This window comes from Sneathia sp. DSM 16631, from assembly GCF_014892235.1.
In the GTDB taxonomy this organism is placed as follows: Bacteria; Fusobacteriota; Fusobacteriia; order Fusobacteriales; family Leptotrichiaceae; genus Sneathia; species Sneathia vaginalis.
The window spans coordinates 1-51927 of record NZ_JADBHL010000009.1 but is presented as its reverse complement, the minus strand read 5'-3'; the positions used below and the strand labels follow the sequence as shown (position 1 = coordinate 51927).

The 51927-nt window shown below is 27.8% G+C and carries 67 protein-coding genes and 1 tRNA gene; 7 read left to right on the top strand and 61 right to left on the bottom strand.

Annotated features, from left to right (window positions below; all coding sequences use genetic code 11):
• Positions 1-166: 166 nt before the first annotated feature.
• The 10 genes from IMK15_RS06730 to IMK15_RS04655 all read right to left on the bottom strand — a co-directional run bounded on the left by IMK15_RS06730 (position 167) and on the right by IMK15_RS04655 (position 10447).
• Complete coding sequence (locus IMK15_RS06730) at positions 167-289, bottom strand: class III lanthipeptide (protein WP_192942069.1); 123 nt, start codon at positions 287-289, stop codon at positions 167-169.
• A gap of 327 nt (positions 290-616) precedes the next feature.
• A complete protein-coding gene (locus IMK15_RS04695) occupies positions 617-1018 on the bottom strand; it encodes a hypothetical protein (RefSeq protein WP_192942068.1) in 402 nt (133 codons plus the stop codon).
• Positions 999-2582: an ABC transporter ATP-binding protein gene (locus tag IMK15_RS04690; protein WP_192942067.1), complete on the bottom strand. Its 1584-nt coding sequence runs from the start codon at positions 2580-2582 to the stop codon at positions 999-1001. Before IMK15_RS04690 ends, IMK15_RS04695 begins: the two co-directional genes overlap by 20 nt.
• A gap of 1 nt (position 2583) precedes the next feature.
• The gene (lanKC, locus tag IMK15_RS04685) at positions 2584-5130 is read right to left on the bottom strand and encodes a class III lanthionine synthetase LanKC (protein ID WP_192942066.1); all 2547 of its coding nucleotides are present in this window, start codon (positions 5128-5130) and stop codon (positions 2584-2586) included.
• Positions 5131-5272: 142 nt separating this feature from the next.
• On the bottom strand, positions 5273-6730 hold the full coding sequence (locus tag IMK15_RS04680) for an NFACT family protein (protein ID WP_192942065.1): 1458 nt from the start codon (positions 6728-6730) through the stop codon (positions 5273-5275).
• 1 nt (position 6731) lies between these two features.
• Entirely contained in the window at positions 6732-7391 is a 660-nt protein-coding gene (locus IMK15_RS04675) for a MarR family winged helix-turn-helix transcriptional regulator (RefSeq protein ID WP_046328240.1), read from the bottom strand.
• Positions 7392-7399: 8 nt separating this feature from the next.
• Positions 7400-8029, bottom strand: coding sequence for a ribulose-phosphate 3-epimerase (gene rpe, locus IMK15_RS04670; RefSeq protein ID WP_192942064.1), 630 nt, complete (start codon positions 8027-8029; stop codon positions 7400-7402).
• Positions 8026-8889, bottom strand: a complete 864-nt coding sequence (gene rsgA, locus IMK15_RS04665; RefSeq protein ID WP_285161998.1) for a ribosome small subunit-dependent GTPase A — start codon at positions 8887-8889, stop codon at positions 8026-8028. Before rsgA ends, rpe begins: the two co-directional genes overlap by 4 nt.
• Entirely contained in the window at positions 8876-9703 is an 828-nt protein-coding gene (locus tag IMK15_RS04660; RefSeq protein WP_192942063.1) for a PASTA domain-containing protein, read from the bottom strand. Before IMK15_RS04660 ends, rsgA begins: the two co-directional genes overlap by 14 nt.
• A 36-nt stretch (positions 9704-9739) precedes the next feature.
• Positions 9740-10447 (bottom strand): transaldolase, encoded by a 708-nt coding sequence (locus IMK15_RS04655; RefSeq protein ID WP_192942062.1) that lies wholly within the window; start codon positions 10445-10447, stop codon positions 9740-9742.
• A 118-nt stretch (positions 10448-10565) separates the two neighbouring features.
• Between IMK15_RS04655 and IMK15_RS04650 the strand changes: the two genes are divergently transcribed.
• Both IMK15_RS04650 and IMK15_RS04645 read left to right on the top strand, forming a co-directional pair.
• Positions 10566-12200 carry a formate--tetrahydrofolate ligase gene (locus IMK15_RS04650; protein ID WP_192942061.1) on the top strand — a complete coding sequence of 545 codons (1635 nt, stop codon included), beginning with the start codon at positions 10566-10568 and terminating at the stop codon, positions 12198-12200.
• Complete coding sequence (locus IMK15_RS04645) at positions 12197-12655, top strand: peroxiredoxin (protein WP_192942060.1); 459 nt, start codon at positions 12197-12199, stop codon at positions 12653-12655. The genes IMK15_RS04650 and IMK15_RS04645 overlap by 4 nt, the downstream gene beginning before the upstream one ends.
• A 78-nt stretch (positions 12656-12733) precedes the next feature.
• Here IMK15_RS04645 and rpsP read toward each other — a convergent pair whose 3' ends face one another.
• From rpsP to IMK15_RS04615, 6 genes are all read right to left on the bottom strand, one after another.
• Complete coding sequence (gene rpsP / locus IMK15_RS04640; protein ID WP_046328233.1) at positions 12734-13000, bottom strand: 30S ribosomal protein S16; 267 nt, start codon at positions 12998-13000, stop codon at positions 12734-12736.
• 19 nt (positions 13001-13019) lie between these two features.
• Entirely contained in the window at positions 13020-14324 is a 1305-nt protein-coding gene (gene ffh, locus IMK15_RS04635) for a signal recognition particle protein (protein ID WP_046328232.1), read from the bottom strand.
• The gene (locus IMK15_RS04630; RefSeq protein ID WP_046328231.1) at positions 14317-14646 is read right to left on the bottom strand and encodes a DNA-binding protein; all 330 of its coding nucleotides are present in this window, start codon (positions 14644-14646) and stop codon (positions 14317-14319) included. The genes ffh and IMK15_RS04630 overlap by 8 nt, the downstream gene beginning before the upstream one ends.
• A 61-nt stretch (positions 14647-14707) precedes the next feature.
• The gene (locus tag IMK15_RS04625) at positions 14708-15481 is read right to left on the bottom strand and encodes an ABC transporter permease (protein WP_192942059.1); all 774 of its coding nucleotides are present in this window, start codon (positions 15479-15481) and stop codon (positions 14708-14710) included.
• Complete coding sequence (locus tag IMK15_RS04620) at positions 15481-16248, bottom strand: ABC transporter permease (RefSeq protein WP_192942058.1); 768 nt, start codon at positions 16246-16248, stop codon at positions 15481-15483. The genes IMK15_RS04625 and IMK15_RS04620 overlap by 1 nt, the downstream gene beginning before the upstream one ends.
• 78 nt (positions 16249-16326) lie before the next feature.
• Positions 16327-17127, bottom strand: a complete 801-nt coding sequence (locus IMK15_RS04615; protein ID WP_192942057.1) for an ATP-binding cassette domain-containing protein — start codon at positions 17125-17127, stop codon at positions 16327-16329.
• 157 nt (positions 17128-17284) lie between these two features.
• On the opposite strand from IMK15_RS04615, the gene IMK15_RS04610 reads away from it, so the two are divergent.
• The 4 genes from IMK15_RS04610 (at position 17285) to IMK15_RS04595 (ending at position 19523) form a co-directional block, all read left to right on the top strand.
• Positions 17285-17650, top strand: coding sequence for a GntR family transcriptional regulator (locus IMK15_RS04610; protein WP_192942056.1), 366 nt, complete (start codon positions 17285-17287; stop codon positions 17648-17650).
• On the top strand, positions 17637-18338 hold the full coding sequence (locus tag IMK15_RS04605; RefSeq protein ID WP_192942055.1) for an ABC transporter ATP-binding protein: 702 nt from the start codon (positions 17637-17639) through the stop codon (positions 18336-18338). The genes IMK15_RS04610 and IMK15_RS04605 overlap by 14 nt, the downstream gene beginning before the upstream one ends.
• Positions 18331-19020, top strand: a complete 690-nt coding sequence (locus IMK15_RS04600) for an ABC-2 transporter permease (RefSeq protein ID WP_192942054.1) — start codon at positions 18331-18333, stop codon at positions 19018-19020. Before IMK15_RS04605 ends, IMK15_RS04600 begins: the two co-directional genes overlap by 8 nt.
• A 65-nt stretch (positions 19021-19085) precedes the next feature.
• The gene (locus tag IMK15_RS04595; RefSeq protein WP_192942053.1) at positions 19086-19523 is read left to right on the top strand and encodes a PTS sugar transporter subunit IIA; all 438 of its coding nucleotides are present in this window, start codon (positions 19086-19088) and stop codon (positions 19521-19523) included.
• A 36-nt stretch (positions 19524-19559) separates the two neighbouring features.
• Here IMK15_RS04595 and IMK15_RS04590 read toward each other — a convergent pair whose 3' ends face one another.
• From IMK15_RS04590 to IMK15_RS04485, 22 genes are all read right to left on the bottom strand, one after another.
• The gene (locus tag IMK15_RS04590) at positions 19560-20954 is read right to left on the bottom strand and encodes a C69 family dipeptidase (protein ID WP_192942052.1); all 1395 of its coding nucleotides are present in this window, start codon (positions 20952-20954) and stop codon (positions 19560-19562) included.
• Between the two features lie 11 nt (positions 20955-20965).
• Complete coding sequence (gene map / locus IMK15_RS04585; RefSeq protein WP_192942051.1) at positions 20966-21736, bottom strand: type I methionyl aminopeptidase; 771 nt, start codon at positions 21734-21736, stop codon at positions 20966-20968.
• A gap of 3 nt (positions 21737-21739) precedes the next feature.
• Entirely contained in the window at positions 21740-22369 is a 630-nt protein-coding gene (locus IMK15_RS04580; protein WP_192942050.1) for an adenylate kinase, read from the bottom strand.
• Between the two features lie 17 nt (positions 22370-22386).
• Entirely contained in the window at positions 22387-23436 is a 1050-nt protein-coding gene (ftsZ, locus tag IMK15_RS04575) for a cell division protein FtsZ (protein WP_046328220.1), read from the bottom strand.
• A gap of 8 nt (positions 23437-23444) precedes the next feature.
• Entirely contained in the window at positions 23445-24113 is a 669-nt protein-coding gene (locus IMK15_RS04570) for a cell division protein FtsQ/DivIB (RefSeq protein WP_046328219.1), read from the bottom strand.
• 43 nt (positions 24114-24156) lie between these two features.
• Entirely contained in the window at positions 24157-24621 is a 465-nt protein-coding gene (locus IMK15_RS04565) for a DnaJ domain-containing protein (RefSeq protein ID WP_192942049.1), read from the bottom strand.
• A gap of 8 nt (positions 24622-24629) precedes the next feature.
• Positions 24630-25469 carry a UDP-N-acetylmuramate dehydrogenase gene (gene murB, locus IMK15_RS04560; RefSeq protein ID WP_192942048.1) on the bottom strand — a complete coding sequence of 280 codons (840 nt, stop codon included), beginning with the start codon at positions 25467-25469 and terminating at the stop codon, positions 24630-24632.
• 4 nt (positions 25470-25473) lie between these two features.
• Positions 25474-26829 (bottom strand): UDP-N-acetylmuramate--L-alanine ligase, encoded by a 1356-nt coding sequence (gene murC / locus IMK15_RS04555; protein WP_192942047.1) that lies wholly within the window; start codon positions 26827-26829, stop codon positions 25474-25476.
• On the bottom strand, positions 26826-27881 hold the full coding sequence (murG, locus tag IMK15_RS04550; RefSeq protein WP_192942046.1) for an undecaprenyldiphospho-muramoylpentapeptide beta-N-acetylglucosaminyltransferase: 1056 nt from the start codon (positions 27879-27881) through the stop codon (positions 26826-26828). The genes murC and murG overlap by 4 nt, the downstream gene beginning before the upstream one ends.
• 1 nt (position 27882) lies before the next feature.
• A complete protein-coding gene (locus IMK15_RS04545) occupies positions 27883-28992 on the bottom strand; it encodes an FtsW/RodA/SpoVE family cell cycle protein (RefSeq protein ID WP_192942045.1) in 1110 nt (369 codons plus the stop codon).
• On the bottom strand, positions 28985-30235 hold the full coding sequence (murD, locus tag IMK15_RS04540; RefSeq protein ID WP_192942044.1) for a UDP-N-acetylmuramoyl-L-alanine--D-glutamate ligase: 1251 nt from the start codon (positions 30233-30235) through the stop codon (positions 28985-28987). The genes IMK15_RS04545 and murD overlap by 8 nt, the downstream gene beginning before the upstream one ends.
• A gap of 11 nt (positions 30236-30246) precedes the next feature.
• Entirely contained in the window at positions 30247-31335 is a 1089-nt protein-coding gene (gene mraY, locus IMK15_RS04535) for a phospho-N-acetylmuramoyl-pentapeptide-transferase (protein ID WP_192942043.1), read from the bottom strand.
• Complete coding sequence (locus IMK15_RS04530; RefSeq protein ID WP_192942042.1) at positions 31335-32552, bottom strand: UDP-N-acetylmuramoyl-tripeptide--D-alanyl-D-alanine ligase; 1218 nt, start codon at positions 32550-32552, stop codon at positions 31335-31337. The genes mraY and IMK15_RS04530 overlap by 1 nt, the downstream gene beginning before the upstream one ends.
• A 2-nt stretch (positions 32553-32554) precedes the next feature.
• Positions 32555-33490, bottom strand: a complete 936-nt coding sequence (locus IMK15_RS04525; protein ID WP_192942041.1) for an Mbeg1-like protein — start codon at positions 33488-33490, stop codon at positions 32555-32557.
• A gap of 50 nt (positions 33491-33540) precedes the next feature.
• Complete coding sequence (locus IMK15_RS04520; protein ID WP_192942040.1) at positions 33541-34050, bottom strand: hypothetical protein; 510 nt, start codon at positions 34048-34050, stop codon at positions 33541-33543.
• Positions 34022-35413 carry a coproporphyrinogen III oxidase gene (locus IMK15_RS04515; RefSeq protein WP_192942039.1) on the bottom strand — a complete coding sequence of 464 codons (1392 nt, stop codon included), beginning with the start codon at positions 35411-35413 and terminating at the stop codon, positions 34022-34024. Before IMK15_RS04515 ends, IMK15_RS04520 begins: the two co-directional genes overlap by 29 nt.
• A gap of 6 nt (positions 35414-35419) precedes the next feature.
• Positions 35420-36196, bottom strand: a complete 777-nt coding sequence (locus IMK15_RS04510) for an undecaprenyl-diphosphate phosphatase (protein ID WP_192942038.1) — start codon at positions 36194-36196, stop codon at positions 35420-35422.
• 23 nt (positions 36197-36219) lie between these two features.
• The gene (locus IMK15_RS04505) at positions 36220-36933 is read right to left on the bottom strand and encodes an ATP-binding cassette domain-containing protein (RefSeq protein ID WP_192942037.1); all 714 of its coding nucleotides are present in this window, start codon (positions 36931-36933) and stop codon (positions 36220-36222) included.
• Positions 36914-37675 carry an ABC transporter permease gene (locus IMK15_RS04500; RefSeq protein WP_192942036.1) on the bottom strand — a complete coding sequence of 254 codons (762 nt, stop codon included), beginning with the start codon at positions 37673-37675 and terminating at the stop codon, positions 36914-36916. Before IMK15_RS04500 ends, IMK15_RS04505 begins: the two co-directional genes overlap by 20 nt.
• Positions 37672-38592: an ABC transporter permease gene (locus IMK15_RS04495; RefSeq protein ID WP_192942035.1), complete on the bottom strand. Its 921-nt coding sequence runs from the start codon at positions 38590-38592 to the stop codon at positions 37672-37674. The genes IMK15_RS04500 and IMK15_RS04495 overlap by 4 nt, the downstream gene beginning before the upstream one ends.
• A 70-nt stretch (positions 38593-38662) precedes the next feature.
• Positions 38663-38738 (bottom strand) — tRNA-Thr (locus IMK15_RS04490).
• Positions 38739-38849: 111 nt separating this feature from the next.
• On the bottom strand, positions 38850-40220 hold the full coding sequence (locus IMK15_RS04485; protein ID WP_192942034.1) for an ABC transporter substrate-binding protein: 1371 nt from the start codon (positions 40218-40220) through the stop codon (positions 38850-38852).
• Between the two features lie 167 nt (positions 40221-40387).
• On the opposite strand from IMK15_RS04485, the gene IMK15_RS04480 reads away from it, so the two are divergent.
• On the top strand, positions 40388-40948 hold the full coding sequence (locus IMK15_RS04480; RefSeq protein ID WP_046328203.1) for a hypothetical protein: 561 nt from the start codon (positions 40388-40390) through the stop codon (positions 40946-40948).
• Positions 40949-40987: 39 nt separating this feature from the next.
• Here the strand turns inward: IMK15_RS04480 and secY are convergent, their stop codons facing one another.
• The 23 genes from secY to IMK15_RS04365 all read right to left on the bottom strand — a co-directional run.
• Positions 40988-42304, bottom strand: coding sequence for a preprotein translocase subunit SecY (gene secY / locus IMK15_RS04475; RefSeq protein ID WP_046328202.1), 1317 nt, complete (start codon positions 42302-42304; stop codon positions 40988-40990).
• Between the two features lie 24 nt (positions 42305-42328).
• Positions 42329-42871: a 50S ribosomal protein L15 gene (rplO, locus tag IMK15_RS04470; protein ID WP_046328201.1), complete on the bottom strand. Its 543-nt coding sequence runs from the start codon at positions 42869-42871 to the stop codon at positions 42329-42331.
• A 6-nt stretch (positions 42872-42877) separates the two neighbouring features.
• Positions 42878-43057 carry a 50S ribosomal protein L30 gene (gene rpmD, locus IMK15_RS04465; RefSeq protein WP_046328200.1) on the bottom strand — a complete coding sequence of 60 codons (180 nt, stop codon included), beginning with the start codon at positions 43055-43057 and terminating at the stop codon, positions 42878-42880.
• A gap of 17 nt (positions 43058-43074) precedes the next feature.
• The gene (gene rpsE, locus IMK15_RS04460; protein ID WP_046328199.1) at positions 43075-43572 is read right to left on the bottom strand and encodes a 30S ribosomal protein S5; all 498 of its coding nucleotides are present in this window, start codon (positions 43570-43572) and stop codon (positions 43075-43077) included.
• 19 nt (positions 43573-43591) lie between these two features.
• Complete coding sequence (gene rplR, locus IMK15_RS04455) at positions 43592-43954, bottom strand: 50S ribosomal protein L18 (RefSeq protein WP_046328198.1); 363 nt, start codon at positions 43952-43954, stop codon at positions 43592-43594.
• A gap of 14 nt (positions 43955-43968) precedes the next feature.
• Positions 43969-44502 (bottom strand): 50S ribosomal protein L6, encoded by a 534-nt coding sequence (gene rplF, locus IMK15_RS04450; RefSeq protein WP_192942033.1) that lies wholly within the window; start codon positions 44500-44502, stop codon positions 43969-43971.
• 40 nt (positions 44503-44542) lie between these two features.
• Positions 44543-44938 (bottom strand): 30S ribosomal protein S8, encoded by a 396-nt coding sequence (rpsH, locus tag IMK15_RS04445; RefSeq protein ID WP_046328196.1) that lies wholly within the window; start codon positions 44936-44938, stop codon positions 44543-44545.
• A 21-nt stretch (positions 44939-44959) separates the two neighbouring features.
• The gene (gene rpsN, locus IMK15_RS04440) at positions 44960-45247 is read right to left on the bottom strand and encodes a 30S ribosomal protein S14 (protein WP_046328195.1); all 288 of its coding nucleotides are present in this window, start codon (positions 45245-45247) and stop codon (positions 44960-44962) included.
• A gap of 12 nt (positions 45248-45259) precedes the next feature.
• Positions 45260-45799 (bottom strand): 50S ribosomal protein L5, encoded by a 540-nt coding sequence (rplE, locus tag IMK15_RS04435; RefSeq protein WP_200893832.1) that lies wholly within the window; start codon positions 45797-45799, stop codon positions 45260-45262.
• 30 nt (positions 45800-45829) lie between these two features.
• Positions 45830-46213 carry a 50S ribosomal protein L24 gene (gene rplX / locus IMK15_RS04430; RefSeq protein WP_046328193.1) on the bottom strand — a complete coding sequence of 128 codons (384 nt, stop codon included), beginning with the start codon at positions 46211-46213 and terminating at the stop codon, positions 45830-45832.
• A gap of 16 nt (positions 46214-46229) precedes the next feature.
• On the bottom strand, positions 46230-46598 hold the full coding sequence (gene rplN / locus IMK15_RS04425; protein WP_046328192.1) for a 50S ribosomal protein L14: 369 nt from the start codon (positions 46596-46598) through the stop codon (positions 46230-46232).
• Positions 46599-46619: 21 nt separating this feature from the next.
• Complete coding sequence (gene rpsQ, locus IMK15_RS04420) at positions 46620-46874, bottom strand: 30S ribosomal protein S17 (RefSeq protein WP_052727638.1); 255 nt, start codon at positions 46872-46874, stop codon at positions 46620-46622.
• Positions 46875-46884: 10 nt separating this feature from the next.
• Entirely contained in the window at positions 46885-47070 is a 186-nt protein-coding gene (gene rpmC / locus IMK15_RS04415; protein ID WP_046328191.1) for a 50S ribosomal protein L29, read from the bottom strand.
• Positions 47070-47492 carry a 50S ribosomal protein L16 gene (gene rplP, locus IMK15_RS04410; protein WP_046328190.1) on the bottom strand — a complete coding sequence of 141 codons (423 nt, stop codon included), beginning with the start codon at positions 47490-47492 and terminating at the stop codon, positions 47070-47072. Before rplP ends, rpmC begins: the two co-directional genes overlap by 1 nt.
• Complete coding sequence (gene rpsC / locus IMK15_RS04405) at positions 47492-48148, bottom strand: 30S ribosomal protein S3 (protein WP_192942032.1); 657 nt, start codon at positions 48146-48148, stop codon at positions 47492-47494. Before rpsC ends, rplP begins: the two co-directional genes overlap by 1 nt.
• 18 nt (positions 48149-48166) lie before the next feature.
• A complete protein-coding gene (gene rplV, locus IMK15_RS04400) occupies positions 48167-48499 on the bottom strand; it encodes a 50S ribosomal protein L22 (RefSeq protein ID WP_046328188.1) in 333 nt (110 codons plus the stop codon).
• 53 nt (positions 48500-48552) lie between these two features.
• Positions 48553-48828, bottom strand: coding sequence for a 30S ribosomal protein S19 (rpsS, locus tag IMK15_RS04395; RefSeq protein WP_046328187.1), 276 nt, complete (start codon positions 48826-48828; stop codon positions 48553-48555).
• A 27-nt stretch (positions 48829-48855) separates the two neighbouring features.
• Complete coding sequence (rplB, locus tag IMK15_RS04390) at positions 48856-49683, bottom strand: 50S ribosomal protein L2 (protein ID WP_046328186.1); 828 nt, start codon at positions 49681-49683, stop codon at positions 48856-48858.
• A 143-nt stretch (positions 49684-49826) separates the two neighbouring features.
• Positions 49827-50111 carry a 50S ribosomal protein L23 gene (gene rplW / locus IMK15_RS04385; RefSeq protein ID WP_046328185.1) on the bottom strand — a complete coding sequence of 95 codons (285 nt, stop codon included), beginning with the start codon at positions 50109-50111 and terminating at the stop codon, positions 49827-49829.
• Between the two features lies 1 nt (position 50112).
• Positions 50113-50751 (bottom strand): 50S ribosomal protein L4, encoded by a 639-nt coding sequence (rplD, locus tag IMK15_RS04380; RefSeq protein WP_046328184.1) that lies wholly within the window; start codon positions 50749-50751, stop codon positions 50113-50115.
• Positions 50752-50766: 15 nt separating this feature from the next.
• Positions 50767-51393: a 50S ribosomal protein L3 gene (gene rplC, locus IMK15_RS04375; protein WP_046328183.1), complete on the bottom strand. Its 627-nt coding sequence runs from the start codon at positions 51391-51393 to the stop codon at positions 50767-50769.
• 66 nt (positions 51394-51459) lie between these two features.
• The gene (gene rpsJ, locus IMK15_RS04370) at positions 51460-51765 is read right to left on the bottom strand and encodes a 30S ribosomal protein S10 (RefSeq protein WP_046328182.1); all 306 of its coding nucleotides are present in this window, start codon (positions 51763-51765) and stop codon (positions 51460-51462) included.
• A 72-nt stretch (positions 51766-51837) separates the two neighbouring features.
• A partial coding sequence (locus IMK15_RS04365; RefSeq protein WP_226869204.1) for a hypothetical protein occupies positions 51838-51927 on the bottom strand: 90 nt, incomplete at its 5' end.

Below are 51927 nucleotides of genomic sequence, written 5' to 3'. Positions count from 1 at the left end.
TTCTTAACATCTTGTTTGCTATTTTTTTCTTCCATTGTCCTTGTCTTTATTGACAATCACTATATTACCAAATTTAAACCCCTTTGTCAATATCTTTTTTTTATTTTTTTTATTTTTGTTCTTTAAATATTGATTTTACTGGCTTTAACTGTATTGTTTTAATATTTTAACATGCAAACCAACTTGCACTACTATTTTGTTTGCAATTAATACTATATGTTGATTGTTCTCTTAATAATAAATCTTGTTTTTTTACCAATTTTTGTAGATTCAAAATTTCTTTTTCCATAAAATTTCCTTTCTTATTTCAACATGCGAATAAACTTATACTGCTGTTATTTGGATTACAGCCCAATATGCTTATAGTAGAAGCATTATCTTTATTTCTTAAAGAAATAACTGCTTTTACTTGTAATAAAAGAATTTCATCCAAAATTAATTTCATAATCACTACTACTCCTATTCATTAGGCACACAAGCGAACCAGCTAATAGAGCTTACTTTTTTACACATAAAACTATTAGTAGAAAAACCTTTTGTTCGCATTTCACCATTTAGAACTGATTTAACTTGAAGCCTTAAGATTTCATCTGAGATTGTTCGCATAATTATCACCTCACTTAATATTATTAATATATCTCTCTATTTCAGAAATGCATGTAATAGTTGCCATAACTTGTGTATTTTGCGTAGTCATTATTACAACACTTTTCTTCTTATAGAATTTAAATATACCTTGATGAGTATTTATATATTTAATAGTGAAATCTTCTTTATTATTTTTTTCAAAATCTTTAATACTTTGATCATGAATAAATGCCCATGAGTCAATATTTAATAATTTTGTAAGTTTTTCTATATCTTTATTTTTAGTTAAGGTTATTTCTTTATCTGCTATATTTATTAAAACTATATTATTTAAATCTACACCTACATTAACTGCTACTGTTGGTTTAAAGCAACTAAATAGAGTTAATAAAAGAAAAATAGATAGAAATTTAATAATTCTTTTTCTCATATATATTTTCCTTTCTCAAATAAATTATTTTTGAATTTTCTATTATTTCATCTTTATTATGAGTTACTATCACATATATTCTTCCTTTTCTTGTTCTTTTTATATATTCTTTTAGCCATAGTTTTCTACTGACATCTAAATTGGATGTAGGCTCGTCTAATATTACAAGTTGTTTTTTTGCAAATAGCTTATTTACTAACATTAAAAATTGTAAATCTCCACCTGACAAATTTCTAACATCTTTATCTTCATTTAATCTAAAAAAATTTAGAATAAAATCTTCTTTTATATCAGTATTTTTTAAATAATCCCTCACTTTGCCATCAAGCATATATATTTTTTGAGGTACATTAGAAATGTTATTTTTTCTTAAATCTAACATATCAATATCTATGTAATTTACTCCATTTATTTTTAATAATATATTTTTGTCATTAATTATTCCATTTAATATCTGGATTAGTGTTGTCTTGCCACACCCATTTTCTCCTATAATATATAGGATATCTGATAATTGTAAATCTATTTTCAAATCTTTAAATAACTTTTTATCATATCCATAAGTAATATTTCCTTGAAGATTATAGACTTCACTTATTAATTTTTCCCCATTTCGTTCTTCTTCAAAATTCAATAACTCATCATTTCTTTTATCAGCAACTTTAAAGGTAATATAATCTCCTGCTAAGTTATAATAATATTTAATAGTATTTTCAGTAATGTTAAAGTATGAACTTACAACAACTAAACTACCTACTGTCATTTGTTTTTTTATAATAAAATATATTCCTATAATAATAGTTATAATTTGAAATATTAATGCAATGCTATTTTGAGATAGATTAAATATCGAAATTAAACCTATGTATTCCTTAAAGCTTTTAATATATCTTGAGAAAAATGATGTCATTTTTTTATTTTCATTTCCATATTCTGAATTTATTTTAATATTATACATATATGTAAATTGTTCGTTCATAGTTGAATAATATTTATTTTGCATTTCTCTAATTTCAAAATTTTTATCTTTTAACGGCTTCTTAAACAAAGAAAATATAGCAAAATAAATTGGCAATATGCAAACGGTATAAATGAATAAATATATATTTATATTAAATATTAGAATCAGGATTATAAGTAATTTAAATAAGTTAATGAAACTTGTAAAAATATTAGAAAGTATAAAATCACAACAAGTTATCGTATCTTGTTCTATCCTTTGATAGAGATAGCTTGTATCAAATTTTTTAAATTCAATATATGGAATTTTTCTCAATTTATTTATTATTTTAAATTTAAGTGTAAATTGTAGTTTTTCATTAGTTATTGAATAAATATAGCTATATATTATATCACTAACACCACTGATAATTAGGCAAAAAATCAACAATATACCAAACAATTGAATTTTTTTAATATTTTCAATTTGTATAAGTGCATTTAAAAATCTTCCATTAATATATGGTATTAAAATTATTAATAAATTTGTTAATATATTAAAAAACAACAATAACATTATATTAATTTTAAAGCTCCAAATCAGTATTTTTAAAATCTTTTTCATATTATTCCTCAATTAACGGTAAAAAACCTAATTTATTATTATGCAAAATATCTAGCAGTGCTAAAACTATTCCTGAAGACCCTGAGAAAACATCATTTGATAAACGATACGAAAAATCTCCAGGCGTAAACAATTTATTTTTATCTTTTATTAAAAATAGATTTAACTTTTCTAAAACTAATTTTGTATATTTATTATCATTTAAATATGGTAATATTGTAAACATACCACTTGCTCCCCTAAATAATCCTATACCATAATAACTTCTACAATTTAAAACTTTTAAAATCTGTTCTTTTTCCATATGAAACGCTTTTTTGTCTACCAATATATTATATTTATCAATAGAATATATTATTCCAGCACTACCACTTAATATATATGGTAAAAGTCTATTTTCATCTTTGACATTTAATGAGCCGTCATTTTCATTTATTTTACAATCTTTTAAATCCTCTTTTATCATATTAAAAACTATATTATATTCATTTAGATTAAAAAATTCCAAATATTCCATTATAAAAACACTTACACCAGACCATCCTTCAAAAAAACCATTAGGTATAAAATCTATATCGCAAGAGTATAATGGTTCTTTTTGATTAAAAAGCTGTATTATTCTCTCATAAATTTTATCTAAAAAATTTTTTATACCTTTATTTTTTGTTTTTTTATAATATCTTAAGAAAGATAATCCAATCCCTGCTAAACCTGATAATATTGATACATCTTTTATAACAGAAATATTACTATCAATATATTTTATAGTTGACTCAAATATTATATTGGCTTCTTTTTTTAATCCTATGTTGTACAATACATTTGCTATACCTATTTTGCCAGTAAATAACCCATAATCATTAAATTCATCAAATTTTGCATGACTTCTTATCCATTTTTTATTTGTTTTTGTAATATTATTTGTTTTATATAAGGCTAATATTGCACCATAAGCACCTGTTAGAATATTATATTTTCCTAATGGAGATAAATATTGTCGTATATCTCCATGTATAAATTGTTCGTTCCCAATGTCTGATTTTATACCTTCAATTAATCCATCAATTATGTCCTTTATTTCTTTTTCATTTCCTTTTGAAATATATTTAAATTCTTTTTTTAAACTCAAAGCTAAATTCAATTCTCTAGATTTAAAATTAGCTAAGTTTATACATTGACTTATAAGTGATTGTATGAAATTAAAAATATCTATTCCAAATTTATCCTTTATATATTGTAAATGATTATATCTTAAATTATCAGTTAACATTTCAACTGATCCTATAGGTAAAAATACATATTTAATCAATTGAATAAATGCATAATAATCTTTTTCAAGATTATTTTTTGTTCTATTATCTACAAATCCTATAGTCATTAAATCCAAACTATCTATATCACTAAAAAATGAACTTGTTTCAAAATCAATAAATTTAATCTCATTATTTTCTAGTATTAATATATTATTAGGTTGTAGATCACCTAGTGCTATACCATACGAATGTATTTTTTTTAGTCCATTAAATATGTTTTTTAATATATTTTTAATCTGTTCAATGTAAGTATCGATATTTTTTGAGTTAAATGAGAATGGAAAATTTTTAGATAACCAATCACTTAGCGGAATACCATTTAAATATTCTTGTGCAAGGTAATAATTTTCCCAAGTTTTAAAAAATTCTATAAACTTAGGGGTATATTTTGAATTTGTTAAGATTTTTAATATTTTAGCTTCATTTTTTAATCTGAAAGTTGCATCTTTTAACGCTCCATCTAAGCCAGCCTGATTTCTAGCTTCTTTTAATATAACATCCTTTTCTTTATATTTTGCTTTATAAACTCCACCACCATTACTAAAATGTATAGCTTCATTTATTTGAAATTTTCTAAATTTTTTAGTGCCTCTTTCATTAATTTTTGTTTCTTTTTCAGAATGAATTACAAATTGTGGTTCTTTAATAAAATCTGGTAAATAATAATATGGGACTCTTTTATCTTCAATAAGATCTCCATTATTATTTTTTATACAATATATTTCTTTTTTATTAACAACCTTTATTATGGGCATAAATCCACCATAACGAAAATACAAATTCCCATTTTTCCACCTTTTATCATTTAAGATATATGGACCTTTTTTATATCTATCTACTTTAGGCTGTAATTCATTTAAAATTTTTTTTAATTCTTTTTCATTTCTAGGGTAAATAGTAATAAATTTACCTGAACTTGATCTGTCTGCATATTTAGAATTTTTAATCATAAGTTGTGTTAAACTTCTAACGTATTTGAAAGAAATATGATTTTTAATAAGATATCTTGAAGTAGTTGTTAGAATATTTTGAGCTTTATCTAGAGTTGAACTAACATGTATTTTCCAACCTTGACTAGGTAATTTATCATTAACAAAATTAACCATAACCCAATGTTCTAAAGTATCTTTTAATATATACTTATCATTAATTTTAATTTTAAATAATTTGTCATTAGAAATTCGTTTAACATAATATTTATTGTCTGTGAGATAATCCATATACCTAAAATCCATAAGTATCATACCTCCTTTTTCATGTTTAGTATAGCCTATTTTTTTAATAAATCAAGTGATATTCAAAAAAAGTTGTAATTTATTTTAAATCATGTTTAATAAATATAATGTATAATAAAATGTGTAAATCACTTTATGTAATCTACACACTAATACTCTTATAATTCTTATATATTACCTGTCCTTTTTTTGCACCAGGTATTTTTTTTACAAATTTTTTCATACAATAATCAACTGTTCCAGAAATTTTATTTTTTGAATTTTCTACTGCTAATTTTGCAGCATATTGTATTATATCATCTGTGATATTATCGCTTTTAACCAATATATGCGAACCTGGAACATCTTTTATATGAAACCAATAATCATTTGGCTTTGCTATCTCAAATGTTATTTTTTCATTTTCTGTGCTATTTCTTCCGATGAATATAGTTGCTCCATTATACTCTTTTTTGCATAAATTTCTTTTACTTTGTTTAGTTGACTTTAATTTGTCCTTACCTTGTATTCCTAACTCTTTTTCAATTTCTTCTAAACCTAATATATCTGTTTCATTCTCAGTATAATGTAACTGTTCCTTATAGTACTCTAGTTCTTCTTTTATATCTTCTTCTCTTTTAAGTAAACTTTCTTGTCTTCTCTTACATTTAGCATATTTTTGATAGAGTTTTTCAACATTCTTACTTGGACTAAGACTAGAATCTAATTGTATTTCTATTTGTTTATTGTTATAGTAATCAAATAATTCTATTTTTTCTTCTTTGCCCTTTAATTTATATAGATTAGAAACTAATATATCTGCTTTTCTTTTATACTCTTCATAGTCTTTATTTTTTTCTAGGTCTACAGGAATCTTATTTAGTATAAGTTCAAGTCTTAATATATTCTTATTTATATACTTAAGCAATGGTCTTTTCTTATTCTCTATTAAGCTTAATTCAGAATTAGTTTTAAAGTAGGCATTAAGACTATCATTTAAACTATCATATTTAGTATATGGGATATCTAAAAACTCATTATATGTCAACATATTATTTTCATATATCAGCGCCTTATAGCTTCTTTCAAACTCTTCTTGCTTACTCTTTTCCAATTTCATCATATACTTACCATATTTATTAACGGTTTGTGGAAATACATAATTTGAGTTCTTTATTTGCTTTCTTTTAGCATTCATATTAGTAAACATATTAGTTATTATCACACTATCTTCATTCACTAAAAGCACATTAACTTCTTTACCTAATAATTCATATATTAACCTATAGTTTAAAATATCTCCAGTTATATCCATCTTTTCAATATCTACTATTATTATTCTATCAGAAGGTCTAGAATATATGTCCTTTATTAATCCTCCTTGTATATATTTTTTTAATTGTAGTATAAAGGAACTGGTATACTCTGTATTTCTCAATTTTTCATCTTTGCTAAATACTATAGCTACCTCTTTATTTTCAAAATACAAGTCCTTCTTACCACAAAAAATTGAAAAGGAATTTTTGTCATATGCTACAATTTTACCAATTTTATTTCCCTTAAATATTTCATTTAATTCTCTTGATAAAAATTTTATCCCTACTGTGTCTAAATATATCATGTTATCTTCCTTTTTTGCATAGTATTAATACATCGTCATCTCTATTTATTTTTCTCTTCTTATTATCTATTTTCAATAAAATACTATCTTTATCTTTCTCAAGTATCTTAACTTTTTTCCCAATATTAAGTCCATCAGCTACTAAATACTTTAATTTATTATCATCATTTATCTTTATGTCTATAATAACTAATCTATCATCTACTCTAAAATTAAATATATCTACAGGTTCAATACTTTTTTTTATGTTGTACAAATTAGAAGTTATTTTTCTTAAAACATCAGAAAAAACTTGTAGATCTTTCTTATCAACATTCTCAGTTATTTGTTTAAATAATGTTGTATTAAAATTCCCGTGATACTTTAATGCTAGCTGACCTTTTTTTGTAAGTTTAATATATACTATACGCTTATCTACTTCATCTTTTACCTTGGCTATGAATTGCTTTTTTTCTAACTTATCAAGAGCCAATGAAATAGTACATACTTTTACATCCATTCTATCTGCTAATATTTTTACTGTTGTTTTCTTATTACCTATACTATCAATTATCTTCATTTCATTTGCAGTCATACATCTTATAGTATTATCTACATTAACTTTTTCTACTTTATAATAAATACTATAGAAATCATCTAAAGTCTCTTCTATTTTTCTCATACGTCTACCTATTTTAAACTTTCTATTCTCTGTTTGTAGTCTCCACCAAATACATATGAACCAGCAACTAGTATATTAGCTCCTGCTGTTTTAGCTAATTTTGCTGTTTTATCATTTATCCCTCCATCTACTTCTATGTCTATATCAGGATAAAGTTCTCTTAATTTTTGTATTTTATCTAAAGCTTGTGGTATGAATTTTTGCCCACCAAACCCTGGATTGACTGACATAACTAGTATCATATCTAATAAATATGCAACATTTTCTAAAACAGAAATAGGCGTTGCTGGATTTAATGCAACACAAGCTTTTACGCCATATGATTTTATTAAATTTATTGCCCTATCTAAATGTTTTGTAGACTCAGCATGTATAGTAATACTATTTGCACCTGCATCTACCATATCTTTGATATATCTTTCTGGATTTTCTACCATCATATGTATGTCAAATATTAGCTTTGTATGTTTTCTTATCGCAGATATTACATCTTTACCAAAGGTAATATTAGGAACAAAAGCTCCATCCATAACATCTAAATGTAAATGTGTTGCTCCCGCTTTTTCTATGTTTATAACTTCATTTTTTAAATCACTAAAATCTGCTGATAATAGTGAGGGCGCTATGTGTATATTCATCTATCCTCCTTAGTTATTATACTAGTATACATTAAATATCTAGTTTTACTTATACATCCATCTTCTACTGCATTTTTTATACTACAACAAGGTTCATTTATATGCAAACAATCTCTAAATCTGCACTTTCCTATATATTCACTAAACTCATTAAACCAATGCATGGGTTCTCTTTTATCTTTAAACGGTGGAACTTCAATACTTGAATATCCTGGGGTATCGAAAATACAAATCCCCTTATTTTCAAAATACTTTGTAATTATTGTAGTATTTTTCCCTTTTTTTGTCTTCTTACTTATTATATCAACACTCATTACTCTTGTATCCATTAAATAATTTACAAGACTTGATTTACCAACACCACTTAATCCCGATAAAACTATATTTTTACCTACTAAAAACTCTTTTAATTGATTTGTACCTATGTTTTCTTTTAGACTAATAGGAAAGATTTGTAAGTCTTTAAAAATATTAGATAAATTCTTTAAAAACTCTTCCAATTCCTCTTTACTTACTAAGTCTATCTTACTTAATATCAATACTCTATTAACACCTTTACTATCTATCCATAGTAAATTTTTTTGAAAAGATGTTAAATCAAATTTTGGATCTTTTATTGCATAAACTAAAGCAACATCGTCTATATTTGCTATTAATGGCCTTGTTAAATAGTTTTTTCTATCGTATATTTTTTCTATAACATCATCATTAAATTCTACATTATCTCCTATAATACAATTTAATTTATCATTTTTTTTCTTAAGTGACCCTTTTAATTTTAACATATACACTTTATCATTTGATTTTACTTCATAAAAACCTTGTGTTTTACCTACTACATAGCCCTTAATTTCCTTCACTTCCTTCTTTATTATCTTCTGTATTATTACTATCTACAGCCTTCTTTATTATCTCATCTATATTATCTTGCTTTATTTTTTCTCTATCTGCACTTGTTGTATCATTAGGTGCACTAATTACTACACTAACTTTTGTACCTTTACTTACTGACATATTTGGTGCTGGGCTACAAGAAACTATCACATTTGAAGGATAAGTTGTATTATCTACTTTAGTTATGTCACTAATCTTTAATCCTATTTGTGCTAAAACTCTATTTGCTTCATTAACATCTAACCCTACTATATCTGGCATTACATTTTTATCCATTGTTTCTTTAGTTGAAACTAAAAGACATATTTTTTCACCATAAGCTATTTTTCTTGTATTAGGATAAATTGCTAAAACTGTATTATCATCTGCATCTGTGTGGATATAGTCTACACGCTTTATCTCTATATTATTGTTTTCTAAATAGCTCATAGCTTCTGTAAGTGTTTTACCTACTAAATCTGGCACTTCATTACTCTTATTATCATTAACGAATATTTTTATAACCCTATTTTTCTTTACTACTTCTCCTGCAATTGGTAATTGTGAGTAGATATAGTTAATGGGTACATCGCTTGATCTTGTACTTATTACATTAGCATAAAGTTTTGATTTCTTTAATTTCTTTATTGCATCATCCTTATCCATATTAGTTACATCAGGTACAACAACCATAGTCTCATTAAAGAAATTATCGATAATTATATTTTTTGATAAAAATATTAGGATTAAAACCAAAAATATATTTAATATCATTATCCTTTTTCTCATTATACTTCTCACAATACTACCTCCTAAAAAAGGGCTAGAAGCCCTATCTTATTCAAAAACACTAAATCCTAAATTAGATATATCTTTTGCAAAAGTTTTAACTGTATCATAAGATAAGTCTAATAAACTTTCTCCTCTTTTACCATATTTATATATTATTTCATTAGGACATGTTATAATATCAACTTTCAATGATTCAGCTTGGAATATATTATACACTTCTCTTGTACTTGCCCATAGAAGTTCAACTGAACCCTTCTTTTCATCACAGATTCTTCTTGCCTTTTCTATTATCGGCATATGGTCATGTCCTGCATCTGAAATTCTACCTGCAAACACTGATACATATCCTTTAGATTTTTCGTTTATAGCATCTACTGCTTCTCTTACTTGTTCTAATGTAAAGACAGCTGTTACATTTACTTTAACACCTTCATCTGATAATTTCTTTATTAATTCTTTTGTACTTTTTCTATCTGTAGTCATTATAGGGATTTTTACGTATACATTATCTGCCCAACTAGCTATTTCTTTTGCTTCCTTATACATTGTTTCAAAGCTATTAGTAAACACTTCAAATGAAACAGGCACATTCTTAATATTTTCTAAAACTTTTTTAGAAAATTCTCTATAACTTTTAACTCCACCTTTTTTCATTAATGAAGGATTTGTTGTAAACCCATCTATTAATCCACTTTCATATATTTTTAGCATTTCTTCTAAGTTTGCTCCATCTGCAAATATTTTTATCGCCATCTCTTTTTACCTCCTACTTGTCATGATAAATTATACCACATTTTTTACATTTGAACTATAATATAAACATATATTTTATTAATTTTAAATATATGGTATAATATCTTGAGGTGATTAAATGAACGATATTGAAATATCTAGAAATACAAAATTAAAAAACATACGAGAGATATATCGAAATATTCACATACATGATGACGAAGTTTATGTTTATGGAGACTACAAAGCTAAAATTAAACTTAATATTTTTGATAGACTAGAAACCAGATCAAACGGTAAATTGGTATTAGTTACTAGCATTACACCTACAAAATATGGAGAAGGTAAATCTACTGTAACTATAGGTCTTACACAAGCATTTAATTTACTAAATTATTCTTCAATAGCAAGTATAAGGCAACCTTCAATGGGACCTGTATTTGGTCTAAAAGGTGGTGCAACAGGTGGGGGTTACTCACAAGTTTTACCAATGGAAGATATTAATTTGAATTTTACAGGTGATTTTCATGCAATAACAGCCGCTCATAATTTGATTGCTGCAACAATAGATAATCATATCTACTGGGGAAATGAACTTAAAATTGATAAGGATAATGTATATTTCAAAAGAGTTACAGATACTAATGATAGAGCATTAAGAAATATACTTATTAAAGATAAAAAATATGAAAGAAGTTCTTCATTTCAAATAACGGCAGCAAGCGAGTTAATGGCGATACTTTGTCTTAGTGAAAATTTAGAAGAACTTAAAGAAAGAATAGGAAATATTGTGGTCGCAAAATCACTAAATAATTCCTTAATAACTGTAAAAGATTTGGGTGTAGATGGTGCTTGTGCTGTAATACTTAAAGATGCAATTTTACCTAACTTGGTGCAAACAACAGAAAATACCCCTGTTTTAATTCATGGTGGACCTTTTGCAAATATTGCTCATGGTTGCAGTTCAGTAATTGCAACAAAACTAGCATTAAAGCTCTGCGATTATACAATAACAGAGGCTGGATTTGCAGCAGATTTAGGAGCTGAAAAGTTTTTCGACATAAAATGTAGATTGTCGTCTATAACTCCTGATGTTGCAGTTTTAGTTGTTACATGTAGAGCAATAGAAGAAAATGGTCTTGAAAATTTAAAAATTCATATTGAAAATCTTCGTAAATTTAATATCCCTATTGTAATTGGGATTAATAAGTTTAACGATGATACTGTAGAACAAATAGATAAGATTAAGGATTTTTCTAAATCTGAAAATATTTCTTGCTGTGTAGTTGATGCCTATTCTAAAGGAAGTATTGGTGCTGTTAATCTTGCTAAATTAATTGTTAATGAGATTAATAAGACAGAAGATTTATCTAATAAAGAAGTGGAAAATAATAATATAGAAACATTTAACTACCTTTATCCGATAGATATACCTATAGAAGAAAAAATTGATACATTAGTAAAATCTATATACCGTGCAACAAACATTAAATACTCTGATTTAGCACTTGAAAAACTAAAATTCTTCAAAGATAAAGGTATAGACAAGCTACCTATCTGTGTTTCAAAAACACCTATGTCTATTACAGATGACCCTAAAATTAAGATACCTAATAATTATACTTTCAATGTAACAGATATTAGACCAGCATTTGGAGCAGGATTTGTAGTTATTATGTCTGGAAATATTATTGATATGCCTGGTTTACCTAAGATACCTAATGCATATAATATAGATATTAATAAAAAAGGAGAAATAGAGGGATTGTCATGATTAATGTAGGCGATGTAGCGTATAATTTCAGTTTACCTGATTATACAAATACAATGTATACTTTAAAACAATTTAGAGGAAAAAGAGTTGTTCTTTATTTTTATCCTAAAGATGACACTATAGGATGCACACAACAAGCGTGTTGTTATAAGAAGTTTTACAAAGAGTTTTTAGAACTTGATGTAGCCCTGATAGGTATTTCTATAGATTCTACCGAATCACATGCGAAATTTAGAAATAATTTTGACTTACCTTTCTTACTTCTATCTGATTCAACAAAAGAAGTATGTGAACATTATGATGTACTAAAAGAAAAACAAATGTTCGGTAAGAAATATATTGGCGTAGTTAGAACTACCTATATAATCGACGAAAATGGATTAGTAGAAAAAGTTTATGAAAAAGTTAATCCAAGAGAAGATGCCGAAATGGTATTGAAATATTTGAAAAAGTAGTATAAATCGGCTATAATCAGCCGATTTTTTTGTTAAAAAAAATGACCCCCACATTGTAGGAATCAATTTCTATTTACCTTATTTTCTCTTTGATTCTTCAAATTTTGCCCATGTTCCTGTCTTAACTAATAAAGATTTAACAGTTTGTGTAGGTTGTGCACCATTAGATAAGAATTTTAAAACTTCTTCTTCATTAACCTTTACTTGGTTTTCAGCAAATAAAGGATTAAATGTTCCAAGATATGCTACTGCCTTTCCATCTCTTTTTCCTAATGCTTCCATTGCAACAATTCTGTAAACTGGTTGTTTCTTTCTTCCTAATCTAGTTAATCTTAATTTTAACATTTATATACCTCCATATTTTTTAAAACATTTTTCCAAATCTTCCGCTATTTAACATCTTAACCATTTGTTTCATTTGTTCATATTGTTTTAATAGCTTATTAACATCACTAACATTTGTTCCACTACCCTTAGCTATTCTTTCTTTTCTAGAAAAAACTTTTAATAGTTGTGGATTACGTCTTTCTTGTACAGTCATTGAGTAGATTATAGCCTCAACTTTTTTCATTTCTTTTTCTGCTAAATTCATATCTATTCCGCCAAGATTTACACCAGGTAGCATTTTCATAATACCACCCAAAGATCCTAATCTTTTTATCATTTTAAACTGCTTTAGAAAATCTTCAAAATCAAATTGATTCTTTCTAAATTTGGCTTCCATTAACTTAGCTTCTTTTTCATCTATAACATCTTTTGCTTTTTCTACTAAAGACACTACATCTCCCATACCTAAGATTCTTCCAGCTAATCTATCAGGATGGAATTTAGCTATATCTGATAATTTTTCACCTTCACTTATGAATTTGATAGGTTTACCACAAACTTCTTTTATTGATAATGCAGCACCACCTCTTGTATCACCATCCATTTTTGTTAATACAACACCTGTAATGCCTAATGCTTCATTAAAGCTCTTTGAAACATTAACTGCATCTTGTCCTGTCATTCCATCAACTGTCAAAAGAATTTCATCTGGTTTAAAATTATTTTTAATATTTTTCAATTCTTCCATCAAGACTTCATCTATATGTAGTCTCCCTGCAGTATCTATTATTACGTTATTTACCTTATTCTCTCTGGCAAAATCCATACCTTGGCTAACTATGTTGATAGCATCTTTGCTATCATCAATTGTAAAGTTCAATGCTCCTATTTTATCTGCCAATACTTTTAATTGTTGTTTTGCTGCAGGTCTATATACATCTGCCCCTATTAGAAGTGTTTTTTCATTTTTTAAGTATTTAGCTAATTTTGCTGCAAATGTTGTCTTACCTGCTCCTTGCAATCCTACAAGCATTATTACTCTTATAGAGCCTTTCTTTTCGTTTAACTCTACATTAGTCCCACCTAAAGTTTCTGTCAATTCATCATTTATTATTTTAATAAATTGTTGCCCAGGATTTACACCTACAAGAACGCTAGAACCCATAGCTTTTTCTTTTATTCTTGAAACAAAATTCTTAACTACAGTATAGTTAACATCTGCTTCAAGTAATGCCATTTTAACTTCTTTAATTGCCTCTTTAATATTAGATTCTGTCATTTTACTTTGACCACTAATTGTTTTCATGGCTTGTCTTAATTTATCGCTTAAACCTTCAAACATCACTATTTCCTTCTAACTCTTGTATGAGTTCTTTTAAATATTTCTTATCAAAATTAAAATATATTTTTTTTAAAATATCCAGAGTCTTTTCTCTATTTTCTAATATTTTTAAATTCTTTTCATAAAAATCTAATTTCTTACAAGCTCTTCTAATATTATCAAAGACAGCCTGTCTTGAAACATTCATAGCATTCGCTATTTCTGTAAACGAATTATCTTCCTCTAAAAATGCTTCTAGATACAATCTTTGTTTCCCAGAAAATAGTGGCTTATATGTCTCAAATAGATTTGAATATTTAACAAATTCTTCTATCTCTTTCATAACAAAGTAATTCTACATTAATTCAAAAAAAATGTCAAGCTTTTTTGCTTGACATTTGTATTTAATTTGCTGATTGATATCGTTCTATCGACTTAAACCACAATCTATACACTACATTAGATAAGATAATACAAGTTAGTAAGTAAACCACTGTATTAACTAAATCTACCTTAGATTGCAAGATATTTACTGGTAAATTATATACATATGCATAGGCAATTATGTATGTTAATACTACTTTTATACTACTAGGATATATATTTTTAGGATTTTTACCTAAATCTTCCAATATTTCTGCAACACCAAATAGTGCTGTAGCTCTGTCAGTATAAAACGCTATCATAGCTATTAACGTATTAATTATTGCCATATATACTACTCCAATTAGAATAGATAGTACATACATTATTATTTTACTCAATCCTAATGTTTGATAACAAAGCAGAATTACTTGCAATACTGTGTATAGTATAAAGGTTACAAGACTTTCTAAATTTATCCCATAAAAAACATAGTAAAAAAATGAGTTTACAGGTCTAATGAAGATATAGTCCATTCTTCCATACAAGATATCTGTTATTATCTTATTATTCCCATATGAAAAGATCATATAGTATAGGCTGGTTATGACATGACCAGTAATGATTAGATTAAAATAGTCATATCTTGTAAATCCTGCTATAGTTTTTGTATATTTAAATAGGATAAATCCTGTAAATATTTCAAGTAAGAAGAATAAGATAGATACTATGAGCATTATAAAGCTGGTAATTCTAAAGTTTATCGTTTGTAATATACTTAACTTTACTAACCGTTTAAATATTTTAATATTCATTATGCACCCATCCCTTCATATTTTTCTAGACCTTTTTTCATCATAAAATTATATGCCATTTTAAATATTACAAGCCAAATTAACCCTGCAATTATATACTTCACATTTTCACTAACACTTAGTGAATTTTGTAAACTCTTCGTTAAAGAAAATCCTATCATTGAAAAAGGATTATATTTAACTACACTATATATTGGCTTTGGTAGTATATCTAATGGAAATGTAGTACCTGATAGAATATAGTATATTCCATTAACTAAACCTATCAAGGGCCATGTTTCTAACATCCAAAATCCTAAACAGGCTAATGTTTGTTCGATATAGAAGTACACGAAATATATTATTACAAACAACATTAAAGTTAACAATATATTCTTATTCTTATACACTATACCTGAACCCAAAAATATTAAGAGCATAAGAAAATTTTTTAATGCATTTTCTCCCAAGTAGAAAAATAGTGACTCGCTCTCAATACTTATTGGTCGTATTATATATGTTGATAGTTGTCCGCTATGGACTAACTCTCCTATTCTTGTTACATTTCTAAAATCAAATAAATAATGTAGCATATTTACAATAAATATATACACTATCATTTCTTTTTTTGTATATGCTCCTATATCTGTATTATTTTGATAAATGCTTAACCACATATACAATATTGCTAAAAATGAAAAAATGTACATAAATATTTGAGCTAACATATTGAATCTATATTGAAAATTAATCAATATCCTATTTTTGCTTATTTTTAAATATTTCATAAATTATCTCATCCAATTCCTTTGAACCATTCTCAATATTCTCTACGTTATCTAAAGAAAGTTCAAATCTTTTTTCATTTATTTTTTTATACGCTGGAAAAACACATCTTTTGTATCGATATAGTATCTATACTCGGCTTTATATTTTTCTTTTAACTTATCTAAAGGAATATCTAAATGCTTTTGTCCTTCTATTATAACTATTATTCTCTTACATACTGCCTCAATATCTTTCATATAGTGGCTTGTAAGTAATATTATATTCTTTTCTTTCTTGTTAATCTCATTCAAAAACTTATATATAGCTTTTTGACTTACGATGTCTACTCCTATAGTTGGTTCATCTAAAAATAAGATCTTAGGTTTATGAATTAAAGAACAAATTAACTCAAATTTTAATCTCTCACCTAAAGATAATTTTCTAACAGGAATATTAATTTTCTTTTCTAAATTCAATAACTTCAAGAGATATTCTAGTCTTTCGGTATAATCTTTATCAGATATCTCATAAATATCTTTTAACATAGATAAGGTTTCACTACTAGGTAAATCCCATATTAACTGACTTTTTTGTCCCATTACTACACCTATATCTTTTAAATATCTCTTATCTTTAGTATATGGTGTATAACCATTACATTTAACAGTCCCCTTATCATAATTCAAAATCCCTGTTAATATTTTTATTAACGTAGTTTTACCAGCTCCATTAGGACCTAATATACCTACAACTTCTCCATCATTAATTTCTATATTATCTATATTTAACGCTCTAACCTTTTGGTATTTTCTATTGAATAATCCTTTAATATTTTCTAGAAATCCCTGTTTTTGTTCGTATATAGTATAATAAAATTCTAAATCTTTTACGCTTATCATACACTCCCTCTTTCTATTTTCTTATTTTTTTAATTCTATCATCATTTTTATCACCTCTTTCTTGGTACAGAATAGCACTTTTTCAAAAAAAATACAAACTTCCTCTTGACACTTCGTGTGTTATAGTATACTATATAAGTATACAAGGGGGTAACGTATGAATTTTGATAATACTAAGCCTGTATACCTTCAACTATGTGATATTTTAATTCAAGATATAATTAACGGTAAATACAAGGCAAATGAAAAAATACCTTCTATTAAGGAGTTCGCTAAAAAATATATTGTAAATCAAAATACTGTTATACATGCATATAAAGAACTTGAAAATATGGGTATTATAGTTTCACAAAGAGGTTTAGGATACTTTATAGTAGACGACAAACATCTAGTAAAAAGTTTTTCTAAGGATAAAATCAATCAAGCTATAAATGACTTTTTAGTTTCAATAAAGCAATTTAATATAAGTAAGGAAGAACTTATAGAATACATCAAGGAGGTAGATTTTGATGCTATCAATTAAAAATTTAATAAAAAAATACAAAAACAAATCTGTTTTAAAAAATCTAAATTTAGAGTTGAATTCTGGTGAAATATTAGGCCTTTTAGGACCTAACGGTTGTGGAAAAACAACTTTAATGAAGATACTTTCTACAACTAACAGCTATAACTCTGGTGAAATAGTGATTAATGGTGAAAAATTAGGATATATCACAAATAAATATGTTGCATTTTTACCTGATACTCCTTTTGTCGATAAAAGTGACACAATAAAAAAAGCAATTGATGAATATTCATATTTTTTTGAAGACTTTGACTGTACAAAAGCTGATATATTACTACAAAAACTAAATTTAAATAAAAATCAAAAAATTTCAACATTATCTAAAGGTATGGTTGAAAAGCTACAATTAATATTGATACTTTCTAGAAATGCTAAGCTATATATATTAGATGAACCTATAGCAGGTGTTGATATTGTTACAAGAAAAGAAATAATGAAATTAATTACAGAAAACATTAATCAAGATTCTTCTGTAATAATTACTACACATTTAATAAGTGATATTGAACAACTTTTCGATAAAGTTGCTTTCTTAAAAGATGGAAAGATAGATAAAATACATGATGTAGAAACTATTCGTTATGAAACTAAAAAGTCTGTCGAACAACTTTACATAGAATGTTTTGGAGGTAATATAAATGATTAAATACTTTAAATATATACTAAAGAAAGATTATAAGACACTATTCTCTTCTGCTTTGTTACTAATATTTTTAATACTTTTTACTTGTTTTTTAAATAAAGAACACAATAATAAACCTATTTTTGTTAGCTTAATAATATTTTCAATGGGTTATGTATTTTTCATAGCATATCGTTGTATTGCTTTACTAACAAAAGACTTGTATTCTAATGAAAAATACTTTACATTTACACTACCTATATCAAAAATAGGTATAGCATTTGGAAAATATCTTTATGCACTTTTGTATATAATAGTAATGCAAATATCTATATTGATTATTATATTCCTTACTTCATACAATAGAATAATGGCATCACATGTTGATATTAAAAATCAAGTTATTTTTCCATCACTTACATTTATCACATTCTTTATTCTATTGTATTCAGTATACTACGTTCTTTTAGTAACAGGAAAAATACTATTAAAAAATGAAAAAATAGCTAAAGCTTTCGCAGTTGCATTATCAATAATAATTATTTCAATTATTTTAAATATTGTAACAAATTTACTATTCGATAGACCATATAATCTAGAAGTATACAGACTAGCCTATATAATATTATCGTTAGTGTATATTTCAATATCAATAATACTAACAGGTATTTCTGGTATTCTATTAGAAAAATATTTAGATGCATAGTTCAATTGCTTTTTTTCAAAATCATTGTATAATTTGGTATAGAAAAAATATATAGGAGTGATAATATGCTAAAGGATGTATTATTTGATGACACTACACTTATTGATATTGATATTAAGGATAAGATTGATTTATTCACAAAAATCACTAAAATCTCTAAAGAAAAAGGATATATTTCAGATGAACAAGGTGTTATAGAAGACTTTTATGCAAAAGAACAAAATACTGAAACTTATCTTGGAACAGAATGTGCAATTCCTCATGCAAGAAGTAGCAGAATTCTTAAAAATGTAATATTTTTCGTTAGAGTTAAAAATACAATAAAATGGTCTGATGAAGATAACGCTAAATTCATATTTGCAATATTAGCAAAAGAAAATGATGTTGACAAGCATATTGATATGTTAATGGCTGTTTCTAAAAAAGTTCTAGATCCTAAGGTTCTTGATGTTTTAAGAAAATCAAACAGTCGTGAAGAAATATTAGAAATTTTATGTAAATAAAAAAAATGCAGTTATTGTTGACTGCATTTTTTAGTATTATAAATTTTCATCCATAGTAAATGACATCTTTGAAGCAGATAATGCTCTTGTCATAAAACTATTTAATAATTTTCTTGTCTTATCTAAAACATACTTTGCTGTAATTTCATTTTGTTCAGTTAGAAATTCTCTACAATTTTGCTTATTGTAATCCTTTAGAGCTTCTTTTACTTCATATACTCTTCTTCTTCCATATGCTCTTAAGTCTTCTAAATATTGTGTATTTTCTTTAGAAAATGCTCCATAATGTGTTTCAACATAGTATGAAAATACCTTAAATAGCCAATAAGCATACTTCATATCCAACTCAAATGTTGTATCTCTATACTCTACGGGTGTATCATTTACATCAACAAAAAATGGCACATAAGGTGTAAACACAGTTGTTGCAAATGCAACCCATTGTATAGAATATTCATCCATTTCTAAAACATGTGATTGTTGAGTTCTTGATAATGATATTGCTCTAAATCTTGTTTTTTGTTCTTCAGTACCTTTACCTATAGGGTCAAATTCTGTTTCATTGTAGTGTGAACTTAGAATAAATTGAACATCTTCTACAGATATTAGTCTATCTGCCTTATTTAAAAATGGTATATCTTTAGCAGTAGGCCCTAAATTGAAGTTCTTATCTAAATATCTATGTGCATACCATGCTCTTGATGTATTGTAAACTCTATCTAATTCTGAATATGTTCCAAATATATGTCTAAAGTTAAATGTATCCTTATCTGGATTTAATTTATGTTTTTCTACAAATTCTTGTATTCCATTTGACCAAATGTAGTTTTCACTATCATTAAAGTCTATCTTTTCTATGCATACACAATTAGGTGCAACTCCATACATATCACTTGGTAATTTTACAGCTACATAATGGTGTCCTGTTGGTATTTCCATATACCAAATTTCTTCTTCATCAGCAAATAGTATTCCATTACCTTCAGCTGAACCATACTTTTCTATTAATCTTCCTAACATTTCTACAGCTTCACGTGCAGTCTTTACATATGGTGCTAAGATGTCATTTATTGCATCTTCTGCTATACCATCTTTTACTAATGGATCATATGCAAGTACTCTTTCATTTCCATATAGGCTTTCAGTAGAACTGATAGCTACATTTTTTTCATTTATACTTGCTTCACCAAATCTTCCTCTATTGAAAGTATCTGAAACTACATCTGGCATAGCTGTATATGACATACTTTCTTTTGGTAATTCTATTTTAACTTTAGTTAGATATGATTCATATATTCCATCCTTAGCTAAAGCCTTTTTTACAAATTCAAATCTTTTAGGATTAGTTGTTTCATGAGAATCTTCATTTCTAGCTATTATATTCTTCCCATTTAAACTTGCTTTTTTACCAACTATTACTGTTGTACACATATTATTCCTTTCTATAGTTCAGACAATATTAAAGGCTTACCATCAACTATAGCTATGCTATGTTCAAAGTGTGCAGATCTTTTTTTATCTATTGTCTTTACTGTCCATCCATCTTTTTGTATTTTAACTTTATGTGTTCCCATATTAACCATAGGTTCTATTGCTATAACAAGGCCTTCTTCTATGACAAGTCCTTCACCTTTTCTACCATAGTTCATTACATATGGATCTTCATGTAGCTCAAAGCCTACACCATGTCCACAAAAATCCCTTACTATTGAGTAACCTTTTGGTTCACAAAAACTTTGTATAGCGTGTCCTATGTCACCTAGTCTATTTCCTTTTATAGCTTGTTGTATTCCTAAATCTCTTGCTTTTCTAGTTGTATCTATTAAATCTTGATATTTTTGTTCTATTTTCCCCACTGGAAAAGTACAAGCTGCATCTCCGTAATATCCGTCTAATTTTGCAACTATATCAAGACTTACTATATCTCCTTCTTGTAAAATCTTTGTTTTTTTAGGTATTCCATGTACGACTTCTTCATTTACAGATATACAAGTTGCTGCTGGATATGGTGGATATGGCCACCCTATATCATACCCTTTTGTTGCACACACAGCACCTTGTGATAGCATATAGTCTTCACAAATTTTATCTATTTCCCAAGTGCTTATTCCTGGTTTTATGTACTTAGGTATTACATCAGAGAAGATTCTTGCTAATATTTCATTAGCTTTCTTTATTTTCTTAATATCATCTAATGTCTTTAACTTAACCATTTATTATTCACCTAGTATTCTAATTAAATCCTTTGTTATTTCTTCTGGTTTCTTTGTTCCATCTACTATTACAACTTTTCCTTGTGCCTTATAGTAGTCTAATACTGGAGCTGTTTGTAATTCATAATTTTCTAATCTTTTCTTTACAACTTCTTCTGTATCATCTGCTCTTTGAACTAAATCTTCCATTTTTTCATCTGTAGGTGGATTGAATTTAATATGATAAATTTTACCAGTCTTTTTTGAAGTTCTTCTTCCAGTTATTCTTTCTATTATATCTTCATTAGGTACATCTAATGCAAGTACCTTGTCAATTTTTTTACCTAAATCACTTAAAATTTCGTCTAATTTTTCTGCTTGTTTTGTAGTTCTTGGATAACCATCTAAGATAAATCCTTTTTGGCAATCTTCTTGTTGTAATCTTTCTTTTACTAATCCATTAACTACTTCATCTGGAACTAAATTTCCCTTATCCATATAGCTTTTAGCTTCAAGTCCTAACTTAGTACCTTGACTTATGGCGTTTCTTAATATATCACCAGTTGAAATTTGTGGTATATTGTACTTTTCTATTAATTCTTTAGCTTGTGTTCCTTTACCAGCACCTGGTGGTCCGAATAATGCAATATTCATTTTGTTTTTCCTTCTTTCTATATATTAAATGATGGGACTATAAAGTCTTGATTTTCATCAGTTGTGAATAAGCTATCTGATTGACCTTCTTCAGGTTTTACTTCTTCACTTTCATTATCTTCAAATCCTGTTGCTATTACTGATAGTATCATATTTTGTCTTTCTGGTTCATATATAGTTCCAAAGATTAAGTTGTCAACACCTGAATCTGATCCACTTGCTTTTTGAGATATTAATTCTTGCATCTTTATAACATCTTCCATTGTTACATTGTCTCCAGAAGTTACATTTACTAGTATCTTTGTTGCACCCTTTATATCTTTTTCTAATAATGGGTTTGTTATAGTTCTTTCTACTATATCTTCAACAGATTCTCCTTCGTTTGATTCTACGAAACCAAATAATGCAACACCTGAATTTTCCATTACAGACTTAACATCTGAGAAGTCTAGATTTATTGTTCCTTCTTTTGTAATTAATTCTGCAATACCTTTAACTCCATAACGTAGTATAACATTTGAAGCTTTTAAATGTTGTTGGAAACCTAAATTTTTAGCTCCATCTAATTCTAATAATTTTTGATTAGGTATTACGATAAGTGTATCAACATATTTCTTTAATTCATCTAATCCTTTTTCAGCATTTAAGTTTCTCTTCTTACCTTCAAATTTGAATGGTTTTGTAACTATTGCAACAGTTAGTATTCCTTCTTCTTTAGCAATCTTTGCTACTACTGGGGCTGTACCTGTACCTGTTCCACCACCCATACCTGCTGTTATGAATATCATATCTTGACCTTTTATGGCTTTTCTAATGTCTTGTGCATTATCTTCAGCTGCTAATCTTGCTACTTCAGGATTAGCACCTGCTCCAAGGTGTCCTAATGATATCTTAATCTTAGCATTAGACTTTCTCAAATCTTGTTCATCAGTATTTATTGCAACATATTCAACACCAACAATTTTTGAGTCTATCATGTCGTTTATAGCATTTCCACCTGCTCCACCGACACCTATAATTCTAATTTTTGTTCCTTTTGTTTCATAAACTTCATTTTCTTCGTTCATGGTTCCTCCTACCTAACACTTATTAATTCAAATCTTAAATCAATATATTCCATGCTGTTATTTTGTTCTTTTTCTTTGTTATATACTATATATCCTTGATTTAATTTTTTTATACTTACATCTTTTTTTACATACACTTTAACTCCATCAGATAAAACTATGACATACTTATCATCTTGTTTATATATTTCTGATGAAAGAGGATATAGACTACTCTTAGATAAGCTTTTAACTATCATTGATATATCGTTTTCTTCATCTTTATTGTTATAGTATACAATAGGTAAACCCTTATTATCTAATTCATCATAGCTTGTAAAAATATTTAAATTTTCATCTACTGCGAATAACTTATCGTTATTCATTACATATGCAAGAGGTTTTCTTTCTTCTATATATACCTTCAACTTATTAGGATAACTTTTTTTTATAATCACTTCTTTAACTCTTGCATCACTAGATATATTAGAAACCAATAAGTTAGTATTTACATAAACTATCGGTTTATTCTTAAATTCATCTAATTTACTTATTATATCTTTTTTTAATATTTCGTTGTTTCCTTCTACCTGTATTTCATCTACATAGAAAAAATCTGATTGTACCATCTGTAATATTCCTATAATTATTAAAAAAAGTATGAGTAACAATACATCTTTTTTTATTCTTTCTTTCATTTTTCCTCTTTTTTGAACATTTTATATATTTTAACATATATTTTTAGTGACGTAAAGTATCATGTTCTTTTATTATGTTCCAATATTTATTTATTTCTTTCATCTTTTCTGATGCATCTGGACTTTTATTAACGTCTGGATGATACTTTTTAGCGAATTCTTTATATTTTCTTTTCTTTTCTTCTTCTGACATATCAGAAGTTATACCAAAGTAACTACACGCCTTTTCATACTCGCTATCACTAGTAGTATTAGGGTTATAGTATTCGTATTTTTGATTATAGTCATGGGAAAAGTCTTGTTTATAGTAAAATTTAAAGCCCCTATCTCTTTTTATCAGCTTATATATCCCAAAAACAACTAAAAATATTATTCTGTAATCCATAAAATTTCTCTTTGATATATAGATTAATAATGCTATTAAAAAATATATCCAAAATGGTAGTGCTAAGAATAATATTATAGCTATTAATCCTATAAACATTAACATAAATAATATTGTTATCATATCAACCTCTATTTAAGAATTATTATTTCAGTATCTAGCATATATCCTGTCTTGCTATATACAACTTCTTTAATGTGTTTTATTAAATCTATTACATCAGAAAACTTTGCATTACCATGATTTATTAAAAAATTAGGATGTTTTTCAGAGACTTCCATATCTCCTACTCTATATTTCTTTAATCCACAATCTGAAATTAACTGTGCTGCAAATTGTCCTTCAGGATTTTTAAATGTTGATCCTAAATTAGGGTAATCTAATGGATGATTATGTTGTCTTTTACTTAATTTATCTTCACAAGCTGCTACATCAAAGCCATCATCTAATTTGAAAGTGGCTCCTATTACTATCCACTTATTATCCTTTATCTTTGTTCCTCTATATCTATATCCTAGTTCTTCCTTACTAAGAGTCTTAATTTCCTTATTATCCACTAAAACTCTTACAGACTCTATCTTATCAAATATTGTAGTACCATAGGCCCCTGCATTCATATTTACAAGACCTCCTATGCTACCTGGAATACCAGATATATTTTCTAAGCCACCAAGATTATGGTCTCTCATATATTGTGTAAAAGTAGTTAAATCTACTCCAGCTTCTACATATACCCTATTATTTCCTAAATCTTCTATTTTATTCAATTTTTCAAGACTAACAAAATTTATATCTAAATATCCATCATAAATTAATGTATTAGTCCCATTACCAATTAGATAGTATCTTTCATTAGGTTTAAATAGATTTTTTAATTCATCTTCTTTTTCTATATGTATTAAACTCTTTGCTATACCACCTATTTTCATATTGGAATATTCTCTCATTGATACATTTTCTTGTACTATCATTATTTTACTCCTTAATTTTGTTTACTAGTCTATATGCAAACTTAGAAACTGTACCTGCTCCCATGAATATATATACATCTCCTGGTTCATAGTTTAAATATATATATTCCATAACTTCGTTAGGTAACATAACAGAAACATCTTTTTTACTATCAATTTCTTTTATTTTATTGCATAAGTCTTCTGAACTTATACCTGTAGTGTTTTCTTCGCTTGCTGCGTATATAGGCAATAATATTATCTTGTCAGCTAGAGACAATGATTTAGCAAAATCATTCATGAAAAACTTTGTTCTTGTATATCTATGTGGTTCAAATATTACAGTTAATTTACCTTTTTCATTAGTTCTTGCTGCTGTTATTGTTGCCTTAATTTCTGTTGGATGATGTGCATAATCATCTATAACTTTTATTTCATCATTATATATCACTTGATATCTTCTTTTAGCACCTGTAAAACTTGCTAATGTCTTTCTAACATATTCTAAATCTACACCATTAATTTCTGATAAATATATTACTGGCAAAGAATTTTTTACATTATGTAAACCTGGTACTTTTAATGTAAATTCACCTAATGATTTTTCATTCATTATTACTTCATATTTAGTAATTCCATTATTTACTCTTATATTCTTAGCATAAATATCAGCACTTTCTTCAACACTGTAGTATATTAGTTTATCCTTATATTCACTTAAATCAAGGCTCTTTATATTAGGACAATCTTTAGATAATACTACCTTTTCCTTTGTTTGTTCTATGAATTTTATAAACGAATGTTCTAAATTATTAAAGTTACCATGATGTTCTAAATGGTCTGGTTCAATGTTTGTTATTACTGAATATTTTGGATACAAATAAAGGAATGAATTATCACTTTCATCTGCTTCCATTACAAAGTATGAACTTTTCCCTAAATGACTATTACTATTTAAAGTAGGAATTATTCCCCCAACTACAACATATGGATCTTTACACATAAAGCATAAAGACATCATTGATGATGTAGTTGTCTTACCGTGAGTCCCTGCAACTGCTATACTGTTTTCAAATTTATTTGCAATATCTGCTAAAACTTGACCTCTTCTTTCCATCTTTATATCCTTGCTTTTAGCATAAATATATTCTGGATTTGTTGTTTTTATTGCTGTTGAGTATACGTATAGGTCTGGATTAAAATCTTCTATATTTTCTACTGTTTGTCCTATATGTACCTTTATACCTAAATCTTCCAATGATTTAGTAATATCTTTGTATTCTAAATCAGAACCTTCTACTATTTCACCTTGTTCTTTTAAGATTTTAGCTATACCACTCATTCCTATTCCATTTATCCCACTAAAATATATTCTTCTCATTTATTGTCATCTTCCATTTCTTTTAATATATTATTTACTGCATTCCCTGTATTAAGTGTTTTAATATTTTCTCTCATAAAGTTTAACATTGAATCTTGTTCACATAATGATAATGCTTCTAGTATTGCACTTTTTGCACTCTCATTTGTATATGCCTTTGCTGCATCCACATATTCTAACATTTCAGCATTTTCCTTTTGTCCTACATAATCATACGGTATTAGTATAGAAGGCTTTTCTAATTGTAATAATTCAGATATTGTAGATGCTCCTGATCTACATATTACAAGATCAGATGCTGCCATTATTTCATAAACATTTTCAAAATATGGCATAACTATTATATTATTAAAATTCTTTATTCTAACTTGTACTTCTTTATATAGCTTCTCACCAGTAGACCAATATAGGGTAAAGTGTTCCTTTTCATTTATCTTATCTATATTAGATAGTATCGCCTCATTTATGCTCTTAGCTCCTAGACTTCCACCCATAACTAGTATTACTCTATTTTCATTAGGTATACTTAGAATATTTCTTGCATCTTCTTTTGTTATGTTATAGAACTCATGTCTTAAAGGATTCCCTGTAACTACGCACTTAGACTTGAATCTCTTTATTAAATCAAGACTATTGCCAAATGCTAAAAATACCTTCTTTGCAAAAAACATTCCATACTTATTTGCCTTACCCATTACTATATTTTGTTCCTGTAAGTATATATTTATTTTCAATAACTTTGCTGCTGTGATACTTGGTATAGAGATATAGTTTCCAAAACCTATTAGAGTATCAACATTTTCTTGTTTTAATATTTTCTTTATTTCAAATACTGCTTTAATACCTTTTAAAACAGATTTAATACTATTAAATGGTAGTATATCTAAACCATAAAACTTATACCCTGCTTTAGGAACTATTTCCTTTTCCATTCTGTGACAAGTACCTATAAATATTACTTCATAGCCTCTTTTTTTCATTTCATTTGCTAGAGATAATGCTGGATATATATGACCTCCAGTCCCTCCAGTTGTAAATGCTATCTTCTTCATTTTACTGTCCTCTCTTAGTATATTCTATATTTATCGCCGAGAATAGAAGTCCCATACAAATTGCATTACTAATATATGAACTTCCTCCATAGCTTATAAATGGCAAAGTTATACCTGTTGATGGTGCACAATTTAAATTGATTGCTATATTCAATAAAGCTTGATTAGCTATTGAAAATGCAACTCCATATACTACATATCTATTAATTGATTCTTTCATTTTACTAGCAACATAAAACATTGTTGCACATAAGATGATAAACAGGATAATTATTAACAAAGCAAAGATTAATCCTCCTTCTTCGCATATGGAAGCGAAGATATAGTCATTATGTGCTTCAGGTAGATAGAAATATTTTTGATATCCATTACCTATACCTCTACCTAAAATACCTCCTGCTTTTACAGCATCTATTGCTGCTTTTACTTGTAGAGGCATACCTTTACCTGCAAAGTTAGTTAAACGTGTCGTACTGTAGTCTCTTTTAAAAATTAGAACGACTACACCTACAAAAAATCCCAAAAAGCCTATAGTAACTTTGACGTTTTCTCTAAATTTTGAAACAGCAAATATTAAATAACAAATTGCTGCTAATTGTATTGCTGATGTCTTAGACTTTTGTAATATTACTATAAAAACTGAAATTATTGTTATCCCTGCCCAATGATAAAAAGTAAACTCTTCATCTCTTTTTCTTTTAAAACCATACATTATCTGTGATACTAACAATATTAAAATTGGCTTAACTAATTCAGAAGGTTGCATTTGAAATGACCCTATTCTTATCCATCTTCTAGCTCCATTTACTGAAACTCCTAGAAATATTGGTGAAATTAGAAATATAGTTATTGCTATAAACATAATAATTTCAACTTGTCTAATATACAAGAATTTTCTAATACTTTCATAACTATATGCCTTGTATGTAATACCTGCTAAAATTATCCCTACAAATATATATTTTATATATGTTTTTAAATACGCCAACTTATCTCCTGTAGAGTATTCAGCTTCTGGTTGTGTTACACTTCCTATAAATATTATACCTATTATTGATATAATACCTAGACATACTAGAATTGTAGTCAATACCTGCTTTCTATTAAACATTTTCTCCTCCGAAATACTTATGTACTAAGTTTTTAAAATGTTCTCCTCTTTTTTCAAAACTTGTGTATTGATCAAAACTTGCTGTTGCAGGAGATAATAATATATACTTTTCTCCCTTTAAAGGAAGATTTTCTTTAATATACTTAACTACACTTTCTAAATCTTTTAAGTCTATATATCTATTATATGAAGTTTTCTTAAATTCTTCTATATATAGATGAGCGTTCTCACCTATTAAATATACAAATGCATTTGCCTTATATATTGCTTCAAATAACTTTGTATTATCTATTTTCTTGTCTTGTCCACCGCAGATTAGGTATAGGTCTTTACCCATATATGTATCTATTGCTACAAGACTTGATTCTACATTAGTTCCTTTTGAGTCGTTTATAAAATACGTATCTTCTTTTTTGAAGAATTGTTCCATTCTATGTTCTAATGGTTTTGTTGTAGACAAGAAATCTTTAATAACCTTATCGCTTATTCCTATTATCTTGCTACAAGCAATAATGTTTAACATATTTTGCACGTTATGTTCACCATGTAAATTTGTTTTAAAATCTAATAAATCCCGATAATCATTCATGTAGACTATTTTAGCTTTTGTGCCTTTAAATAATCTTTTAAATTCTTTATCTTCTTTGTTTATAACAGCAAAATCATTTTCATCTTGGTTTTTAAATATATTCATTTTTGTCATATAGTACTCATCAACACTATTATATCTCAACAAATGATCTGGTGTTAAATTAGTTATTAATGCTATATATGGCTTTATTTGAGGATTATTTTCTAATTGATAACTGCTCATTTCTAGAACAATATAGTCATTATCATTGTGTTCTACAGCAATTTTTGCTAATGAGTGTCCCTCATTACCACCAACACTTGCCTTGTACCCTGCATAAACTAAAAGTTCATACAATTTTGTAACAGTTGTGGTCTTACCATTAGTACCTGTTATTGCAATTATTTTGCTTTTTTTATTTATATATTTTAGTGCTAAATCTATTTCAGAAATTATCTTTATTCCATTTTTTATACAGTATTTTAAGTATTCATTATTCCATGATATTCCAGGACTTTTAACAACTACATCATCCTTATTTGTCATCTTCATAGCATCAACACTTTTAATACCATACTTATCGTCTACAACTATATGTTCTAGTCCTTTTTTTTCTAATAATTCTTGTGCACCTTTTCCACTAATTCCTAAACCAAATACCACGTATTTCATTTTACTACTTCCTATCTTATCTTAAGTATCATAAACGCTATAATACATGTGATTATAGTGACTATCCAAAATCTTATTGTTACCTTTGTTTCGGCTAAACCTCCCATTTCAAAGTGATGATGTATAGGAGCCATTCTAAATATTCTTTTCTTATACTTTCTGTAATATGTAACTTGTATCATTACTGATAAAGCTTCTACTATGAATATGAATCCTGCTATAGGTAATAATAATTCTTGTTTTAAAAATATTGCTATTATTCCTAATATACCACCTAATGTTAATGAACCTGTATCTCCCATAAAGACTTGTGCTGGATAGAAATTAAACCATAAAAATCCTATTACTGCCCCTATTACTGATGATAGGTAAACAGCTATTTCTCCAGCCCCTTCAATATAGTAAATATTTAAATATTGTGCCATTTCTTTATGACCTGAGAAATATGCAATCATTAAAAATATGATACTAACTATCATAATAGGCCCACTAACTAGTCCATCTAATCCATCAGTTAAATTAACTGCATTAGATGATCCTACTATAACTAAAATCATAAATACGAAAAATACTACAGGTGTTATATAAATATATGAGCATTTAATAAACGGATTGATTATAGAAAAATCTATAGTCTTATTAACTAATCCAAAAGTGAATATGAACACAAATGAAATTATAGTCATTATTATTTGCCCTGCTAATTTTTTCTTTGCTGACAACCCTTTTTTACTTCTGGTTAATTTTAAATAATCATCATAACCACCTATTGTTGTGAATAGTACAGTCATAACTATTAAAAAATTATTAAATTTATTTGTAAAATTACCTGTTATTAGCATTGATATTACTATTGAAAATATTATCATTATTCCACCCATTGTAGGTGTACCAGCTTTACTAAGATGTGTACTTGGTCCATCTTCTCTTATCTTATCGCCCATTTTCTTTTTACGTAAAAAATCAATGAATCTTTGTCCGAATATTAAGATTATAAATAGAGAAATAAAGAAAGCTATTGAGCCTCTTATAGCAATTGATTTAAAAACTCTTAATATACTTAAGTTATTTATAAAAAATAATTGAATAAAATACAGCACTACTTATCACTTCCTATAATTTCTTCTAGTTTCATACCTCTTGAACCTTTTAAAAATATTACAACATCACAAAGTTTGTCTAAATCTTTTTTTATTTCTTCTTTATCCATTGTATGTATACATCTATCTGCATTCAAATGGCTCATAAGTTTACCATATAGATAAACTTTTTCATAATCAATCTTATCCAATACATACTTTAAATCTTCATGATATTTTATTTCATTTTCACCTAATTCTAACATATCCCCTAAAACTAAGTATTTCTTCTTATTTTTAAATAATTCATTAAGTGTTAAAAGTGAACTTTCAACAGATTTTGGTGCTGCATTATATGCGTCATTAATATATATATTCCCATTCTTTTTTATTATTTGAAATCTCATATCAGTTATTTTTATATCTTTTAGCTTATCTTCATCAAGCTTTACGTTCATTTGTTCTAAGACTTCTAATATTAAGCATATATCTTGTGCATTGTGTTTACCATGTAAATTTGTTTCATAAGTTTTACCTTTGAATACAAAGTGTGTATAAGTATCATTTGGTGTATACTTATCTAATTTAACTTTTATAACATTAGGTCTATCTAATGTAGATAAAAACTCATCTTCACCATTTACTATGGTCTCATATTTTGTGTGTTTTATTATTTCACACTTTGCATGAAATACATTCTCTCTTGTTTTTAAAAATTCTAAATGTGAATCCCCTATATTTGTTATTATACTATAATCAGGTTTAGCAATACTTGCTAATTCATCTATTTCACCTAATTTACTCATACCCATTTCAAGTACCAAATACTTTGAAGTTATAGGGCAATTTAGTATAGTTAGAGGCTCACCTATTAAATTATTATGATTACCTTCTGTTTTATATGAATTATCTAATAAATGTGCCAAAACATCTTTAACAGTTGTCTTACCATTACTACCTGTTATACCAATAACAGTAGCATCTAAATATTCTCTATATTCTCTTGCAAATTGTTTTATAAACTCTGAACTATCGTCTACTTTTAAACCTACTTCATATTTTCCATTATCATATATAGGAAAACATCCTTTTTGTATGGCTGTATTAACAAAATTATTTCCATTTCTTATTGCAATAAATATATCGCCTTTTTCTAACATTCTTGAGTCTATGCAAACTCTCCCACTAAAATTAAAGTCTGTCTTAATAATCTTTTTAAAAATCTCAGTCTTCGTCATGTCTATCTCTTTCTATTCTTTATTTTTGAAATAATAGAAGGTATTTCATTTATACTTTCTATTAAAACTTCTTTTTCTTTTGAGCTTATACTTTCTTGTAATTTTTTTATAGACTTGCTCGCAGTCTTACTAATCTTAGTTTGATTAGTAGTGTATGAAAAATCTTTGCCTGATACATGCCATGAAAATACATCATGTTGCATCACAAAGAAATTATCACTATTTACAAACTTAACTTTTTCTTTTCTCTTTAAAAGTAAGCCTATAAATGATGAAGTTGGGAGTATTGTATATATTTTATTTAAAATTTTATTATATCCTTCTTCTTCTAAGACTTCATCTAAAAATCCTGGTCCATCAAAGTTATATATACTTTTTATCCTATTTCTATTTTTATCATCAGTATATATACCAGCATAAATTGCAATATTTCCACCCTTTGAGTGACCACCTAGTATAAATTGAGAATTATCATACTTTTTTGCAATATTATTAAAATACTTTAGTGCTTCTTTTTGTGCTGGAATATTTTTATACGACATATCTAAGTCTTCCTTTATTCCAACAAAACTTCTATCTGTACCTTTAAATGAAATGTATTTTGAAAACCCTAAATCTATTACTAAAGCTCCAAATTGCTTTGATTCATCCTTACTTACACTCTCTACACAGTCAGAAAGTTCTAAGTCTAAAAATCTATTGCTTTTAGACAGAAAATTGACAAATTTCTTGTCGTTTGCCACATCAACAAAAAATTCATCTCTAAAACATTTTAATATATTTAGTAATTCTTTTAGTTTCATTTTTTCATTTGTATTTATTATCTTATGCATAGGTAGATATGATAATCTTGCTAATACTAAACTATCTACAGGATTAAAATTATCTTCCGTCAATTTTTCTCTATTTGATGAAATATATTCAAAAATTGTTTTCATATTACCACTCCACAAAATACCATTATATATTATATCATAAGTAGCAAATTTTAAAAAGTGATTGCACCTTTTATATTTTCTACATCTTTTCCTACAACTTCTTTTAATTCTATCATATTATTTAAAGTTTTATTAGCTATTTTTTTTATACTTTGTTTATTTAGTCCTAAATATCTTAACTCTAACTCAGATGCCTTATTAATATTATGTACTTTATATGAAATATTTGAATCTTTAAATACACTTTCTAATTTTTTTATATCAGAATCTGTAAATCTTGGTATAGCTTTTAAATCACAAACTTTTTTTATACCTCCCATATATTCCTTATATTCCATTATCTTGTCCATCTTTTTTTTAGATATATCAATGTCCTTTATATCCTCATATGAAATATCATTTATCTCTTTTTTTACATCCTTTTTTTCATATGTCTTATACGTCACATCCTCATTTATTTCAACATGTGGCTCATCAATATCCCTATTTATTCTAGGTAAATATTCAGATACCAATATCACTAAAATTATACTAAATACTGCTAGTAAAATTTTTTTCATAAAATTTCTTTATCTCCTCTTTTTTCTTTTTTATTCTTTCCCTATATTCAATAACATACACCAATGGATCTTTTGGTGCTGTTATCCTTGTTATGTTATTTTTATCTATTAATTTGGTATATGATCCTGCTCCAACAGAAAAGATATTCTTATTCTCCTCTATTATATCTATGTTATATCTTGACTGATAACCTTTCTTACAAAAACCTATATTCTCTTCTTCCCTATAGCTTTGCTTTTGACGGTAGATATAGTAGGGGAGGTAATCGTACTCTTTAGCAAATGAATATATATTCTTGTATACCCTATCCATATCAACATTTTCACTAAAAAACTTGCTTTTTGAAAGATAACTTGTCTTTTTTAGTGCTAGTGAATGTATAGTAATGTTTTGTGCCTTATATGACTTCATCTTTTCTATTGTATTCAACATATCTTCTGTACTTTCATTAGGTAATCCCATGATATAGTCCATGTTTATGCAAAAGCCTTTATTGTATGCCAGATTATATATCTCATCTAACTTTTCCTGACTATGATATCTATTTACTTTTTTTAAAGTTTCTTCCTTGAAACTTTGAGGATTAATGCTTATTCTATCAACACAATATTTTTTTAATATATCTAACTTTTTCTCATCTAGTGTATCAATTCTACCAGCTTCAAATGTAAACTCTTTAATGGTACTAAAATCTACATTATTATGTAATGTAGATAATAGGGTTTCTAATTCACTATAATTTAAAAAACTAGGTGTACCACCACCTATATATATTTCACCAACTTTTAGCCTAAGTTCCTTTATTAAACTAGTCATTTCCTTTACTTCATCTATTATTGTTAAAAAATATTCATCATACTTTTTTTCATACTTTCCTTTTTTTAAGTATGCTGGAAATGAACAGTAGGTACACTTTGTAGGGCAAAATGCAAGACCAACATATAGGGAAATTGTAGACTTATCTATGTATCCCCTATCATTTTTTATTATATCAAACACTAAATCTATTTTTTCTTTTTTTACAAGATACACTAAACTTAGTATATTTCTTATCTCTTCTTCACTATGACCTTCTTCTAGCATTTTATTCACTAGCTTTGTAGGTCTAACACCAACTAAAACACCCCAATTAAGTTTCTTATTATATTTTTTTAATAATAGAGCTTTATACATAGCATATCTTTGCCTATCATAGTCAAAAAGAATTGGTAACTTAAATTCAAGTTCCCCTGTTTTTAAAGATATGCTATCTTTTGTACTTTTTTCATCAATATATACCTTGTCAGTATTATCTTTAAAATTTGTGTAAATAAACTCTATGAATCTTTTATTGTCTATTTCTTTATTACTTATTATTTCCATATATTCCTATCTAAATATTAGGATTATAGCGACAACTATACCTAGTATTATTCTGTAATATCCAAATATTTTAAAGTTATGCTTCTTTATATATTCCATAAATATTGCAATAAATATATATGCAAACACAAATGAAAGTATGAAACCTAGAACTATTAGACCTATTTCTCCATAACTTAATGCCTTTATTTTAAGTAACTTTAATACTGTTGCCCCTAACATAGTTGGTATTGCTAAGAAAAATGAAAATTCAGTAGCTGCTATTCTTGATACACCTATTAACATACCTCCCATTATAGTGGCAGCTGATCTTGATGTACCTGGTATCATTGCTAAACATTGGAATAAGCCTATGTATAATGCTTTTTTATAACTAATATCTCTTAATCTTCTTATATCTTTTTTCTTTCCTATTTGTTCTAGGAATATCAATATTATCCCGTAGATAATAAGCATGGCAACTACTACATATGGATTAAATAACTTTTGTTCTATAAAGTCATCTAATGCTAGACCTATTACAACGGCTGGTATCATAGCTACTATTATCTTAGACCATAGAGATATATTTATGGGGAAGATTTTCTTTCTAAAGTAGATTATAACAGATAAAATTGCACCCAATTGTATTATTATTTCAAATGAATTTACAAAGTTCTTATTACTTGATAATTGCAAAAAATGTTCTACTAGTATCATATGTCCTGTACTACTAACTGGTATAAACTCAGTTAATCCTTCTATAAAGCTTAATACTATTACTTTCATTATTTGTCCAAACATTTATTTCCTCTTTTCTAATATTATTAATCAATATATTTATTTGCTAATTCAACTAATCTTTTTGTGTACTCTTGCTTAGGATTTTCAAAAAGTTCTTTTGTCGTATTTTTTTCTATAATCTCTCCTTTATACATCACATAAATTCTATCAACAAAGTTTCTCATAGTATTTACCTCATGTGATATATATATTATTGAGGTTTTACCTCTTATCTTATTTAATAAGCTTAAGACTTCGTTTTTAGTATCTGTATCTAGTGCTGTTGTTACCTCGTCAGCTATTAATATACTAGGATCTCCTATTAATGCTCCAGCTATTGCTAACCTTTGTCTTTCTCCACCACTACACTCAAAAGAATACTTTCTTAAAAAATCTTTTTTATCCAATCCTACTTTCTTAAATATCTCTGATATTTTAGCATCAAATCCATCTGTAGTATTGTAATGTGACTTGTATAAATGTTTTAATTGCCTACCAAGTCTAACTGTTGGATTGAAAACTATAAATGCATTCTGAAATATTGCACCTACACTAACATTTTTTACATACTCATCATAAGTTACTATAGCTTTTTCTGGTAAAATATTAAGTATGAACTTAGTGGTTAATGTCTTACCACTACCTGATTCTCCTAATATTCCTATGACTTCATTTTTACCTACGCTAATACTTATATCTTTTAATAAATGTTCACCATCTATAGTGACATTTAGATTTTTAATTTTTAATTCTTCCATTCTTCTTCCTCAATGTTATATTATTAACCTTATACACTATATACACTATCATTAAACCTGGGAATATTGTAAACCAAGGTGCAACTAAGAAGTATGACTGTGAACTATTAAGCATATTACCTAATGTAGGTATTGTAGGATCTATACCTATACCTAAAAATCCTAAACTTGCTTCTGTTAGTATTGCTTTTGAAAAATTAATTTCAAAATTAAGTAGTATATATTTTTTTATATTCGGAAATATATGTCGCACTATTATTCTAAAACTCTTAACTCCATATGTTTTAGCAGCCAAGATATATTCCTTGTCCTTTTCTTTTATTATCAGCCCACGTGCATAATTGGTAATTGAGGGTAAGTATATTACTAGTATTGCAAATATTAATGACTTAAAGCCTGCTCCAAGTAATACTACTATTGTTATTACCACCAATATAGAGGGTATTGATAAAAGAATATCTATTGCCATTTCTACAACATTATCAACTATACCTCCAAAATACCCTGATAAAAAGCCTAATAAGTTCCCTATTATACTAGATAGTACTACGGCTATTAGTACTATCATAATAGTATTAACTGTCCCTATTAGTAACCTTGTAAATATATCTCTACCAAGATTATCTGTACCTAATAGATGTAATAGACTAGGTCTTGCTAATATGTATAAATTATCTATCTTAAAAGGATTTCTAATAAAGAATAAAAGAATTAATGGTATTATGTATTTTATCTTTTTCATTTTTTATCCTCCATAGAAATTCTTTTATCCAAGACTCCATATAGGATGTCTACAATAATATTTATCACTACAACAGCAGATGATGTGTATATTATTAATGCCTGAAGTAGAGGAATATCTCTTGTATATACTGAGATTAATAATAGTCTTCCTATACCTGGTATAGAAAATATCTGTTCTATTATTACAACCCCCGTTAGTATGTCTATAACCATTAAACCTATTAAAGGTAAGACTGGTAATATGGCATTTTTTAATACATAAAGATTTAAATATTTCATATTCATGCCATTAGAGTACAAGTACTTTATATATTCCTGTCTTGTTTCGTGGTATAGGTTCTTTTTTAGGTTGTATGTTATTTGCCCAATCTTAGGAACTGCAATAATACAACATGGTATTATTAAAGAAAATATATTATCATCATAACTTAAACCACCTAATTTAAGTAAAACACTAAATACATATATTACAAGTATTGCTAGCCAAAAAGATGGTATAGAAATACTTAGTGCTAGTAATTTGTTATACTTTTTCATTTTCCCCTTATTTTTTATCTTGTTTAACATAAATGCAAGTGGTATAGAAATTAAAAAAATGATTATGACACTAATTATTGTTATTAATATGGTTAATGGTAATTTTTCTAAAACTAAGTCTTTTACAGGTATTTGTGATTTTAAGGATACTCCAAAATCACCAACTGCTATTTTTTTTAGCCAAATTATATATCTCTTAAATACTGGCAAATCTAAATTAAACGCCTTTCTAAACGCATTTATTCTATCTTGCGACGCATCTACACCAAGTATTACGGTTTCAGGCTTACCTGGTATTAGTGATATTAAAAAGAAAGATATAGTGGTTATGATATAAATATTGAATATACCCTTCACTATTTTTTTTATATAATACATCTCAAGCCTCTTTCTATATATTCATATGACCATATTATACAATATTTTTAAATACTTAACCACAAAAAAATGGTGCCGCTTATCGGAATCGAACCAATCACCTACTGATTACAAGTCAGTTGCTCTACCAAATGAGCTAAAGCGGCATCATCTAAGATAAGTATACAAAATGTTTATTTTTTTGTCAATATTATGTTCAAAAATATGTCCCAAAAGATAAAAAAATGCAACGCAAAATTTCACGTTGCATTTTTTTCTTATTCTATAACTAACTTTGAGAAATCTATAAATGATATTGTATATGGTGTGAATCCTTTTATGTTTTTGTCACACACAACAAGATTTGTTGGATCTAATATGAATACACTTGCTGATTCATTTAATAAGATGTTCCATGCTTTATTGTACATTTCATTTCTCTTATTAATATCTAATGTTACCTTAGCTTCTTTTACTAAATTATCGTATTCACTATCATTAAAGTTCAAGAAATCTTTCTTGTAAGTTGATGTATATCTTCTATAAACTGCATCTTTATCTAACTTACCTGTAAATCCTATTAGAGTTAATTCATAGTTTCTGTTAGTATACACATCTTGTAACCAACTAGCCCATTCTATTGGAACTATATTTACATCTGCACCAGCCTTAGCTAATTGTTGTTTAACAACTTGTGCTGTATCAGTGTACATTCTGTTGTTAGTTGGAACTTTTAGTTCGAACTTCATTCCTTTTAATGCACTTGTATCACCAGTTCTATCTTTATCTAATAGTTTTCCTAATCCTTTAAATACACTCTTATTTATTTCATCTCTATTAACAGCAATATTTAAAGCTTCCCTTATATTCTTATCATACTTCTTATTATTTATACCTAATATGAATAGCATATTTCTAGGTGTCTTTATTACTGTTTTATCCTTTATTTCATCTAATCTTTTTGAATCTACTGTATAGATAAAGTTTAATTCTCCACTTAAGTACTTCATAAAGACTGTATCTGAATTTGGCATAATACTTATTTTTACTGTCTTTACATTAGGTTTTTCTCCCCAATACTTATCAAATGCTTTAAATACAAGTTTTTGTTCCCTCTTATATGTATCAACATAATATGGACCTGTACCTATAGCTTTTTTATCTATTGTATTATATGTTTGTTCATCTACTATAGGAGTTATTAGATAATAAATTAATGATGCATCTTTTTTCTCTAGTTGTAGTATAACTTTATTACCTTCCAACTTTATTTCTTTAATATTTTTAAATGAAGGTTGTAATTCTAATTCTTTCATTTTTTTCAAAGAAAATACAACATCACTTGGTGTTAATTTTGTATTATTGTGAAAATACACATTATCACGTATGTCAAATGTATATGTTAGTCCATCACTAGAGATATTATAGCTTTTAGCAATTGCTGGTTTTACTTCACCGTCTGGCGTTTGTTTCACTAAACCTTCATAAACATTAAACATTACTTCTTCAGTTGAACTTCCAACAAATTTATATGGATTTAAGCTGTCAATGTCTACAAGCATTGCTGTTTTTATAGTTTTACCATCACCAAAATTAGAACAAGCTAAAAAAAATGGTAAAAACAAAATTAAAAATAGACGTTTCATCATTTTTTTATCCTCCTTTTACTCTTTTAATTATACCATATATTCTGTATACAGCAAAATTTTACTAGTGTTTTTGAGCATAAAACTATATTTTTCTTTTTTTTATTTTTTTAGTTTCAGTATATAAAATTATTCGTTTTGTGTGATATAATACAAAGGAAAGGAGAAATATGAAAAAAAGAATAATAGAAAATGTATTTACACTAATTTTTAGAATTATCATGTCTTTATTATCTTCATATATTATATATCCAAAAGATAAATTGACTGCAATGCTTTTAATATTTATACTACTTCTACAACCAATATTAGGATTAGTTACTATAAACAACTTGTATAAAACAAGTAAAGATTTTAAAATATACAATTTATCAAGTATGTATAAAAAGCTATCATTAGTACCATATATACTATTTTTAATACTCTACATTTTTAGTATTACATACCTAAGAAATACCGATCATTATGTTTTATGCATAACAGTTTCTCTACTTTGTCTTGTATATGGGTATACAATAAGAGAAAGAGGTATTGCAATATACAATATGAACTATTTAATGTTCAACCACAAATTAGTTGAAATACCAAAATTACAAAAAATCGAAAAATCTAACAAAGAAGTTAAAGTCATTTATTTCAATGGAAAATCACAAATACTAAAGGTTAGAAACATGGATGAAGCTAATACTATTGAGCAAATATTAAGAAGAAAAATAAAGTATAAAGATTAAATAAAAATGGGACAAAGTCCCATTTTTTTTATCTATTCTCTATTTCACTCTTTTTGGTCTATGGCTATTTACAAAGCCTTTATACTTCTTGACTGCTAAGTGTGAATCTATTTGTTGAATTAATTCAACTGCAACACCAACCAAGATTATTAAGCTTGTACCACCAATCATAACTGGCATATTTACTATATACCCAAACCATATATTAGGTAATATCCCTAATATTGCTAAGAACACTGCTGTACCATAAGTTATAGTTGTTACTACTTCTTCTAGGTAATCAGCTGTTTCACTTCCTGCTCTCTTTAATGGTAATGTTCCACCACTTTGCTTCAAACTTTCAGCTATCTTATCTGGATCAAATACTATAGCTGTATAGAAGAACGAGAACAATATGATTAATAGTGCTGTTATTAACAGATGTAGCCATCCTGTTTGACCTAATAATTTTTCCCAATATTTATGCTTAACTGGATCTTTTATTGCTGTAACAATAAGGCCAGGTATTGCCATTAACATTGAAGCAAAGATTATAGGCATAACACCAGCTGTATTAATCTTAACTGGTAAGAATGTTTTCTTACCAACACTGCTTGGACCTTGTCCAAATCCTCTACTTGCTTTACCTACATATTGTATAGGTATTCTTCTTTCTCCTAATTGGATTATGACCATAACGACAATTATGAAGATAAATAGAAGTATTGAAGAGGCTAATAATATTCTTCCGTATGTACTTACATTCAATCCCTTTGTCATATTGAAACTTACTTGTGGTAAGTTTGCTACTATATTCAAGAAAATCAACATTGATGTACCGTTACCTATACCTTTTATAGATATTCTTTCAGATAGCCACATAAGAAATGCAGCTCCACCTGTCATTAACGCTACTGTTGAAATTACGAATGTAAATCCTGGTTCTATTACTATTCTTTGTGCTTGTAATATGAATGAAATACCTGCTGATTGAACTATTGCTATTCCAATCGCAAGATATCTTGTCCATTGTGTTATTGTTTCTCTTTGTTTTCCACCTTCTCTTTGCATTTCTTCAATTTTAGGGTATAGAACACCTAATAATTGGAATACAATTGAAGCATTAATGTATGGAGTAATACCTAAAGAGAAAATTGATGCTCTTTGAATAGCACCACCAGAGAATAAGTCTAGAAATTGTGCTAATGGATTACTTGTAATTTTTCCAAAAGCTGCCATATTTATCCCTGGTACTGCGATATGAACACCAATTCTTGCAATCATAAACATTATTAAAGTGTATGTAACTCTTCTTCTTAGCTCTCTAACTTTAATGATAGAGTTTAATCTACTCATTATTGCTTCTGATAATGTCATGACATCACTCCTTAACTACTTGAATTAGTCTTCTTTTTTGTTATTAGAAGCAACCTTTGAGTAAGATTTAATTTCTAATAATTCTACTGATCCTCCAGCTTTTTCAACTAATTCTTTAGCTGACTTAGATATCTTTTCAACAACAAATTTTAATTTTTTATTTATTTCATAGACACCTATAACTTTTAAAATACTTGTGTATTGTCTATCTTTTAATCCTTCTTCAGTATATTTAGTTCTGAAGCTAGGGTTCTTTAAAACACCTTTTTCGATTAATGATTCTAATGAAACTGTTTCACCATCTTCAAATTTATCAACGAAATCTTTAAGATTTAATACTATCATATCTTTCTTGAATGCAGCATTTGTAAATCCTCTTTTAGGTATTCTTCTTACTAAAGGCATTTGTCCACCTTCAAACCCAGCTGAAACAAATGAACCTGATCTTTGTTTTTGACCATTATGTCCTTTACCAGCTGTTTTACCCCAACCAGTTCCGTGACCTCTTCCTATTCTTTTTCTATCTTTTTTTGATCCTTCAGCAGGTTTTAATTCGTTTATATTCATTTGATATTAAACCTCCTCTACTTTAAGTAAATAAGAAACTAATTTAATCTTACCTTTTATATCATCTGTTAAATTGTGTTCAACAGTTTGGTTAACCTTAGTTAAACCAAGTGCCTTCACAGTTTTGATATGATTAGGTTTTCTTCCATTAATTCCTTTAACAAGTGTTACTCTTACTTTAGACATTAATTTTACCCCCTAATCTATCTAATTATTTCGTCTATTGTCTTTCCTCTTAATCTAGCTACTTCTTCTAATGATCTTAATTTTGATAAACCATTTAAAGTTGCTCTTGCTATATTATCTTTGTTTCTAGCTCCTCTAATCTTAGTTAGAACATCAGTTACACCAACTAATTCAAGAAGTTCTCTTGTTGCTGAACCTGCTATAACCCCAGTACCTTGAGTTGCTGGTTTTAATAATACAGAAGTAGAATTAAATTTACCAATTTGATCATGAGGTATAGTTCCACCTTTTAATGATACTTTTATCATGTTTTTCTTTGCAGAAGCTATAGCTTTTTTTATAGCATCAGGTACACCATTAGCTTTTCCTAATCCTATACCAACTTTACCTTGTCCGTCTCCAACTGCTGCTAATACTGAGAATGAAATTCTTCTTCCTCCTTTAACAGTTTTTGAAACTCTGCTTATTCTTAAAAGACTTTCTTTGTATTCATTAGTCTTAACTTCTTTTGCCAAAATAAATCCTCCTTATCCTTTAGAATTCAAGTCCTGCTTCTCTTGCGGCATCTGCAAAAGCCTTAACTCTTCCTGTGTAGACATATCCACTTCTATCAAATACTACACTTTTAATTCCTTTTTCAATTGCTTTTTTAGCAATTCTTTCTCCTATAATTTTTGCAGCTTCAACATTTGAACCTTTTTCTACTTTTCCTTCTTTTTCAACTGTTGACGCAGATACTAAAGTAACTCCTTTAACATCATCTATTATTTGAGCAAAAATGTTATTTAAACTTCTGTACACTGAAAGTCTAGGTCTTTCGGCTGTTCCACTAACTTTATTTCTTATGCTTTTGTGTTTTTTTGCTCTTAAACTTTTTCTATCTATTCTCTTATACATAGTAAAGCTACCTCCTATCCTTTCTTACCTTCTTTTCTCTTGATTATTTCATCAACGTACTTAACACCTTTTCCTTTATATGGTTCAGGCGGTCTCTTTGCTCTAATATTTGCTGCTATTTGACCTACTAATTGTCTGTCAATACCTTCAACAGTTATCTTAGTATTTCCTTCAACAACAAAATGTATTCCTTCAACTGGAGCTATTTCAACTGGATGTGAATATCCTAATGCTAATGTTAATCCTTTACCACTAGCTTGTACTCTGTATCCAACCCCAATTAATTCTAGTTTCTTTGTAAATCCTTCGCTTACTCCTACAACCATATTATGTAAATTTGCTCTAGTTGTTCCGTGTAATGCTCTTACTTTTGGTTCATCATTAGGTCTTTCGAATGTAATTTCATTTTCTAATACATTAATTTTAATTACATCTGAAAATTCTCTTGTTAATGTTCCTTTTGGCCCTTTTACAGTGAATAAGTTACCTTCTCTTTTAACTTCAACACCTTTAGGCAGTATAATAGGCTTGTTTCCTACTCTTGACATATTTCCTCCTTAGCGTTAATTTCCGCAATGTTGGTCTTTATTACCATACGTAACAAAGAACTTCTCCTCCAACACTGTGCTTTCTGCATTCTTTATCAGTTAATACACCTTTTGGTGTTGATACTATAGCTATACCTAACCCACCTAATACTTTTGGTAAGTTATCAACTGAACTATATACTCTTCTTCCTGGTTTAGAAATTCTTCTTAACCCTTTAACAACTTCTTCTCCATCAACGAATTTTAAAGTAACTACTATATCTTTTTTAGTTCCTTCTTCTTTGATTTCGTAATCTACTATATATCCTTCATTTTTTAATATATTTGCGATGCTTTCTTTAATTCTTGAAAAAGGTACTGCAACTGTTGCGTGTTTAGCAGCATTTGCGTTTCTTATTCTTGTAAGCATATCTGCAATAGGATCTGTTAAATTCATTTTATCCTCCTTTATTGAATATTACCAGCTTGATTTTGTAATTCCAGGTATTGAACCTTCTCCAGCAAGCTTTCTAAACATAACTCTTGAAATTCCAAATTCTCTCATATATCCTCTTGGTCTTCCGTTTATCTTACATCTATTTCTTAATCTTGTTGGTGAAGCGTTTCTAGGTAATTTTTGTAACTCAAGTACTGCTTCTCTGTCACCTTTTTTAATTCTTTCTTTTAATTCTGCTCTTTTCTTTGCATATTTATCAACAGTTCTAGCTCTTCTTAAGTTCTTTTCAACCATTGCTACTTTAGCCATTTATTGCACCTCCTACTTTACAAATGGCATACCAAATGCTCTTAGTAATGCTCTTCCTTCTTCATCATTTTTTGCTGATGTTACTATTGTAATTCCTAATCCTAAAACTTTATCTACTTTATCGATTTCAATTTCAGGGAAAACGATTTGTTCTTTAATTCCTAAAGTGTAATTTCCTCTTCCATCAAATGCTTTTGAAGAAACACCTTCAAAGTCTCTAACTCTTGGTAGAGCTATGCTGATTAATCTATCTAGGAATTCATACATCTTTTCTTTTCTTAAAGTAACACTAACTCCAATTTTTTGTCCTTGTCTTAATTTGAATCCTGCTTCTGATTTTCTTGCAGCTCTTGGTAAAGGTTGTTGTCCAGTTATTTGTGCTAATTCTTTCAATGCTGAATCAATAAGCTTACTATTGTTAACAGCTTCACCAATTCCCATGTTTACTACTATTTTTTCTAGCTTTGGAACTTGCATCATATTTTTTATTTCTAATTCTTTAACTAATGTATCTACAATTTCTTCATTATACTTCTTTTGTAATCTTGGAATATATTTGTCTGCCATCTGGTGTCCTCCTTCCTATATTTCTTTTCCTGATACTACTGAAATTCTTACTTTCTTTCCGTCTACAACTTTATGTTTTACTCTAGTACCTTTTTTAGCACTATCATCCCATAACATAACTTTTGATGAGAATATTGGCATTTCTCTTTCGACAATTTGACCTTGTGTGTTCATTTGAGTAGGTTTTAAATGTTTCTTTTTAATATTAACACCTTCAACTATAATCTTACCAGTTTTAGGGAAAACTTTTAAAACTTTACCAACTTTACCTTTATCTCCCATTTGTTCGGATTTATCGCTTCTTTTTTCTTTATTTGATCTTCCACTTATTACAACAACAGTATCTCCTGTTTTAACGTGTAATTTATTAGGAACAGATTTTATTTTAGTTTTGATCACGTCCTAATCCTCCTTCTTAAAGTACTTCTGGAGCTAATGAAACTATTTTCATAAAGTTTTTAGCTCTTAGTTCTCTTGCTACTGGTCCAAAAATTCTTGTTCCCTTGATTTCTAATGTTGATGTTAATATTACACCTGCATTGTCATCAAATTTTATATATGAACCATCTTGTCTTCTAATTTCTTTTCTTGTTCTAACGATAACAGCTTTAACTACATCACCTTTTTTTACACTTCCGTTAGGGATAGCTTCTTTAACTGATGCAACTACTATATCACCAATTCTTCCGAATCTTCTCTTAGATCCACCTAGAACTCTAATAACCATAATTTTCTTAGCACCAGTATTATCTGCAACGTTTAGTATTGTTTGTTGTTGAACCACTACAGTTCCTCCTCTCAATTACTACTTAGCTTTTTCAATTATTTCAACTACTCTCCAATGTTTATCCTTACTTAAAGGTTTAGTTTCCATAATTCTTACTTTATCTCCAACTTTGCACTCATTGTTTTCATCATGTGCTTTATATCTTTTTGAAAATTTTACTCTCTTTTTATATAGTTTATGTAGTTTCATTGTTTCTTCTACTACAACAACAGTTTTATCCATTTTATCAGAAACAACTACACCTTCTCTAACTTTTCTTTCGTTTCTTTCCACAACTAACCTCCTATTTCTTTTCAGTTAAGATAGTTTTAATCTTTGCAATATCTCTCTTAACTGTTCTTATTTTAGCTGTATCTTGCAATTGTCCTAATGTTTTTTGCAGCTTTAAATTAAATAATTCAAGCTTTAATTCTTTAACTTTTGAAGATAGTTCTTCACTAGATAATTCTCTTATTTCTTTAGCTGTCATTAGTTTTCACCACCTACTTCTTTTCTAACGAACTTAACTTTTATAGGTAATTTATGTCCTGCTTTTCTTAAAGCTTCTTTTGCTGTTTCTTCTTTAACTCCTCCAACTTCAAATAGGATCTTACCAGTTTTAACTACTGCAACCCATCCTTCAGTGTTACCTTTACCTTTACCCATTCTTGTTCCTTCTGGTCTCTTAGTATAAGGTTTGTCAGGGAATATTCTTATCCAAATTTTACCTTCTCTTTTGAATGTTCTGTTTATTGCAATACGACATGCTTCTATTTGTCTTGATGTTATCCATCCAAATTCTTTTGCAGCTAGTCCAAATTCTCCGAATGCAACTGTATTACCTTTAGTTGCTATTCCTCCAATTTTTCCTCTAAATTGCTTTCTATATTTTGTTCTCTTTGGTATTAACATTATTCGTTTCCTCCTTCCTTTGTTGTTGGAAGTACTTCACCATTAAATATCCATACTTTGATACCTAAAGCTCCGTAAGTTGTATTTGCTGTTGCTGTTGCATAGTCAATATCAGCTCTTAAAGTATGTAAAGGTACTCTTCCTGATAATGTCCATTCACTTCTTGCTATTTCAGCACCATTTAATCTACCAGATACCTTAACTTTTATTCCTTTAACTCCTGATTTTTCAGCTCTTTGCATTGCTTGTTGTACAGCACGTTTGTATGCAACACGCTTTTCAATTGAAGTTGCGATTGATTCTGCAACTAATTGAGCATCCTTATTAGGGTTCTTTATTTCTAATGCTTTTGTATTAACTTTCTTACCAGTTAATTTTTCTAATTTAGCTTTTAAAGCTTCTATTTCTTGTCCTTTTCTTCCGATTAGAATTCCAGCTTTTGCAGTTTCAATAATTACAGTTAATTCTGTTAAAGAATTTCTTTCTATAAATATTTTTGAAATACCTGCATGGTAATAATTTTTCTTTATGTATTCTTTAATCTTTAAATCTTCATGAAAATTATTTAAGTAATCATTTCCTTGTGCAAACCATTTAGAATTCCATGTTTTGATAATTCCAATTCTTAGTCCTCTAGGATCTACTTTTTGTCCCACAGATTTACCTCCTATATCTTATCTTTCTTCAACTTCTACAGTTATATGTGCTAATGGCTTTCTTATAATATCTGCTCTTCCCATTGCTCTAGGATTCATTCTCTTAAGAACTGGTCCCTTATCAATTGATATTTTAGATATATATAGTTTATCTGGATTCATTCCAAAATTATGTTCTGCATTAGCAATTGCTGATTTTAATGTTTTTTCAATTAGTGGAGCAGCTTTTTTATTAGTAAATTTTAAAATATTTAATGCTAATAATGCATCTTTTCCTCTTACTATATCTGCAACTAATCTTGCCTTTTGTGGGCTTAGTCTTTGGTAACGTAATTTAGCATATGCTGACATATATTACTCCTTTCAAAATTAGTTTTAAGCTAGCTAAATAGCTAGCTTACTATTTATTTCTTCTTAATATCTTTTTTATCTTTTCCATGTCCATAGAAAGTTCTAGTAGGTGCAAATTCTCCTAATTTGTGCCCTATCATTTCATCTGTAACATATACAGGTATGTGTTTCTTTCCATTATATACTGCAAAAGTATGTCCAATAAATTCAGGGAATATTGTTGATCTTCTAGACCATGTTTTAATAACTTGTTTCTTTTCTCCCATTTTGCTAACCTTTTCTAGTAAATAGCTATCTACAAAAGGTCCTTTTTTTAATGAACGAGCCATTTTTCCTCCTTTATTTCATTATCCTACTTATTTTTTTCTTCCTCTTACGATAAACTTGTCACTATTCTTCTTACCTCTAGTCTTTTTACCAAGAGCAGGTTTACCCCAAGGTGTAACTGGTGATTTTCTACCAACTGGAGATTTACCTTCTCCTCCTCCGTGTGGGTGATCCACAGGGTTCATTACTGATCCTCTTACGTGAGGTTTTCTTCCTAAGTGTCTATTTCTACCAGCTTTTCCTAATGAAACTAGTGAGTGTTCTGAATTACCAACTTCTCCTATTGTTGCCATACATTCACCGTGAATTAATCTTAATTCTCCTGAAGGTAATTCAATATGGCAATATATTCCTTCTTTTGCTATTAATCTTGCAGATGTTCCAGCAGATCTTGCTATTTGTCCACCTCTACCTGGTATTAATTCAATATTATGAATTTGTGTACCTATAGGTAGTTGTTTGATTTTCATTGCATTTCCTGGTTTAATATCTGCTGATTCACCAGCTAAAACCATATCTCCTTTTTTTAATCCATTTGGTGCTAAAATATATCTCTTTTCACCATCAACATAGTGTAATAAAGCTATATTAGCTGTTCTGTTTGGATCGTATTCAATAGTAGCTACTTTAGCAGGAATTCCTAATTTATTTCTCTTCCAATCAATTACTCTGTATAATCTCTTGTGTCCTTTGTGTCTGTTTCTTCCTGTTCTATGACCATAATTATCAATTCCGTATGAAGAATTTAATGGTTCTACTAAAGTTTTTTCAGGTCTAACCTTATCAAGTTCGGTATTAACCAATATAGACATATGCCGAGTCCCACTGGTAACCGGTTTTAATTTTCTAATAGGCATATTTTTTCTCCTTCCAATTTGTTTATTAAACCTATAATTTTTAACACACACTGTCTCGTGTGTCTTTTAACAGTGCAAGGCAAAAAAAATTTTGCCTTACCTTGTTATTATATCATAAATATTTTTATATTACTAGCTTTTTCTTACATTTCATAAGCAGAAATTTTTTCACCATCTGCTAATTTAACAATAGCTTTTTTGTAACCAGAAATTGTGTAAACTGTCATTCTTGATCTAGCTTTTATAGGCTTTGTATTTAAAGTATTTACTGATAATACCTTTACTTTAAATAATTTTTCTACTGCTTCTTTTATTTGAAGTTTGTTAGCTTTTTTGTCTACAACAAATACATATTCATTAGTATTCATTAAATCTCTAGCTTTTTCTGTATTTAATATTGGTTTTTTGATAATATCATATATATTCATATTATGCTAACACCTCCTCAAGGCTTAAAAGTGCTTCCTTAGTAATTACTAATTTTTCACTCTTTAATAACCAATATACACTTATTTCATTTGGTAATAAAATTTGTGTATCTTTAATATTTCTTACTGATAAGAATAAGTTATAGTCCTTATCTTCTACTAAGTCGTTTATAACAAACAACTTCTTGTTTGAAACCATATCTAATGCTTTAGAAAATTCAACAAAGCTCTTTGTTTTTGGTACTTCTAAGCTATATTCATCAATAACAACAATATTTCCAGCTTGGAATCTTGTAGCTAATGCTGATTTTAAAGCTAACTTTCTAACTTTTTTATTAATCTTCTTTTCAAATGATCTTGGTTTTGGCCCGTGAACTACACCTCCGCCTACCATGTGTGGAGCTCTTGTAGAACCTTGTCTTGCTCTACCAGTTCCTTTTTGTCTGAATGGTTTCTTTCCACCACCTGACACAGCTGCTCTATTTTTTGTACTTGCACTACCTTGTCTGTCTTCTGCAAGTTCAGCTGTTAATACTTCATGCATAACACTAACATTAGGTGTTATACTAAATATTTCATCTTTAATTTCAATAGTTCCATTTTGAGAACCATCTAATTTATATACATTTAAAACTGCCATCATTTACTCCTTTCGTTATTTTTTAATTGCCTTTTTAATTACAAGGTATCCATTCTTTGCTCCTGGAACTGCACCTTTAACTAATAGTACACCATTTTCGCTATCAAAGTTTACAACCTTTAGATTTTGAACTGTTACATTTTCATTTCCTAATCTTCCAGCCATTCTCTTACCTTTAGGTACATTACTATTAGATGCTGCACCCCCTGCATTTGATCCTCCAAGTCTATGGTTTCTTGAAACCCCGTGTGTAGCTCTGTTACCACCGAAGTTATGTCTCTTCATAACACCTGCAGTACCTTTACCTTTAGATACACCTTGAATATCAACGAATTCAACACCTTCTAATAAAGTTTGTGCTGTCAATTCTTGACCTAATTCATATCCTTCTACTGAAGCAACATGAAATTCCTTAACGAATCTCTTTGGAGTAATTCCTGCTTTTTTGAAAACTCCCATTTCAGGTTTATTTACTAATTTTTCTCTTTTGTCTTCGAATCCTAATGCAATTGCATTATATCCTTCTTTTTCTTCCTTCTTTATTTGAACAACAAAATTTGATGCTACTTCTATTACAGTTACTGGCACTAATTTTTTGTCTTCAAATACTTGTGTCATACCAATTTTTTTACCTAATATCATTTATTATCCTCCTTAATATATTGGTTGGCTATCCAACTTGTATCAAAGTGTCTTTTAACACATATCTTACTTTATTTCTATTCCAACACCTGATGGTAAACTTAAACTACTTAAAGCTGTCATCAATTGTTGATTTGAATTTTTAACTTCTATAAATCTTCTGTGTATTCTCATTTCAAATTGTTCTCTTGAATCTTTGTTTACGTGTACTGATCTTAATACTGTATATTTTTTTATCTTTGTTGGTAAAGGCATAGGTCCAACTAATTCAGATCCTGCTTTTGCAACAACATCAGCAATTTTCTTTGAAGATTGATCTAACAATTTGTGATCATAAGATTGAAGATGTATTCTTAATTTATTTTCCAAAATTTTTCCTCCCTACTTTGAGTGTAGTAAAGGGGGAAAACCCCCTCACTACTTGTTTTCATTATTAAATGTATCTTATTTATCTATCTTTGCAACAACTCCAGAAGCTACTGTTCTTCCACCTTCTCTTATCGCAAATCTTAATCCTGGTTCCATTGCGATTGG

Coding starts and splice junctions, on each gene's coding strand:
- murD (WP_192942044.1), bottom strand. CDS start 30,235: ATGAAATACGTGGTATTTGGTTTAGGAATTAGTGGAAAAGGTGCACAA.
- ftsZ (WP_046328220.1), bottom strand. CDS start 23,436: ATGAACGAAGAAAATGAAGTTTATGAAACAAAAGGAACAAAAATTAGA.
- rplO (WP_046328201.1), bottom strand. CDS start 42,871: ATGAATATAAACGAATTAAAACCTGCTGAAGGATCAAAAAAAGATAGA.
- rplD (WP_046328184.1), bottom strand. CDS start 50,751: ATGGCAGTTTTAAATGTATATAAATTAGATGGTTCTCAAAATGGAACT.
- IMK15_RS04525 (WP_192942041.1), bottom strand. CDS start 33,490: ATGAAAACAATTTTTGAATATATTTCATCAAATAGAGAAAAATTGACG.
- murC (WP_192942047.1), bottom strand. CDS start 26,829: ATGAGAAGAATATATTTTAGTGGGATAAATGGAATAGGAATGAGTGGT.
- IMK15_RS04520 (WP_192942040.1), bottom strand. CDS start 34,050: ATGAAAAAAATTTTACTAGCAGTATTTAGTATAATTTTAGTGATATTG.
- lanKC (WP_192942066.1), bottom strand. CDS start 5,130: ATGGATTTTAGGTATATGGATTATCTCACAGACAATAAATATTATGTT.
- rpsP (WP_046328233.1), bottom strand. CDS start 13,000: ATGTTAAAATTAAGATTAACTAGATTAGGAAGAAAGAAACAACCAGTT.
- IMK15_RS04530 (WP_192942042.1), bottom strand. CDS start 32,552: ATGACGAAGACTGAGATTTTTAAAAAGATTATTAAGACAGACTTTAAT.
- IMK15_RS04620 (WP_192942058.1), bottom strand. CDS start 16,248: ATGAAATATTTAAAAATAAGCAAAAATAGGATATTGATTAATTTTCAA.
- IMK15_RS04580 (WP_192942050.1), bottom strand. CDS start 22,369: ATGAATATTGCATTATTCGGACCACCAGGTGCTGGTAAAGGAACACAA.
- IMK15_RS04500 (WP_192942036.1), bottom strand. CDS start 37,675: ATGAAAAAGATAAAATACATAATACCATTAATTCTTTTATTCTTTATT.
- rpmC (WP_046328191.1), bottom strand. CDS start 47,070: ATGACAGCTAAAGAAATAAGAGAATTATCTAGTGAAGAACTATCTTCA.
- IMK15_RS04680 (WP_192942065.1), bottom strand. CDS start 6,730: ATGATATATTTAGACACAGTAGGGATAAAATTTTTATCAAGAGAATTA.
- IMK15_RS04650 (WP_192942061.1), top strand. CDS start 10,566: ATGAACGATATTGAAATATCTAGAAATACAAAATTAAAAAACATACGA.
- IMK15_RS04485 (WP_192942034.1), bottom strand. CDS start 40,220: ATGATGAAACGTCTATTTTTAATTTTGTTTTTACCATTTTTTTTAGCT.
- murB (WP_192942048.1), bottom strand. CDS start 25,469: ATGATAGTACAAGAAAATGTATCAATGAGAGAATATTCCAATATGAAA.
- rplV (WP_046328188.1), bottom strand. CDS start 48,499: ATGTCAGCATATGCTAAATTACGTTACCAAAGACTAAGCCCACAAAAG.
- IMK15_RS04695 (WP_192942068.1), bottom strand. CDS start 1,018: ATGAGAAAAAGAATTATTAAATTTCTATCTATTTTTCTTTTATTAACT.
- rpsS (WP_046328187.1), bottom strand. CDS start 48,828: ATGGCTCGTTCATTAAAAAAAGGACCTTTTGTAGATAGCTATTTACTA.
- IMK15_RS04605 (WP_192942055.1), top strand. CDS start 17,637: ATGCTATCAATTAAAAATTTAATAAAAAAATACAAAAACAAATCTGTT.
- rpsN (WP_046328195.1), bottom strand. CDS start 45,247: ATGGCTAAAGTAGCAATGGTTGAAAAGAACTTAAGAAGAGCTAGAACT.
- IMK15_RS04590 (WP_192942052.1), bottom strand. CDS start 20,954: ATGTGTACAACAGTAATAGTTGGTAAAAAAGCAAGTTTAAATGGGAAG.
- IMK15_RS04515 (WP_192942039.1), bottom strand. CDS start 35,413: ATGGAAATAATAAGTAATAAAGAAATAGACAATAAAAGATTCATAGAG.
- rplC (WP_046328183.1), bottom strand. CDS start 51,393: ATGATATTAGGTAAAAAAATTGGTATGACACAAGTATTTGAAGACAAA.
- secY (WP_046328202.1), bottom strand. CDS start 42,304: ATGACATTATCAGAAGCAATAATGAGTAGATTAAACTCTATCATTAAA.
- IMK15_RS04595 (WP_192942053.1), top strand. CDS start 19,086: ATGCTAAAGGATGTATTATTTGATGACACTACACTTATTGATATTGAT.
- IMK15_RS04610 (WP_192942056.1), top strand. CDS start 17,285: ATGAATTTTGATAATACTAAGCCTGTATACCTTCAACTATGTGATATT.
- IMK15_RS04600 (WP_192942054.1), top strand. CDS start 18,331: ATGATTAAATACTTTAAATATATACTAAAGAAAGATTATAAGACACTA.
- IMK15_RS04655 (WP_192942062.1), bottom strand. CDS start 10,447: ATGGCGATAAAAATATTTGCAGATGGAGCAAACTTAGAAGAAATGCTA.
- IMK15_RS04630 (WP_046328231.1), bottom strand. CDS start 14,646: ATGAAAGAGATAGAAGAATTTGTTAAATATTCAAATCTATTTGAGACA.
- rplW (WP_046328185.1), bottom strand. CDS start 50,111: ATGAATATATATGATATTATCAAAAAACCAATATTAAATACAGAAAAA.
- IMK15_RS06730 (WP_192942069.1), bottom strand. CDS start 289: ATGGAAAAAGAAATTTTGAATCTACAAAAATTGGTAAAAAAACAAGAT.
- IMK15_RS04570 (WP_046328219.1), bottom strand. CDS start 24,113: ATGAAAGAAAGAATAAAAAAAGATGTATTGTTACTCATACTTTTTTTA.
- IMK15_RS04615 (WP_192942057.1), bottom strand. CDS start 17,127: ATGATAAGCGTAAAAGATTTAGAATTTTATTATACTATATACGAACAA.
- IMK15_RS04625 (WP_192942059.1), bottom strand. CDS start 15,481: ATGAATATTAAAATATTTAAACGGTTAGTAAAGTTAAGTATATTACAA.
- rplF (WP_192942033.1), bottom strand. CDS start 44,502: ATGTCAAGAGTAGGAAACAAGCCTATTATACTGCCTAAAGGTGTTGAA.
- IMK15_RS04565 (WP_192942049.1), bottom strand. CDS start 24,621: ATGATAACAATATTATTTATGTTAATGTTTATAGGATTAATAGCTATA.
- IMK15_RS04675 (WP_046328240.1), bottom strand. CDS start 7,391: ATGAGAAAAATAGAAGAGACTTTAGATGATTTCTATAGTATTTATTAT.
- rplP (WP_046328190.1), bottom strand. CDS start 47,492: ATGTTAATACCAAAGAGAACAAAATATAGAAAGCAATTTAGAGGAAAA.
- IMK15_RS04545 (WP_192942045.1), bottom strand. CDS start 28,992: ATGTTTAATAGAAAGCAGGTATTGACTACAATTCTAGTATGTCTAGGT.
- IMK15_RS04690 (WP_192942067.1), bottom strand. CDS start 2,582: ATGAAAAAGATTTTAAAAATACTGATTTGGAGCTTTAAAATTAATATA.
- rplB (WP_046328186.1), bottom strand. CDS start 49,683: ATGCCTATTAGAAAATTAAAACCGGTTACCAGTGGGACTCGGCATATG.
- rpe (WP_192942064.1), bottom strand. CDS start 8,029: ATGAATATACACATAGCGCCCTCACTATTATCAGCAGATTTTAGTGAT.
- IMK15_RS04645 (WP_192942060.1), top strand. CDS start 12,197: ATGATTAATGTAGGCGATGTAGCGTATAATTTCAGTTTACCTGATTAT.
- IMK15_RS04495 (WP_192942035.1), bottom strand. CDS start 38,592: ATGTATTATATAAAAAAAATAGTGAAGGGTATATTCAATATTTATATC.
- rpmD (WP_046328200.1), bottom strand. CDS start 43,057: ATGTCTAAAGTAAGAGTAACACTTGTTAAAGGAATTAATGGAAGAAAA.
- rplR (WP_046328198.1), bottom strand. CDS start 43,954: ATGTATAAGAGAATAGATAGAAAAAGTTTAAGAGCAAAAAAACACAAA.
- murG (WP_192942046.1), bottom strand. CDS start 27,881: ATGAAGAAGATAGCATTTACAACTGGAGGGACTGGAGGTCATATATAT.
- IMK15_RS04510 (WP_192942038.1), bottom strand. CDS start 36,196: ATGTTTGGACAAATAATGAAAGTAATAGTATTAAGCTTTATAGAAGGA.
- IMK15_RS04505 (WP_192942037.1), bottom strand. CDS start 36,933: ATGGAAGAATTAAAAATTAAAAATCTAAATGTCACTATAGATGGTGAA.
- ffh (WP_046328232.1), bottom strand. CDS start 14,324: ATGTTTGAAGGTTTAAGCGATAAATTAAGACAAGCCATGAAAACAATT.
- map (WP_192942051.1), bottom strand. CDS start 21,736: ATGGTTAAGTTAAAGACATTAGATGATATTAAGAAAATAAAGAAAGCT.
- IMK15_RS04480 (WP_046328203.1), top strand. CDS start 40,388: ATGAAAAAAAGAATAATAGAAAATGTATTTACACTAATTTTTAGAATT.
- rpsH (WP_046328196.1), bottom strand. CDS start 44,938: ATGAATTTAACAGATCCTATTGCAGATATGCTTACAAGAATAAGAAAC.